Source organism: Armatimonadota bacterium (assembly GCA_016223145.1).
Lineage (GTDB): Bacteria > Armatimonadota > Fimbriimonadia > Fimbriimonadales > Fimbriimonadaceae > Nitrosymbiomonas.
In genome coordinates, this window is the sequence record JACRPN010000006.1 from 112,999 (window position 1) to 170,669 (window position 57,671).

Below are 57,671 nucleotides of genomic sequence, written 5' to 3' on the forward strand. Positions count from 1 at the left end.
AGTCCGGGGTGCCGGAACCGGCATCATACGGCTTCGGATTCGTGGTGAGCAGGTCGCCACGAGTCAAAGCATCATAGACCGAATCCACATGGATCAGCCGGTTATAGCCGCCTGCTGCGATCAGCCGGACGTAGAAGTCGTCGTTGTACGGCGCGCCGATCGGCACGTCGTTGGCCGTCTCGTCCGTGAAGAAGTTGTAGCAGAACTCCAGCGTCGTGTCGTCCACGAAGCAGGTCGTGTCGATGGCGGCGCCGATGAGCGTCGGCTCCGTGTTGGCCCAACCGAAGTAGGCGCCATCGCAGGGGCCAAGCCCGTTGAGGTCGCCAGTGACTCCCCCGTTGACGAAGAACCAGTTGTAGCCAACCGGCATGGACTCGAAGTCCCCATTGATGATGAAACCAAATGCACTCGAACCCAGCGCCATGGTGGCGAGGCCCAAGGCCATTGCCCTAGTCTTGATCATATTTAGTCTCCCTTTAAGCTGAACGAACCCAAATCGGCTCGTCAGAATCGAACAAACGCATTATACAGGCATTTTTGCCGATCTGCGAGAAAATCGTCCAGACTAGCAAAAATGCCTATGGCCTGGAAGGTGGCGCTCCGCCCATGGCAAGTACCGAAGTCCGCTGGAGACTCTCGGGCCCGCCGGCGCTAGGGCAGCCGGCGGGCCCGAACGGACCACGTTGATTACTTGCGTCGTCGTCGAGCGAGGGCGCCAACGAGCGCCACGCCGAACACTGCAGCCGTCGAAGGCTCGGGGACGAGCCTGACATCGTCGAGACCGAAGCCGCTCTTGCGAATCGAGTCGCCGGCGTCGCTGACCAAGAACTGCACGTTGACGAGCTCGCCCATGAAGTCCGAGACGTCGAACGCGGCCGTGTCCCAACCGGTCGAGGCGTGGTAGTCGCTAGGCTTGGCGTTCGTGGTGAGCAGGTCGCCGCGGCCAACGGCAGCGTAGACCGAATCCACGGAGATCAAACGGTTGTGGCCGCCCGCGCCCACGAGTCGAACGTCGAACTTGTCATCGAACGGAGCGCCAATCGGAACGTCGTTGGCGGTCTCGTCGGTGTGGAAGTTGTAGCAGAACTGGAGGATCGGTGCGTCGATAACCACGGTCGTGTTGATCGCAGCGCCGAACAGCGTCGGATACGTGCTTGCGAAGCCGAACAGCTGGCCCTGGCAGGGGCCGAGCCCGTTGAGGTCGCCGGTCACGCCGCCGTTGGCGAACGACCAGCCGATGCCGCCAAGTTCGAAATCGCCGTCAGTAATACCAGCAAACGAAGTAGTGCCGAGGGCGAAGCAAACAACGCCCAAGGCCATTGCCCTGATTTTATTCATTTATGTACTCCCTTCAAAGTGGCATATCCCAAAGTTGGGCTGCCAGAACGAAACACCAAGAGTATATTGCAGTATCGGCCATGTTGGAACTAGGAAACTGGAAGTCAAGCAATCTTGCTTGCGGGCGCTATGCTGTAGATTGTGCTGGCACATGGCAACCTAAAGGTACAGCAATAGTATCAGGATAGATGTCACTCTCATAGAAGCTCGATACTCGCACGAATGCGAGGTCCATGTCCGGCCAAGTTTTAGCGAAACTTGCCATCCATAAAAAACGGGGCGGCACGCCTTGAAGGTGTGCCGCCCCTATTGACTCGAATACGAGTGTTTACTTGCGTCGTCGTCGAGCGAGGGCGCCAACGAGCGCCACGCCGAACACCGCAGCCGTCGATGGCTCGGGAACGAGCCTGACGTCGTCGAGACCGAAGCCGCTCTTGCGGATCGAGTCGCCGGCGTCGCTGACGATGAACTGAACGTTCACGAGCTCGCCCATGAAGTCCGAAACGTCGAACGCAACCGTGTCCCAACCGGTCGAGGCATGGTAGCTGGCCGGCTTGGCGTTCGTGGTGAGCAGGTCGCCGCGGCCAACGGCAGCGTAGACCGAATCCACGGAGATCAAGCGGTTGTGGCCGCCCGCGCCCACGAGGCGAACGTCGAACTTGTCATCGAACGGAGCGCCAATCGGAACGTCGTTGGCGGTCTCGTCGGTGTGGAAGTTGTAGCAGAACTGCAGGGTGGGTTTGTCCACTACCACAGTCGTGTTGACCGCCGCGCCGATGAGCGTGGGGTACGTGCTTCCGTAGCCGAAGAGCAGGCCCTGGCAGGGGCCGAGGCCGTCGAGGTCGCCAGTCACGCCGCCGTTGACGAAGGACCAGCCGAGTCCGCCGAGTTCAAAGTCGCCGTCGGTGATGCCAGCAAACGAAGATGCGCCCAGGGACATGCCGAGCACGCCCAAGGCAAGAACCTTGTTCAATTTCATGTTTCTGTCTCCCTTCACAATAGGGCTGCCCTAGGCCGGACAGCCACCATCGGTTTGGTCATTATGTGTGCCGGTTTTGGGCTTCACCAAGAACATCGAGGGGAATCCGGCAGGACTGCTGTAACAGGTTTCGCAAGTGCCTGAAAGGCCTACCAGCAGGTTCTTTTTCCAGCCAAATTGCACGGCTTTTGGGCAGTTGATGACGTATCCTAATTGGTACAGATGAGTAATCCGTTATCTCGACGCGCTGTGCTTAGCGGGGTGGGCGCCGCCATCGCGCTACCTGCCCTCGATTCGATCGCGCCGGCCTCGGCCTATTCCGCGCGAGCCGGGGCTGTCGCGCCCGTTCGGATGGCGTTCCTTTTCGTTCCCAATGGCATGAATATGGAGCACTGGACGCCTGGCGGCCTTTCGAGGGTCGGACAGGAGACCGCCGAGCCCCTTGCGAACCTTCCCTCCATCCTTGAGCCGCTCGCGGCGGTAAAGCCCAAGATGCAGGTCCTCAGCGGGCTCGCTCAGCATAACGGATTCGCCCTCGGCGACGGTCCCGGCGACCATGCCCGCTCTGCAGCTTCCTGGCTTACGGGCGTTCACCCCAAAAAGACCGCGGGGGCAGACATCCGAAACGGGATCTCCGCAGACCAGGTGGCCGCGGCCCGGCTGGGAGGGAAGACCCGCTTCGGCAGCATCGAGCTCGGCTGCGAGCGCGGAGGCGTTGCCGGTGATTGCGACAGTGGCTATTCGTGCGCCTATTCGAGCTGCATTTCCTGGCGAAGCGAGACCACGCCCGTGGCGAAAGAGGTCAACCCGAGGCTGGTCTTCGAGCGGCTGTTTGGCGCGCCGAACGCAAATGCCGAAGCGTTGCGTCTGCGAACCCAGCAGCGCAGGAGCATCTTGGACTTCGTCCTTGAGGACGCATCCGGCCTTCGAGCCAAGCTGTCGGGCAAGGACCGCCAGAAGGTCGAGGAGTACCTGGAGAGCTTGCGCGACGTCGAAAAGCGCGTCGCAGCGTTTGAACAGGCGAATCCCGCTGGGCTGGTCCCCAGTGGACAGGTTCCAAAGGGGGTCCCCGCCGACTATGCCGACCACATTCGTCTCATGGGCGACATGATGATCCTTGCCTTCCAGACCGATGCAACCAGGGTTGCTACCTTCATGTTCGCGAACGAGGGATCAAACCGCAGTTACCGCACCGTCGGCGTCCCGGATGGGCATCACGACATGTCACATCATAGCGGCGACCCTGCAAAGCTCGAAGCTAAGCGCAAGATTGACCTGTTCCACGTCCAGCAACTCGCCTACATCGTGAACCGGATGGACTCCATCAAAGAGCAAAACGGAACCCTCCTCGACAACACCATGCTCGTCTATGGAGGCGGCATCGGCGATGGCAACCGACACAACCACGACGATCTCCCGATCCTCCTGGCCGGCGGCGGCAACGTTGGGCTGAAAGGGGGAAGGCACGTTCGCTACCCGTCCAACACGCCGATGAACAACCTGTTCCTGTCCCTGTTGGACCGGCTCGGAATCCCAGTCGAAACTCTCGGCGACAGCACGGGAAAACTCGAGGGCCTGTTTTGAGAGCCCCTCCCTCGTCAAGCCTCGCTGATGGATGAGGGAAGGGTCGAGGTGGGAGCTTCCTTCGCGACCATCCCGCCATACTCCCAAGTAAGATGTTGCTCGGCATGATCGCTGTAGCTTCCGCACTGGCCAATACGTTACTCCCGCCAGATTTGCCCCGCGGAGTGGGTTCGTGGGATCCCAAAGCGCTCGGCAACCATCGTATCGTGGTGGAAGTTTCAGGTGCCACACCTCCCCACTCAAGGGGGAGGTCGGTGATTGCCCCGGTTCCACCAGGGACCGAAGCGAACCGAGAGAGGGGGAGCACATTTCGCGTCCACATCCCCTGGCGACGTCGCGACAAGCACCCCGAGGCGATCGACGTTGTCGTGACGGACGCCAAAGGCAACCGAATCCCGAACGTTCTGAGAAGAGAGATTAACCGCGAATTCGGCGACCTCATTTTCGAGCCGGTCTCAGGACCCGGCACCTATTACTTCTATCATTTGCCCCACGTCACTCAAGGCACCTATTACCCAAAGGTGGACTACACGCCGCCCTCCGACACGGCCGATCCAACTTGGAAGCTGGCTGCCTCCGAAGTTAAGTGGGGGGACCTTCCCGAAGCCAAGGCCGTCCGATTCGAGTCTGTCTCGGCCTTTGACGCCTTTACGCCGATGGAGCTCATCGCCACTCAAGCCGAAACCGAAGACCTTCTCAACTTGCACCCTGCGGCGAGCTATTTGGTCTTCCCTGAAGACCGCCACCTCAGCGTCCGGATGTGGGACGACATCCCCTACCGCTGGGCCCAGCGAGGCGCGAACACCCCATTCACCGGCCACGCAAAGCGCGGTGAGTACTTCACGTTCCAACTTGGTGTGTGGGCGTGCCGTGGGCCCCTAGAGCGGGTCAAGGTCCGCTTTTCCAACTTGAAGATCGCCGCAGGCCGGACCCTCCGGTCCGACAAAGCGTCGCCAAAACCCGTGGGTCGGACTCTCCAGTCCGACATCCCAAAATCGGCCATCTCCTGCTTCAACACCGGCGGCATCGACTATAAGGGCAAGTCGTACACGACCGACCTCTCGGTGCCCAAGGGACGTGTCCAACCCCTCTGGTGCGGCATCGACGTGCCGGTGGACGTCAAACCCGGAACCTACGTCGGAACGGCAGCGATCACGGCCACCGGTGCAAAAGAAACCCGCATCCCCATCACGCTCGTTGTGGGCAACGACGTCGCCAAAGACCATGGCGACGACCGCCCTGAGGACATGACGCGCCTTCGGTGGCTCAATTCGAAGCTGGGGCTGGACAAGTCGGTCGTCATGCCGTTCGAAGCCGATGGCCCGCTCGCCTGCTACACGGTCCCCGACAAGACCGGCTTTTTCCAACAGGTCGGCCGTCCGATCCACAGTCGCATGGACCGGTTCTCGCTTCCAAACGTGTGGCTGTTCGCAGATCAGATGGCGCTGAGGGTCGAAGGGGCATCCGGAGTCTATGAGGAGAGGGTCGTGCCATTGCTCGCCGACCCCAAGAAGCGCCTATCCAGCGAAGCCTGGGACCAAGAATCGCGGATCGGGCCCATCGTCAAGCGCCTCAAGTCGAACTTGGACTTCGACGGCACGCTGGACTATCAGATCGCCCTCACTGCTGAAAAGGCCGCAGATCTAAAGGACATCCGCCTCGAGTTGCCGATCAACAAGGAAGTCGCCCAGTACTTCATGGGCCTCGGGCGCGACGGCGGCAGGGCTCCCAGGACCCTCGATTGGAAGTGGGACATCCGCAACGCCCAGGAGGGCGCTTGGGTCGGCAGCGTGAACTGCGGGCTCATGTTTGCCCTGCGTGACGAGCACTACGTCCGGCCCCTCAATACCAACTTCTATCATGAAAAGCCACTCGTCATGCCAACCTCCTGGTGCAACGGCGGTAAGGGCGGTATCCGGATCCGAACGGAAAAGGACGCCTATCGGATCACGTGCTATTCCGGCCCCCGCAAGATGAAAAAGGGCGAGACGCTGCACTTCAACGTGCACATGTTGCTCACGCCGTTCAAGCTCATTGACCCACGACGGCAGTTTTCCGAGCGCTACTACCATTCCTTCAAACCGCTCGACGAGATTCAGAAGGACGGCGCGAACGTCGTCAACGTCCACCACGCCACCGCAATCAACCCCTGGATCAACTATCCGTTCCTCGTTCCCGACAAACTGCGCGCCTACATCGCCGACGCGCACAAGCGCGGCATGAAAGTGAAGATCTACGACACCATCCGCGAGCTGACCAACAGAACCCCGGAGCTGTTCATGCTCAAGAGCCTCGGCCACGAGGTGTTCTCGCCCGGCAAAGGTGGCGGCGGAAGCTGGCTCCGCGAACACCTGGACGACGATTATATCCCCGCTTGGCACGCCGTCGAAGTTGGCGACGCGGCGATCATCAACTCCGGCATGAGCCGCTGGCACAACTACTACATCGAGGGCCTCGACTGGCTGGCCCGCAACGTCGGTATCGACGGCCTCTATCTGGACGACGTCGCTTTCGACCGAACCACCATGCTCCGCGTCCGAAGGGTCCTCGAACGCCGCATCGCTGAACGGACAAACCCGGCCCGTGGTCCCTCTGTCCCTTCGTCCCTCGGTCCCTCAAGTGCCTTCCCGACCATCGACCTCCACTCCGCCAACCAGCACAACGAGCGTGACGGATGGAACAACAGCGCCCTGCTGTACATGGACCTCATGCCGTTCCTCGACCGGCTATGGTTCGGGGAGTACTTCGACTACAACAAGGACGTCTTGGCGACGGTTTACTTGCGTGGCGGGCCGGCCACACCTGGAAACGAGCCGCCTCCGATGCCGAAGAACGGCCCTTCAGGGCTGATCGCCATCGCGTCCTGGGCCAAAGAGGACATCGACGTCCGACTCAAGATCGACTGGAAGGCCCTGGGAATGGACCCCAAAAAGGTCAAGCTTTCGGCCAAGCCCATTGTGGATTTCCAACCGGCTGCCAAGTTCCAATTTGGGGAAGCGATTCGAGTCCCCACGGGAAAGGGCTGGCTGTTAACGCTCGAGCCAAAGTAGCCTGGCCGTTTCATTGTTCCGCTACTCCGCGCGCTCTGCTCGTCTGCGTTCTCTGCGCGAAGTCCGAAGTCAAGTGAGATGCCAGGCAAAAGCGCTATCGAAGGCTCTAAATCGCGGACTATGTTGTGGAACAATGCAATGCCATGGAAGCCGCCGACGTCGTCTCAGCTTGGAAGGCGAACAACGCCCTCAATCTGGAGCTCCTTTCGCTTTGTCCGGACGACACCTTCGAGCTCAAGCCCGGCAAGGGAAAGACCGTCCGCTCCAACTTCACCCACCTCGTTTCAGTCCGCAAAATGTGGCTCGAAGAAAAGATGGCGAAGGAGGCCGCCGGCATCCCTAAGCTCGACTGGAAAACCGCCAACAGGGAAGAGATGCGGAGCGGGCTGGAAATCAGTTCAGATCTGATGGTCCAACTGCTTGAGCGCAAGGCTGCACAAACAAAGCCGAGCAAGTGGTCCTTACCCCTGTTCTTCGCCTACTGCATCGCCCATGAAGCACACCACCGCTCCCAAATCGAGATCGCGCTGAGAATGGCCGGCCGCGAACCCGAGGACGCGGTTCTCTATGGACTCTGGGAATGGGGCAGCTTTGTCCCCAAGCCCTGAGCCGCAACCCGCCACGGCAGCACAACCGTGCCGTCCCAACACTCGCTTGACTCAATGAGGGCCGAAGCACTGCTCACTCACGTGGCCTTGATGACGGGCCCAACGGGCCGACCAATCTAGGCGAAGCGCGGGAGCCCTAGATTTCGTGAATCAAGCTTGACAGAGCTTTGCAGGCGCGACATAGGGTGTGTCCGGTGGCGGAATAACAGGCGCCGAACGCCCACACGGTACGAACGGCGCCTGGCTCCCACGCTACGGGTCTGCTTTACCTTTGACTCCGATCTGACAACAACCCACTCACTCCGCCGCCTTTTCTTCCTTTGGCATAAACACCGACTGGTATAGCAACGCCGCAACGATGCCGCCCAACACCGGCGCCAGCAGGTAAACGGCCAAGTTCCCCATATCTCCGGTCGCGAGGGCCGGTCCAAAGTACCTCGCAGGGTTGAACGATCCGCCCGAAACAAAGCCGATGGACAATGCCATCGCCGACACAACCATGCCTACGAACCAGCCCCCCATCTTGGGCGCGCGGCTATCGATCGCAGTGCCGAAGACCGTGAAGACGAGGAAGAACGTTCCGATTGCCTCAGCCAGGATCACCTGCAATTGGCTTGCGTCGCCAAGCGGAGTGGGAGTGATGCCGCTGATCGACATCGGGTTATGTAACTCGGGGACCGTCATCGCCAGAACCTTGACCGCGACCAAGGCCCCCGCAAGCTGGGCAATGACGTATCCGGCGGCATCCCCCGCCTTGATCTTGCCCGCGATGAGCGCCCCAAGGGTCACTGCCGGGTTAATGTGCCCACCGCTGATGGCGGCTGTTGCCGTGATCATGATGGCAAGAGCCAGGCCATGGGCGAGGGCGGGGGCGACGCCTCCAGCTGCGCCCGGCGCCGTCGTGGCGCAGACTGAAGCCACGCCCAGAAATACGAAGCCAAAGGTGCCGACGAATTCGGCGAGCCACGCCTTGTAGTTCATCCTATCCCTCCAATGTGGCTAGGACGGACGTCTAATTGGATAAGGAGCGGGCAAAAACCCAGCCCAATTAAGCCCAGGGCTTCGCATTGGGCCCGAAATTGGCGTTGTAGTACTCGGAAACGTGCGTTCCCGGCGCGATCACCGCGTCGACCGCCTTCATTACCTTTTCCGAAAGCTTCATCTGGCAGGCAGCGGCAGACTCCTCCAACTGGGACTCGGTGCGCGCGCCGATGATCGGCGCGGTGATTCCGGGCTGGCCCGCGACCCACGCCAGACTCAGAGTGGCCAAAGTCATCCCGTTCCGGTCGGCGATCCGCTTGAGCCTGGAGACCACCTGCGAGGACCGAGCGTTTACGCGCTTCATCGGGTCGCTGGTGGCATAGCGCGCACGGCCCGCGGTGGAGCCGAGGTATTTGCCGCTCAACTGGCCTCCAGCCAAGGGCGACCATGGGATCACACCCCAGTCGTAGGTCCGGCAGAAGGGAAGGAACTCTCGCTCGATGCGCCGGTCGAGCAGGTTGTAGGGCGGCTGCTCGCAAACGAAGCCGTGGGTCCCCAGCGATTTAGCGACATAGTGCGCTTCGCAGGCCTGCCAAGCGGCGTAGGTGGATGTCCCAACGTACCGCACCTTCCCAGCCCGGATTAGGTCATCGAGCGCGCGCAGCGTCTCGTCGATCGGAATCGTCGGCTGGGGACGATGAATCTGATAGAGGTCGATCCAGTCCGTGCCCAAGCGCTTGAGCGAGGCCTCGCATGCCTCGATCACATGCCGCCGCGAGTTGCCCCAGGCGTTCGGGTCGTCGTCGGCCATCCGGCCGTGGCACTTGGTGGCAAGCACCAGCTTGTCGCGCTTGCCCTTGATCGCCTTGCCGAGGATCGTCTCAGAAACGCCCCTGGCGTAAACATCGGCGCAATCGAAGAAGTTGATGCCGAGGTCGAGCGCTTTTGCGGCGATCGTCAGCGCCTCCTCCTCTTGCGATCCCCAATCGTCGGGCTCCCACCCAAAGGTCATCGTCCCCATGCACGCCACGGAGACCTGCATTCCGGTCCTTCCTAGTGATCGATACTCCACTGCTGGGATTTACCCCATCCCGGGGCATTGCGTCATCGATGCCGGACCAGGCCGACTCAATCTGCACCGAAACCGCCCAAAGATGTAGAACGCTATGACGCCCATCATAGTGGACGAAAAAGTCAAGAATGTTCAATCAATCTATACATTTATTCGTTGTATCTTCATCGGGCATTGAGTCAACATCCCCGACGCGTGAAACGTAGTAGATTGCCCATAGTTGCTATAGAATTGCGCTGGGCGAGCGCCCTGAAGTCGCCAATCATGCCGTGAAGCGTGGATCGGTACCATCGTAGCGATGAACTACCCGGCGGTCGATCCTATCCCGATACCGGCGCCAATCTGGCTGCTGAAGCTGCTGAGCTACGTGACCCTCGCGCTTCATTTTGCCGCTGTGATGATCCTGGTAGGCAGCCTGATTCTGGTCATCTACCACAACCTTCGCGGCAGAACCAAAAAGAACGCCGACCTACTGTCGGCTTCGTTTGTCATAGCGCGCAGGCTCCCCGTCCTGATGACCTTCGTGATCAACCTGGGGGTCCCGCCACTCTTGTTTGCCCAGGTGCTCTATGGCCGGGCGCTCTATTCGAGCAGCATCCTTATCGGAGCCATGTGGTTCTCCGTGATCCTGCTCTTGATGCTGGTTTACTGGCTGCTCTATCGCCTGTCGTCAGCGATCGAACTCGGCAAGCCAGGCTGGCCTATTGCTTCGCTTGCGTTCCTCGTCACGCTGGGGGTTGGCCAGATTTACACGATGAACATGACCCTCATGCTCAGGCCCGAAGCTTGGAAAGATCTCTACCTCCAGAGCCCTTCAGGACTCCAGGGGCCAGGGTCCGATCCCACGATGATGCCGCGCTGGCTCTTCGTGATGGCCGGCGGCCTGGTGTTCGGAGGGCTTTGGGCGCTCATGCTCTCGAACATGAAGCACATCGGAGACGCCGTGCCTCGCATCCTTCGCCGGAGCGGCGGGGCGATGGCGGCCATTGGTGCTCTGGCGCAGCTCTTCTTCGCCTACCAGACCGTCCAAGCGCAGAAGCCGGAGGTCCTCGAGGGCATCAAGGGAAGCATCGTGCACACCTCGGGCGGCTATCTGTTCGCGGTGGGAATCGTCTTGGCCACCGTGCTTGTGTCGATTCAGGGGCTGACGACAAAGTCGAGCGTGTTCCTTGCCGTGGTTGGCCTGCTCGCCGGCTTTCTGAGCGCCGCTGGAGCCGTCATCTACCGAGACGGCATCCGAGACTTCACGCTTAAAGCAAAAGGCTTCGATGTGTGGCAGCGCGCAGAGTTCAGCAATTGGAGCGTCATCGCCCTGTTCCTCTTCCTCTTCGTGGTGATGCTCGCGGTGGTCGTCTGGCTGCTGCTCGTGATGAAGCGCGCGAGCGCTCCGAAGGAACAGGTGGCTCAATGATGGATGAATCGAAACTAAACGCCGAGCCCACGGAAGCGCTGGGCACAGAGACCTCTCGGCGAACCTTTGTGCGCGTGGCGGTTGCGGGCATGGGGCTGGCTTACGCCGGCGCCATCGGCTACCCCATCTTTCGCTACCTCAACTCCAACGTCGAAAAAGAAGCCGAGCTTGCCGCGATTAAGGAGGTCACTCTCAAAGACGCCGGCAAGCTGCCCAAGGGCTCGATTCTCATGTTCAAGTTTGGGCCCAGGCCGGCCATGCTCATCCACCACGCCGACGACACCTGGTCGGCCTTTGAAGCGGTCTGTACGCACATGGGGTGCACGGTCGGTTACGATGCCGCCCGCGAGCGAATCGCCTGCCAGTGCCATGGCGGGCAGTACGACCCCAAGACCGGCGAAAACGTGGGTGGGCCGCCGCCCCGGCCGCTCATGAAATACAACCTCGTAATGTCCAAAGGACTGGCAACGGTAACAAGGATCTAGCCATGGCAAAGGTCAGCACGTACATCGTCGAAAGACTAGGCCTGCAGGACACTCTGCAATATGCGTCTCAGAAGGCAGTGCCGCAGCACAAGCACAGCTTCTGGTACTTCTGGGGCGGCATATCCCTCTTCAGCTTTCTCATCCAAGTGGTGACCGGAATCCTGCTCATGGTTTATTACCGGCCCGGTCCGGAAGCCCACGAATCCGTCCGGCAGATTACGTACCAGATGAACTTCGGGTGGCTCATCCGCTCGACCCACAACTGGGCAGCGTCGATCTTCATCGTCTCGATCTTCGTGCACATGTTCTCGGTCTACTTCATGAAGGCGTACCGAAAACCGCGCGAATTCCTCTGGCTCAGCGGGGTTGTCCTGCTACTGTTGGGTTTGACCTTCGGTTTCAGCGGCTACCTCTTGCCGATGGACATGCTCTCCTACTTCGCCACGAAAGTAGGTCTCGAAATCCCAAAGTCGCTGCCGTTCATCGGCCCTGCGGTCGCCGATATCCTTCGCGGAGGTATCGACGTCACCGAATTCACGGTGCAGCGGTTCTTCGCGCTCCACACCGTGATCCTCCCCATGGTCTTCATCCCCTTCCTGCTCGCGCACCTGTGGATGGTGCAGAAGCATGGGAACAGCCTGCCGGAGAGCGAGGAGGCCAAGCCCGAGACCGATAGGAAGTCCATCCCGTTCTTCCCGAACTTCCTGATGCAAGACCTGGCCATGTGGCTGATCGCTCTGAACGTGATCGCGCTCCTCGCCGCGATGTTCCCCTGGCAGCTCGGCGAACCTGCGGACCCGCTCAAGCCGGCGCCGGTAGGCATCCACCCCGAGTGGTACTTCATGAGCCCCTTCCAGACCCTCAAGCTCATCGGGAAGCTGATTCCCGGCGCAGCGGGCGAGGTAATCGGCATGTCCGTTTTCACCCTCGGCATGGTGCTCTGGATCCTGATTCCGTTCTACGACGTGAAGAGCAAGGGCGCCCAGCGGGCCAAGCGTGCGACCTATTTCGGACTGCTGGCGCTGTTCATTCTGGTCGGGACGTCCGCCTGGGGATACCTGGGAGTGCAGTAGGAGATAACAGATGAATTATCCAGTTTGGGATGTTCCAATTATCGGCGGACCGTGGGTCATCGGCATCGTCGCGATCTTCCATGTGCTCATCGCATGGTTCGCGGTCGGCGGAGGGCTCTACCTCCCGATGGCCGAATCGAAGCTCTACAGGGAAGGCAGGGAAGAGTGGCTGCCCGTGCTCATGAAGCATTCCAGGTTCTTCCTCGTGCTCACGAGCGTCTTTGGCGCCATCTCGGGCGTCGGCATCTGGTTCTCGATCGGCTTGGTGCACCCCGAAGCGACCTCGACCCTCATCCACAACTTCCTCTTCGGCTGGGCGATCGAGTGGGTGTTCTTCGTGGTCGAGCTCGCGGCAGCGGCGGTCTACTACTTCACTTGGAATCGCATCCCCCGTGAGCTTCATCTCAAGGTGGGCTATCTCTACGCCATCGCGTCGTTCCTGACGCTGGTCATCATCAACGGAATCCTCTCCTTCATGCTCACCCCCGGTGGCGCCTGGCTCGAGGTGGCTGGAACCGGGCAGGAGGCCTCCAAGTTCTGGTTTGCCTTCTTCAATCCGACCTATGTCCCGTCGCTCATCATGCGGAGCCTAGCGTGTACCGCGCTGGCTGGGATCTACGCGCTCATCAGCTATTCGATGGTGTCCGATCCGGGACTCCAAAACACAAAGGTCCATATGGTTCGGTGGTCTGCCAAGTGGCTCACGCCGATCTTCTTCCTGATGCCGGTTGCCCTCATATGGATGCTCTTGGCGATGTCGGCGGAGAGCCGAAGCCTGCTGGAGCTTGGGATGTCCACCATCGGCTCAGGAGCCTTCACCCAGGTCACAAGGATCGCCATGCTGACCATCCTGACGACCTTCACCATCGGCGGTGTCGTCTATTTCTTCGCCTATCGATCACCGCGCGACTTTTCGCTGGGGCATGCCATCTCCATTCTGGCGCTCGCCGCCGTGGCGACGGCATCCACAGAATTCGCCCGCGAAATGGTTCGAAAACCCTATGTGATCGGCGAGCACATGTATAGCAATGGGGTCCGTGTGAGGGACGTTCAGAAGCTGAACCGGGACGGATATTTGACAGGCTCGCTCTGGAAGGAAGAGCACATGGGGCGCGCAGAAATGGGCGAGATCATCTTCCGGGGCGAGTGTATGAGCTGCCACACCGTGGACGGCTACCGATCAATGAGACGGCTCCTGCAGGCGCGAAACGAGGATGCGATCAAGAAGCTCCTCGCCATGCTCCACAACCCGCCAAAGGACTCCCCGTACAGGAAGTACATGCCTCCGCTGGTGGGCACTCCCGAAGAGATCGACGCCCTCGCCGGCTACCTCGTCGTGCTCTCAGGCCCACCCGCACCAGGTTCACCACCGGCAGCCCAACCACAACCATCCACCAAAACGCCTTGAACCCAAAGGGTCTGCTGAAAAACGACTTCCAGCAGGACGGTCGGGGTTTGACCCCAACGGGGTCAGCAGAAAGTAGCCAGGGGTTGAGCGAAGCGAAACCCCTGCAGAGCCGTCAACCCTTCCCCCCATGATCCTTCATTTCGGCGCTCTTGCGGTCGTTCGCGCCCAGCAGGTGCTCGGCGAAATACTCCATGGTCATCTGGCTGAAGTAGGTTTGCATCGGCCCATACCCGTGCGCCTGACCGGGGAACAGGATGAAGTCGAACCGCTTGTTCGCTTTGATCAACGCGTCCACGAGCCGGTAGGTGTTCGCCGGGTGGACGTTGTTATCCATGTCGCCCGTCGCGAGGAGGAGTTTGCCCTTCAGGTTCGCTGCGAGCTCGACCGTCGTCGGCACCTTGATCTCAAGCTTGGTCTCGGTCTCCAGCGGGATGATCTTGCCGTCCTTGTCCTTCTTCGGCACCTTGGTTTCCTTGATGCCGTGGTACTGCTCGCTCCAGTTGTCGTTGTAGATGTTGTTGTCGTGGTTGCCGGATGAGCTGACACCGACCTTGAAGAAGTCGTTGTAAGGCGGCAAGAGCAGAGCCGCGGCGGTCATGAATCCCCCGCCGGAGTGCCCGTAGATCCCGACCCGTTCGATGTCAATCCAGGCGTACTTGCTCGCGAGCTGCTCGATGCCGGCTTTCTTGTCGGCAAGGCCGTAGTCGCGCAGGTTGAAGTAGCTGTAGCTCTGATAGGCGTTGGATCGCGCGGGGTTGCCGCCCCGATTGCCGATCTGGATCACGATGAACCCAAGCTGTGCGAGCCGCTGGTCGCCGGCGGAAGCCGAGAACGTGGAGGCAACGCTCTCGGTCTGAGGTCCCGGATAGACGTGGGCGATCACTGGATAGCTCTTGTGCGGGTTGAAGTCAAACGGCTTCCACAGGTTGCCGTAGATGTTGGTGACCCCATCAGCCGCCTTGACCACGAAAGTCTCCGGCATTTTCCAGCCCGTCTCATACAACCGGCTCAGGTCGGCCTTCTCCAGCGGCAGAAGCTCCTTGCCGTTCTCGTCTCGAAGCACGGATTCGGGCGCAAGGTCCACCCGCGAGTAGTTGTCCACGACGAACTTCTTGCTGGGTGCGAGCACGGAGTTGTGGTCGGCGTTTCCAGGATCGAGAAGCGTAATGCTCTTGCCGTCAGGGCTGACCCGGTACAGATGGCGATAGTAGGGGTTCTCTCCCTCCTCGCGGCCAACGCCACGAACCCAAGCCGTACCCTTGTCCTCGTCGAGCTCAGCGATTTGGTCGAACCGCGAGGGTCCTTCCGTCATCGCGTTCTTCAGCTTGCCGTCTTGCCCGTAGAGATAGTAATGCCCCCAGCCCGTCCGTTCAGACCACCAGATGAAATCGCCGTTCTTGAGCCTCCGTGGCGCCTGCACCTCAAGATTGGCCTGCTCGATCGACTCGGAGAGAAGCACCTTCACCGAGCCCGCCTTCGGGTCGTATTCGCAATAGTCCAGGTTCCGCTGGAGCCGGTCGCGCCGGCAGAACCGCATGAGGCTGGAGTCTCCATTCCAACTCATGTTCATGAGCCGTTGATCCTGCCACTTGCCCACGTTGGCCGTCTTTAGCTTCTTCTCGGCTTTATCGAATGTGAAGAGCTCGGTCTGGGTGACGTCGGCCTCGCCGGGCATTGCATAACGATATTGCGAGAGCGTGGGCCGAGGCTGCGCCAGGTTGTTGACCAAGAACAGCTCCTTGACCTTGCGCGAGTCGCTCCGCGTCACATAGAACATGCTCGAATCTTTCGACCACGTCACGTTGGCTCTCACTCGGCGCTCCGGCGGCTGGTTGGTCTGCTGGCCGGTTCCGCCTTGCACCAGGTCCTCGATCTGCTGTTGCTGCTGTTGCTGCTGTTGCTGCTGGAACTGCTGAAACTGCTGGCGATCCTCATAGCTGCCAAAGCTGAAATAGCGCTCGCCGTCCTTGGAGAGCTGGACCGGATTCTTCTCGTCGGCCACTTCGACGAAATAGAGGTTGTGGTCAAGGGCGTAGACGTAGGCCTTTCGATCCGGGGAGTAGTTCCGGAAGCCATCTGCGGCATTGGCGCCCTGACCACCTCCGCCACCTTGGCCGCCACGATTCCCGCCACCGCGACCCCCCCCGCCCGGGGGCCCGCCTGCCGGAGCGGCTCCACCGGCAGGTGCATCGCCTAAGAGCTTGAGTGTCCCTTTGGCAATATCGTACTCATACCGCTTGGCGTCGACCGTAAACGTGAAGGTGTCTCCCTTATCCGAAAACGTGAGCGTCGTGATGGCCAAATTGGTGATGTCGTAGGGCTTCTTTCCAAGCTCCGAAAGCTGAGCCGCCATCTTGTTGGAATCGAAGAGCGGCTGCTTCTTGCGCGCCTTGCAGTCGACGATATAGAACTTGACGCCCTCCCGATCCTGCCACCGGTACCAGAACTTGTCTTGGTCCTTGAGCCAACCGGGCGTCACCGCGGTGCTGTAGGTGTACTGCCGGATGAACTCGTTCGTGAACTTGTCGGCGAGCTTCCAGTTGGCGGTCTCTACGGCGGGAGCCAGGGGTTGCGCGGCGAGAGAAACCCCAAATAGGAGAGCGGTTAACGAAGTCATGGGACGGGTATTCGATTGCCGCGACAACAATTCCTCCGTATGCCACGAGATTGGGCCGGTAAGCAGTATTTTGGTCCGAACTTGATTTAGCCCCGGCAAAGGTCAATAATCATCCATCGTGGTTTGTCCTCGTTGCGGCCGACAAAATGAGCCCCACAACCTCTTCTGCGGAAGGTGCGGGCTGGAGTTTGCGAAGGTCGAGCAGCCATCAGATAACGCCTCCGACGCCAGGCCCTGCTCGCGCCATCCGCGCGAAATGACCGTCCTATCCTGCGGAAAGTGCGGCGTGGCGATCTGTTACCGCTGCGTGGTCATCGGCCCCGCGGGTCCACGCTGCAAGGGTTGCGCCCGGAACAAGCTGCCAATCTCAGCCAGAACGGTGGCCGGAGAAGCCAAGATCGGCTTCCGCCGGCTATTCCAGGCGGGGCCTTTCGTGATCTACTGGTGGATCGTCATCATCGTGCTGGGCGTGAGCCTGGTGCGAGGGTGCGCCTCGATGACAAGAGGTAACGATAGCCCGCCTTCACGATATTCTCGCGATCAGGCCGGCGAGTAGGGGCAAACCCAGGTGTGCCTCGAAGGCATGGCTGAAGGCTGAGAATCCCGAAGGGCGAGGGCCAAGCTCAGGTAGCACAAAGCCCGTTGCGCATCTCCTTTGCGCAACGGGCAATCTCCGTGAGGAGAGGCTTGTGCTTACTTTCGGCGGCGTCGTGCGAGGGCAGCGACGGCGAGGCCGAGGACCGCGATCGTTGCGGGCTCAGGCACGGCCAGGATCTCATAGCGCGAGGTGCCACCGGCGAGGTCCATCGCAGAGAGATCGAAGTCCCAAACGGCGTGCATATCACTGACCGCTCCGGCCACAGGAGCCCAGCCATAGTTGGCCGATTGAGTGGCGGAGCCGCCGGCACTCACAGAGAACGGCGAGATCATCGACTGGAACAGACTTCCAGGCATTCCGTTGTAGCGGGCAAAAAAGCTGTCGCCGCCACGGGAATCGCCGAATGAGGCGCCGTCCTGGTCGAAGTCCGTGATCGTCACACCGGCGCTCGTCTGGCCCACCGCGTTCGAGATGGTCGGGAAGCTGAGCAGAGCGGACGAAATCGTGAAGTGCGTCGTCGTGGCGCCGGCAAACACCGCGTACCCAATGGCAACGACAGGGTCGTTGACGTAGCGGGCATAGCCGCTGCTGAGCGTGGCGATCGTGACGCCCTCGGCGTTCTTGATGTCGACCGACTGAGCCAACGACCACGAATTCGTATAGTTGTTGGGATCGAAGCCGGCCTGCTCTCGGGTCACCTCGAAGGTGCCGGTGCCGAGGCTGTTGGTGGCCGTGACTTTGAAGATCACGTTGCCGAAGTCGGCGCTGGCGGCAGCGGCCAGAGACGCAAAAGCGAGAATAGCGATATTGGTACGAAGCAAGCGAGTATTCACCATGTCCTCCCCACGAAACGATCAATTCGAGCGCACACCCATTGATGTGCTATCTCGTGAGGTCAAGTATACGGGACAATCGCCAGATCCGACCTAGCAAAAGTTCCGGGTTTGAGTCACAAAAACGCGACTGAGCGTCCCGGAACCAGAGAGTTCCTAAGCAAGTTTGCGGGGATCAGCGCCGCCGCCGCAGACAGCCCACGAATCCGAGAGCAAGGGCCGCGAGCATTGACGGCTCCGGAACCGGCAACACCTCGTACCGGGAGGTTCCGCCAGCAAAGTCGAACGACGACAAGCGGAAGTCCCAATGTGCCGTCATGTCGCTCACCGGTGCTCCGACGTTGACCCAACCGTAGTTGTCGTTGTGCGTCAGCGAGCCGTTTGCACCAACCCCAAAAGAAGCCAGAGCCGAATGAAACTCAGAGCCAGGCACACCGTTGTAGAGCGCGCGATAAGAATTCGTTCCGGAGGCGCTGCCAGTGAAGCTGGCCGTATCGCCCAAGACGTCGGTCACCGTGACTCCGGCGCTCGTCTGGCCCGTGGGGTTGGCGATCGTTGCGAACGACATCGTTGCCGACCAAATCGAGAAGTGCGTCGTCGAGGCGCCTGCTCCCACCGAAAAACCGAGGCTGATCAGAGGGTCGTTGGAATAGTAGATGACCGCGCCCATCAACGTGGCGATGATCTCTTGAGCGTCGTTCCTGATGTCAACCTGCTCAGGCAGCGACCAGAAGTAGCCCTGTCCCGAGTTGGTCACATATTGGGAATCGTATTGAGCCTCAAAGGAGCCGGTGCCGGCAGCGTTGGAGGCAATGACCTTGAACATGGGCCCGCCGAAGTCGGCATAGGACAACGCCGTCAAAGCGGACAAGGACGCGACGAAAAATAGCGAACGAACCGAGCGCAAATACACCATCTTCCTCACCACCCAATCAAACAGGGAGCAACCCAAAGCGGCTGCAACCCAGCAATATTGACAGTATAACCCGAACTTGCCAAGATAGACCTGGCAAAAATATCAGTTGTACTGGTCAAATTGCCTGGGTTGTGCCTGAACTGCCGGAACTCTGAAGGGTCCCAGATACAGCCGCGCCTGGAACTTTCCGAGCCAAAAGTGGCATCTAATAAGGTCATGCGACCAACCAAAATCCTGACGGTCCTCGTGCTCGCCTCGCTCGCCACGCTTTCTCTTGCGACGGAGGGCCTAAAGTGGCTGACGTCCTACAGCGAAGCGGTGAAGATCTCAAAAAAGACGAAGAAGCCGATCCTCGCCGACTTCACCGGGAGCGACTGGTGCACCTGGTGCATCAGGCTGCACAAAGAGGTGTTTGACCAGCCCGAGTTCGCGAAGTGGGCGAAAAAGAACGTCGTTCTTCTTGAGCTCGACTACCCGCAGTCGAAGCCTCAGCCCGCCGCCATCAAGAAGCAGAACTCCGAACTGCAGCAAAAGTACCAGATCGAGGGCTATCCGACCGTGCTCTTTCTCGACCACACCGGAAAGGTGCTCGGGCAGTACGGCTATGATCGAGGCGGCCCCCCCGTTTGGATCAAGAAAGCCAATGAAATGATCAAGGGCAAATAGGACTGGGTTGGACCAGTGAAAACCTGGAAAAGGGGCTCGCTTGGCGTCTGCCGGCGAGCCCCCTTCATTTGTCGGCGCACCCAAAAGGAAACGGAGGAAGAACCTGTTGCCCGGGCGTCCCAAATGGGGGCCTGCAGGTCAGCGCCTTGAGTTCCCCGCGCCAAAACAGCACTTCCAAAAGGCCCAAACGGCTGCCGGCCTTACAGCGCCAGGCTCCCCATCGGGTCCCAGGGAGGTAGCACCACCGGCGTCCTCTGAAGGGCCCTTAACGACTTCTTCGGCACGTACTTGGTCTGAACTACGACCTCGAAGTTGTAATCGTCGAACCAGCGATCGCTCATCTGGTAGAACCCTTTGTCGCCGCCTTTGTCCGACCAGGAGTTCTCGATTCGCCAGCGGTTGGGCTTCCCGGTGTCGTTCAGGTCCACGCCGGTAAAAACCATCGCGTGGTTCATGGCGGAGTGTCCGTACATCAGCCGGCCCGCTTTGTCCAAGCCGGCCGACCCGTCCCAGCCATAGGTCTGGGAGTAATCAAAGAGTCCAGGGCACATCGCGCCAGAATCTCGATCCAGGAACTTTCCCACGTCGCAGCCGAACCACACCGGCTCGCCATCCTTGAGCTGTTGAATGGCAGCGGCCTTCATCGTTTCAAGGTCGACGTTAAGGTAAAGCACAGGCGATCCGCCGGTTACATTGCCAAGGTATTGAACCGTGTAGACCTCGTCGAACCGGTGCATGGGCCTCGGATCATGGATGAGGCAAACCGTCGCCTCGAGGTCGATGTTCACAAATTTCTTGTAGAAGCCTTGAGGCGTGATCGTCCCGGAGCGATGGAAGTTGCGGTCCTTGTCGCGCCACTGCCAGTGAAACGTCTCCGGTGGGACGCCGAGGTGCATGCACAGCATCCGGTAGATCTCGGCCATCATGGCATCCTTTCGCGTCCGAAGCTTCGCCTGAGTTTTGGCGTCGCTCTTCCCGCCGGCACCCTCTCGAAGCTCCTTGGCGAAAGTCCTCAGCCGCTCAGTAACGAAGTGGTTCATTAGGCCCGTGTTTGAGCTGGAGTCGGTCTCGGGCATCACCGACTTGGGCACGACGCCGTGCTTCCGGATCACGTTCGTGAACATGTGCCACTGGCCGCCGTCCTGGATCGGCGCCGCGAGGAGATAATCGAGGACCCGGCTGCCAACCGGTTCCTCCAAGGTCACGAGGATGTTCTCCAGAAAGTAGTTTGCCTTCTCCAACTTGTCCCAGAAGCAGACGTGCGCCTGGCTCAGCTCAAACTCCTCCCCCAGCTTCATCTCGGCGATGGCTTTGACCCTGAACGTGTTCAGCGCCGCAAATATCCAGCACCTGCCGCTGGAGTTCTGAGCCGTGGCCTTGTTCTCGGGGAGGTGAACGCTGAAGCTGTTGTCGAGGGCACAGACCGCGGCCCGGTTGAGCGCGACCTTGTTCACCGGCGTCGTGGTGATTGCGTTCATGGATTGCCGGTTGCGGGCTTCGCGCTCGAATTCCTTGCGATAGCGGGCAAGTGAGGCGCTATCGAGCACGCCCGGAAGGGAAGGCGGAGTCTGGCTCTTTTGGGCTGGCATAGAACCCAATTCTGTCACGTCTGGTTTTGTCCTGCCCGGGCCCCCCTTTGGAAGCAGCCCTGCGTCTAGGAGCGAGCCGCCCGCTCCATCGCCTTGAGCCGCAAGAAAATGAGAAAGCTGCTTAGGGCGATGCCCGACAACGGCACGGTTACCGCATAGAGCCACATCGCCTCGAAGGGCGACTCGACGTGCTGGTTCATGGTCAAGTAGTAGAAAAGAGCCAGGTCCACCAAGACGGCCAGCGAGTAAGCCTTGCGGAAAGCGCTCAACCCGACCAGCGCAACCATCTTGTCCACCCATCCATAGGCCTTCGACTCAAGGAGCCAGTTGATAAACCCGACGCAGATTCCCAGGAGGATGGCCCGACGCCCAAGGTCCGTCCCGCTATCGAGCGCTACGGCGGTGAACCCGGCCCCCACACACAGAACGCGAAGCGTCACCAAAATGGGCTTCATGACCTAATCGTCGGTTGCGCGCATGCGCCTACACCGAAACGGCGGCAGAACCGAGCGACGCCAAGGCCCGGTCGACAACGGATTTCTCCTGGGGCTCCAACTCGACCAGAGGCAATCGGACCAACTCGCAATCGAATCCCGATCGGCTCAACGCGTACTTGACCGGCACAGGGCTCGGCGCGCTGAAGAGCGCACGGAAGACCGGCGTCAGGCGGTGGTGCAGGCGCGCCGCCTTCTGAGGGTCTCCGCCGAGGAATGTCGTGATCATGTCGCGGATCTCTGCGCCGACCACGTGGGCCGCGACGCTCACCAGGCCATAGCCCCCCACGCTGAGGATCGGCACGGTCAAGCCGTCGTCGCCCGAGTAGACGCGAAAGCCCTCCGGCGCTTCACGGCAGACGTCTCCGATCTGGGCGAGGTTGCCGCTGGCCTCTTTGACCGCAACGATGTTCCTGATTTGGGCCAGCTTGAGCAGCGTCGGCGTCTCCAGGTTGATCGCCGACCGGGGCATGATGTTGTAGAGCATCACCGGTAGGCTGGTCTCCTGGGCAATGGTCGAAAAATGGGCGTAGAGCCCCGCCTGCCCAGGACGCGAATAGTAGGGATTGACGAGCATGATCCCGTGAGCGCCGCGTTTCTCGGCCTCGCGCGTCATCACCACCGATTCGGCCGTGTCATAGGTTCCCGCCCCAAAGATGATTGCGGCTCGATCGCCGACCGCTTCCAAAACGACCTCGAGGAGCTGCAGCTTCTCACCTTCATCGAGGGTGGGGGACTCGCCCGTCGTGCCGCTTACGACGATCCCATCGTTCCTCTGGGTCTCCACAAGGTGCTTGGCGACGCGTTTGGCCTCTTCGAAGTTGACCGAGCCGTCTGGTTTGAACGGCGTGAGCATGGCTGTCATCAGCCTGCCCCAATCTCTCTGTCCGAAGAATGCTCCCATGGTTATGCCTCGCCTGGCGTGTTGTACCTAAGGGATACGTCAAAAAGCCCCAGCGCGTGTTCGCGCTGGGGCTATCGTGCCGCTATTCCGATCGGCCTACCTCTTGCGGCGGCGCAAGGCGAGGCCCATGCCTCCAAGAGCCAGCACCGCAATGCCGCTCGGCTCAGGCACCAGTACGCAGTGGGTGCCAAAGCACATCTCCTCAAGGAAGATGATGCCAGGATGATACTGGCCTGTGGCATCTGTGAATCCGGCGCCCATGCCGAATGCCTCCCATTCCGGCTGTGGGAAGAAGCTGCCTTCCATGGTCCAGCGCCAGCGCGTGCCGTCGCCGTTCAGGTCCTCGAAGGCAACGGTGCCCCAAGCCTCCAGCTGGGTGTTTGCATACGACATCCATGCGTAGATGTTTCCGTCGTACCTGAAGGTGAACTGCATCCAAAACAGCTTTCGGCGGTCTGGGTCGAATCGATTGGCAATCCGGAACCCGAACTCGCTCTGCTCGGCCGTTCCGTCCGAGCCGGTACCGTCGATGATGATGTCGTGGCCGTCCCAGAAGACGTCGCCAAACCCTGTTGGCTGGGGCAAGCCGTAGGGATTGAGCCCCACAGAATCAAAGTACGGGTCGGCTGGGTTCTCAAAATCCCAGCAAGCGCTGGTCGTTGAGCCGTCATCGATTCCCCACCAACTGGGAAATCCCTGGGCGAAAGCGCCCGTCGCCAGTCCACAAACCAGCAACCCTGCTGCGCACCGAAGTGCGGTGATCTGCTTATTCATTTTTGTGCTCCTTTGAGTAAATGGCCCCTCTTGCGAGGGTCGCAAGCCGCCCTCAACGCGTACTTGCGTTAGAGTTCAGTGGCAGGGTAACACGACCTGTCAAAAATACCAAGGAATCGTGACTAGTATATTTGCTGGTTCTGCTATCCCTCGTGAGTCGCGATGAACACGAACAAAAGGCTCCACGCGGCTTCGGCGATCATCGTGAAGCAGAATTGCAGGTTCACAGGCATCGAATAGGAACAGCACAGCACAGGAGTCCAGAACGCCCAACAAGGGAGGAGGGCTGGAAGCACCTTGTCGCGGTAGAAGGTCGGGCTCAACTCGGCCAAGAGCGCCCTTGCGGCGAATCCCCGCTTGTACCATTCAAAAAGCAGCACCGCCGTCGGGATCGAGATGATCGTCGAGAACAGCGCCATATCGACGAGCGTCTTCAGCAGAAATGTCCGGGTGTCGGTGCCGCTGCCGATCCAAAGGGCCAGGAATTGGTAGAACAGGTCCACCTGAACGGCCACGATCCCGTAGACCAAGCCTGTGAAGGCCACTTTGCCGAGCCAAGCCCGGTCAAACCGTCTGAGTTTCCCCGTGGCGAGCTTGGCCGCCTCTGGAATCAGGCTGCAGGCCAAAAAGCCGACGACAAAAGCGAAAGGCAGCCCACCGCGCGTCTTGATACGGGCAAGCTCATCCGCAAGGGCCTGGAGCGAAGCGGAATGGTAATAGGTGATGACCAGGCCCAGTGCGGCAGCCTGGATCAAAAGGAACGCCTGCCAATGGCCGCGGACCGCTAAGAGCCCTGGCCTCAGGGCGCCGCGCAGCGTCCAGGGTACTTCATGAGAGGGAGAAGTCGAGGTGGACACCGCACCCCCAAGTATGAAGCCTGAAGCCTCCGGTTAGCTCTCGATGCGTTCGCTGATGGGTTCGGGCTGTGGTGGGAGAGAACTGGACCGCCTCATTTCCTCAAAGTGAAGGATCTGTGAGTTCATCCGGTCTTTAAGCATGGCCATTTCCGCTTCGATTCGGCCCAATCTCTCGTGGAGCCCGGCGTCTCCAGTTTGGTTCCTATGAACCAGTTCGGCCATGAACTTCTGGTGGCGAAGCAGCATGGCGACCACCGGCAGCACCACGAACATCCCGATGCCCAGTACCATCGGGGCGATGACATCCCAATCAATAGGGGCTGCAAGTAATTGCGAAGGAGGCATGGACCCACTATCTTACAACCTGGAGACTAGGAAGACCAATGAGGACCCGGGCCCTGGAGCGAGCGGCCACCCGCTAATGAAGGCCCATAACAGCCTCGACCACTTCCTCGATCGTCATGCCACTGGTGTCGAGGACAATCGCGCCCTCGGCAACCTGAAGCGGGCTGTCCTCGCGGGTCGAATCGCGATGGTCCCGGGTCGCGATCATCTCCTCGACCTCCAGAAGCGTGATGCCCGGTTGCTTTGCCTGAAACTCGGCGAGGCGGCGCTTGGCGCGAGTCCGAAGATCGGCAGTGAGGTACACCTTGACCTCGGCGTTCGGCGCGACCACCGTGGTCGTGTCCCGACCCTCAAGCGTGACGCCTCCGTGGGACACGATCTCTTTCTGAAGGCGGACCAGCTCCCTGCGCACAGCCGAATGCGCGCTGAGCGCAGAAGCCAGCTCACCGATCTCGGGCGTGCGGATCGCCTCCGACACGTCCTCGCCGTTCAGTAGGACGCGTTGCGCCCCAATGCCTCCGCCATCTGCTGGGGGCTCTGCAAAGTCGATGCTTATGGACCTGGCGATTTCAGAAGCCGGCCCCCCATCGTCCTTGCCAAAGCCCTGGCGCGAAGCCGCCAAAGCAACGCACCGGTACATCGCCCCGGTGTCCAGATAGCGCAGATGAAGCCGCTTTGCCAGGAGCATCGCAACCGTCGACTTTCCCGCTCCCGCTGGGCCATCGATGGCGATGACGATAGGCTTCATGATTGCAGCCTCGCGAGGTCGTCGAGGAAGTTTGGGTAGCTGGTTGCGATACTTTCGGCGCCTTCGATGGCGGTCTCACCTTCAGCAATCAGACCTGCGATGGCAAAGGCCATCGCGATGCGGTGGTCACCGTCGGCTTGGATTCTCGTTCCGCTAAGCGGGGCCGGACCCTCGATGGCCATGCCGTCATCCAGAGCTTCGATCTTGGCGCCCATCGACCTCAGACCCTCCACCACCTTCGCGATGCGGTCGCTCTCTTTAACCTTAAGCTCCCTCGCGTCCCGAATGACGCTCTCCCCGTGAAGCTGTGTGGCAAGCACTGCGAGTACGGGGATCTCGTCGATAAGGCGCGGAACCAACTCCCCCTCGATCCGAAACCCCTTGCCTTCGCCATGGAGTACCTCGAGGTCTGCCACTGGCTCGCCGAGGGCCTCCGCGAGGAGCGCCTGTCCGATGGGAAGCCCGGCTTGCCCAAAGACGTCGAGAACCCCCGTTCGGGTCGGATTGACGCCAATACCTGCCAGCCGCACTGACGATCCGGCGACCATCGCCGCCGCCACCAACCAGAAGGCAGCGCTCGAAATGTCCCCCGGCACAGAGAGTTGAAACCCTGAGGGTCGAGACCAGCCTTTGACTCCGACTCGGTGCCCGCCCTGAGCCAAGATCTCGGAGGAAACCTCAACTCCACACGCCCTCAGCATCCGCTCGGTGTGGTCGCGGCTCAACGTGGGCTCGGTAACCCAAGTTTGGCCTTGCGCCCTAAGCCCCGCCAAGAGCACGCAGCTCTTGATCTGTGCGCTGGCGACGGGGCTCTGATAGTCGATGGCTTTCAGCTCGCCGGAACCCGCAACCCGCAAAGGGGGCACGTCGCCATACACCTTGGCGCCCATCAGCCTCAATGGTTCGGCAATTCGCTTCATTGGGCGCCGGCTGAGCGAGGCGTCCCCGACCAGAGTGACGTCGATCGGGTACGAAGCTACGATCCCGCTGAGAAGCCGCATCGTGGTGCCGCTGTTGCCGCAATCGAGTTCGCCCTCGGGTTGCATCAGCGCTGGCAGAGGAAAGACCTTTCTGGCGCGGCCAACAGACTCGATCCTTGCCCCAAGCGCCTCCATGCATCGGACCGTGGACTCACAGTCCTCTCCCGTCAACGGGTTCGAGATCTCCGAAGGCCCATCCGCAATCGAAGCGAACATATACGCGCGATGGGTGAGGGACTTGTCGGATGGGGGGCGGATCTCGCCCCGAAGCGGTCCCGAACGCTGGACGACGAGCCTCAATTGCCCGCCCCCTTTCGCTTCGCTTCCGCTGCCCGGGCAAAGAACGTGCGCATCCACGGAAGGTTTCGCCTGTAGAGGGCCGAGCGCACTCCCGTCAGCTCCTTGATCAGGCCGTTCAGCGCGCGAATTACCTCCTTGCGATTGCTTGCCGTGAGCTGGGTCCAAAGCTCCGGGTTGCTACCGCCAACACGCGTCGCGTCCCGCCATGAACCCCCTGAGGGCACCCGAACCGCGGGGCGGTCGGCCTGAATCAGCAGCGCTGCGGCGAGGATGTGGGGAAGATGGCTGACCAAGGCAATTTGGGCGTCGTGGTCGCCGGCTTCGACCCGGATCGGGATCGCACCGAGCGCCTTCACGGCAGCCTCGACCGTGTAGTAAGCGGTTTGCCCGCCGTTCCTGGGCGGCGTGAGGATCCAGGCTTTCCCGGCGAACATGTCGGGGTCCCCGTGCGCAGGGCCCGAGTGCTCGGTGCCTCCCATCGGGTGCCCCGGTACGAGCCAGTGCCGGCGGCCACGGGGCCTTGCCCAACGCGCGATCTCGGACTTCACTCCGGCGCAGTCGCTGACAATCGTGGCCTCGCCGCGAAACTTCTCGATGAAGCTCAGCGTGGCGATGACCGCGTCCGGCGGCACGGCGACGAACACGAGGTCGCACTGGGCGATCTTTTCAAGCGGAATACAGACGTCGACAGCACCAGTCTGGGCAGCGATGGACTCATGTTCAGGCAGCCCGTCATGGCCGTAGATCTCATAGACGGAGGCCCATTTCCGCAGACCCAAGCCTATGGAGGTGCCAATCAGGCCGAGGCCGACGATCCCAACGCGCATCGGCATAGGTTACTTGACGAGGGCCAATCTGGGGGATGGGGTTCAGTGTTCAGGGTGCAGGTCTCAGGGCACGGGCGGGTGAGTTTATGTCGGTCAAGTCTTGTCTTCACTTCACTCCACGGTGCAACCGAGGCCTCCATGGTCTCGTCTTGCCAGAAGAGGGCACATGGAACTTCAGGACAAGCTCGAAGGTCCGCCAAGAGCCGTACGGTGGTTCACCATGCTGCTGCTTGTCGGCTTTGTCGCCTCGGCCCTCCTCGCCTTCCTACCGCTTTGGAGGATCGTGTTTGGATGGTATGACCTGGAAACAGGCGATCCGTCGCCCTTTGAGATTTACTGGCACTGGGTAGCCTCCGCCATCCTGCTGGGGATCGCTCTGCGTTTCTGTAAACAGCGCTCGCCAAGAGCTCCTGCTTGGGCCCTCGCGGCGATCGTGGGGGTCTTGGCTTCGATGGTTGACGAGTTTTCAAGGATGCCGCAGGGCTACGGGTTCGTTTTCGATGAGCTCATGGGTGAGCCGCGGACCCTTTGGGACCGCATTCTCTTCACGCTGGGAATAGACGTTCCGAGGAATATCTCGGCACTTGTGGCCCTGTCTGTTGCCGCCTTGGCGACACGACGGCTCCTTTTTGTGTCAGACCTTCGCGGCGATTTCGGAAGCTCTGCGCCCGGCGAGGATGGCTTCCCCGGAAAATCATTTGGGTTGCATGCGAAGTCGCGCTTCGGGATTCCGACGCTTGTCGTTTCGGCCTGGCTGCTTTTCGTTTTGTTCGGGTGTTTGGTTGGCCCGCTTGGCCGACTCGTCCCGTTTTGGATCGTTGCCGAGCCGTTCGGGATGGTCTACACATCCTCGTGGATTGATTGCCTCACCAAGACGTGGCTGCCATTTTTCGTCGCCTTCTCGGTGATCATCTGGCAGTGCACCGAACGGCTGGACATCTCAGATGAAGGGATCCGGCTCTTTCTGTTTGATCGCCGCTGGACCATCTGGTTCGCGCCTTGGGACAGGATCAAGCTAATCGAGTTCATGCGGCATGGCGCCGAGTTGACGCTGGCGAACGTCCGCTACCGTTTTCGCTTCAATATCCCGATCTGCTTCGGCATCCCGTTTCGCAGATATGTCGCTTCTCTCGGGTTGCAGGAGCGGCTCACCGGCGCGGCAACCGAAATCGGCATCCCAATTAAGGAGATGCGCTCGTCTCGATGGATGGGGTTCGCCGCATGGGCTGTCATCCTCTGTGGCTTCGGCTCATCGATCGCGATGAAAGCCGAATCGGCCCATCTCATGAACCTGATGGCGGCCGACCCGTTCCCGGAGGCCGAGTATCAGCGTTTGGCCGGACTGTTCCCCTTGACGGCGCTCTATCTCGCCAGCGTATTGTTGGTCGGTTTGGGGATCGGCATGAAGGTGGGGCATGACCGGGGATTTCCGCAGTTTTGGCCCCTGGTCCTGTGGCTCTGCGCCGTTCAGATGCTTCCAGACCCTGTGTTGCACTGGCTGGTCTACGTCGCGATTTTCTCCATCCTTGCCGCACGGACGGGGACGATTATCCAGGTCCCTCACGTTCCCGTGCCACCCTATTGGCAGACGGAGCTTGCCCACAATCTGGTCCTTTTCTCACCGGTCCTGGGGTTCCTGGGATACATGATAGGCGTGCCATTGGCCCGCCGGATCGTTAGGTGACGCTCGCCGACTCACAGATTCCCCGATTCTCAGGTTCCCCGGTTCTCCGGTTCTCCGGTTCTCGTATCCCGTTCCCCCTCACCCCCGTTCGCTTCGCTCACGGTCCCTCTCCCCCGAAGGGAGAGGTGGTTCACCGACTTAACGTCCAACCGCCTCTCAGTTCATCGACTCATCGACTCACCGACTCACCGACTCACCGGTTCTCCGGTTCTCCGGTTCTCCCCCTATCCCCCTTCCTTCCCCTTCTGGACGGCAGGAACACCGCTCGTTACCCATTTCTCGGGCTTGGCGCCCTTTAGGTACACGTCGAAGAAGTGTCGAACCCGGTGCGCGTAGTCAAGCTGGTTTGGCCGCTTGGCCAGACCGTGGTTCTCACCGGGGTAGACCAGCATGATGATCTGCTTGCCCATGCGCCGTAGGGTGTTGTAGAACTGCTGGCCCTGATGCCAGTCCACCGCTCCGTCGCTGTCGCCAAAGGCGATCATCATCGGGGTGTTCAGGTTCTTTGCGTTCCACATCGGCGAGTTGTCTGTATAGGCCTTGATGTCCTCATACCAGGGCACCTCCATGCGGCCCTGGCTGGACTCAAAGATCACCTGGTCGGTGATGCCCGCGTTCCAGTAGAAGCTGTTGTACATCGTGATCAGCTCGGTCAGAGGCGCGCCAGCCACCGCAGCGGCGAACACGTTGCTCTGAGTGGGCACAAAGGCGGTTTGATAGCCGCCCCAAGAGTGGCCCACCAAACCAACCTTCGCCGGATCGACGCCAACCTTCTTGCTCAGCACCGCCTGGACCGCAGGCTCCAGACACTGCACCGCAGACACGCCAGGCTGACGGTCGCGATAGGCGATGTCCGGCATGAAGACGAAGTACCCTTGTTGAATCCAGTGCTGCATGTTGTAGCTGCCCCAAGGGCTGGGCATCGCATAGTTGTGGAATCCATCGGAGAGCTGCTCGTAGATGTAGGTGATCATCGGGTAGCTCTTTCCCGCCTCGTGGCCCGCGGGAAAGTAGAGAATCCCCTGAAGCTCCTTGCCCCATTTGCTCTTGAAGTCCACCAGCTCTGCCTTGCCCCAAAGAAACTCAGCCTGTTGCGGGTTGGTCCGTGCCAACGGTTTGATCGCCGAGAATTGCTCGTTCGTGAGCTGCCATGAGGGCGACTTTTCGAACGACTGCATCGTGAAGATCATGCGGTCGACGTCCTTCGCGCGCCGCAATTGCCCGAGGCTGCTGTCGTCGAGCACCAGCATCTTGCCTTCCTTTGCTCCAGGATCGAACCGCAGATAGCCCGACTTCTTGGTCTTCTCGTCAAACGCCCGTAAATAGAGGGGGTCCGTGATGCGCAAACCCTCATCACTGAAACCCGGGTTCACAACCTGAAACTCTACGTGGTCGTCCTTGCCGTCCGTGAGTTGGGTGGCCTTTCCTGCAGCAGGGTCGAACAGCCATTTGTCGTACTTGTCGCCGACAATGAGCCCTGCATCGTCGTTGAGCCAAACCGGAAACGAAGCCGCGGGCTTTTCCTTGATGGTGTGATCGTCGTCCGTGTCCCAGAAGTCGCGCTTGATGCCCTGGGTTAGATTCCGCGCCTTGTCTGCGGCGACGTCGTAAACCCACCAGGCTTTCTGCGCGTAATAGGCGAGGAACTTGCCCTCGGGAGAAGGAGTTGGCCCGAACTGGCGCTTCTCCAGGAAACGGGTGCGGTGGCCCGTGAGCGTGTCGACAACATACCAATCGGAATACTCGATTCCTCCCGGGCGCGTGGGGTCCTCATACGGTTCCGTGTTTTCCCAGAGCGCTGTCTGGAAGTTCCCGATCAGACGCACCGACTTGACCTCCGGCGATCCGATCTGGGTGAACGTGTTCGTCTCGGGCCGCCAAAGGCAGAGGTAGGTCTCTCGCTTGGTCTGCTCCAGCACTCTCTGCTGGTAGGGCTGAAGGTCGTAGTCCTTGTAGTGCCAGACGTCCACATTGGGCTTTTCCTCCGGCTTGGCCTTGTCCTCTTTCTTGTCCTCCCATTCCTTGATGCCGAACGCCACGATGTCCCCCTTCTCGTTTTGCTGAAGGGCGGCGAACTCGGCGATGCGGAATCCTTTGGGGAATCTGGAATCGGCAGCGGGGTCGAACGACGCCACGGTGATCGCAGGCTTGTCGAACCCTGTGGCCCGATAGATCACGTTGGCGGCGCCCTCCTTCTTGGGGTCGGTGGTGCCGGCAAGGAACGTCAGAATGGGCGCCTTTTCAGCCCAGGAGATCAGCCCGAGGTTGCCTTTCTGGAACCGAACGTCTCGGAGCCTTCCCAAGGCGAAGTCATAAACCTGCACCCCCTTCTGGTCCCCGCCGCTGTCGATGCCAACCGCCATCAGGCCCCCATCCTTGTGGATGTTGAACGACACTACATTGCCGATCGTCAGAGCCGACCCCGCCTTCAGATCGAAAATGGATAGGTCGCTGCCACCCGTTTGCCGAGTGGCGGGACGGTAACGCAGGGCCACCAGGTAGCCGCCACCTTTCGTGAACTCCCAAGACTGAACGCCTTCGAGGATCCTCTCCGCTCCCGTCGCAAGTTCCCGGAGCGCAAGCTTGTTTTCGACCGGCTTCTTTTGTTCGCGCAGGGCCTCCGCATCCTTCTTGGCGACCTGGATGGAATACGCCACCCATTTCGAGTCGTCGCTGAAGCGGGGGCCAGTTCCCAGCGGCGTCAGTGCCTGCTGCGGCGCATCGCAGTTCTTGACCACCAAATACCCATCCATGTCCACCTTGTTCACGGTGTAGGCAAACCAGTGCCCGTCAGGCGAGATTGCCGCCGCCCCAAGAGACTCCCATTGCGCGTAGTCCTCAACCTTGAGCGCGCGCTTTGGACCCTGGGTCGCCGGGGCGCCTTGGGGTGGCTTGGTCTCTTGGCCCTGGCTGAGAATGTAGGAGTCACTCCAAGCGGGAGCGAGCGCCGCCCCCAGCAGGGAAGCGAGGAGCAAGGGAGTGAGAGTTCGAAAGATGGCTAGCTTCATGTCGGGCACAAGACCTCTGATTGCATGGACGGGAAAGCACGGCTCGGCGAACCTCGAAAATGGAGGCAAAAACAGACGGCCCCATCGGAGACCGATGGGGCCGTCGTGGTGAATCAATAGGGAGGCTACAGGTCGTAACGCTTGGGGCCGCTCTTGTCGTCGTCGTTGCCCTGAGCGATGCGCTTGACGAACGTGACCAGCTCCATCGGGTTGAACGGCTTGGTCAGATACATGTCGGCGCCGTAGTGATAGCCCTCGAAGACGTCCTTGTCCTGAGCCTTCGCCGTAAGCATAATGACGGGGAGCGTCTCGGTCTCGGGGTCGCGCCGCAGGTTCTTCAGAACCTCGAAGCCGTCCATGTACGGCATCATCACGTCGAGCACGACCATGTTGGGCTTCTCGGATTTGACCTTCTCCAGGCCCTCTTTGCCGTCGAAGGCCGTGATCACCTCAAAGCCCTGCCGTTCGAGGTTGACCTGGATCAACCGTACAATGTGCCTCTCGTCGTCGCAAACCAGAACCTTTAGCGCCATGGGGAATTCCACCAAACCGATGCTTGTTGAGCCATCCTACCTGAAAGACCTCCTTTAGTCAATCGGTCCCTGGCCGCACCGGAATGTACCCCAGGTACCCTTTGAAAGTTGAAGCTCTGCAGATTCCAACTCCATACGGACCCGGAGACCCCTCGATCCGGCATCGTCCATGGCGGAAAGGTCTACGAAACCGACGGCAGCCAGCCGATTGCGGTTCATGAGTGGACCGACGCCGTCCTGTTGGCGCCGATCGGCAGGCCCCCGACGATCCGGCTCTTTACCGGTGCCAGACCCTCGCTGATCGAGTGGCTGCAGTCGGATGAAGCCGGCGCTGAAGCGGGGCCGGACTATATCTACTTGAACCCCTCGCTGATGGTGGGCACACAGAGCGCCATTCCCGAGTCGCCACTCTCGCCGCTAATCGGGGTGAAGGTCTGTTTGGGGGTGGTGATCGGCGAAGCGGCGCACCGGATCACGCCGGATGAGGCGGAGAGGCTGGTGCTTGGCTACACGATCGCCGCCGTGCTCTATGCCGCCGACGTCGAGCGAAACGAGATGGCGTCCAGCCAGGGGCTGGTGCGATCGCATGAGATCGGAGTGGCCGTGGGGCCCGCACTGACCACCCTCGATGAGCTAGAAGAGGCGCTTCTTCCAGAAGAGGGCGCTTCGCGCTACAAGATCGACTTTTCCGCGAGCATCGACGGGGCCGAGGCAGCCCAGTTCGCCAGCGACGAAGTGCCGTTTGCCATGGCGGACCTGGCCAGTTACGCCTCTCGGACGGCGCCCCTCATGGCCGGCGACCTCATCCTGCTGGCGATGGGCTCGACCGCTCCGCACGCGTACTTGGCGGTGGGGTCTGAACTTCGGATCGTCACGAAGAACCTGGGCACCCTTAGCTTGAAGTATGGGTAGTTTGATGGAGGGGGCGGGGGCTGTATGGGGCGGTTGCGCTTCATAATCACGGAACCCCATGTCCTCCTTTAAGCAATACACCCTCGAAAACGGCGTGCGTGTGCTCGTCGAACCTGTCGACTACGTCCGCTCCGCCAGCATCGGCCTTTGGTGCCAGACCGGAAGCCGCCACGAGCACGACGACGAGGCCGGCATCACCCACCTCATCGAGCACATGCTCTTCAAAGGCACCAAGACCCGCACGTCCAAAGAGATCGCCGAGGCCATTGAGGGGCGAGGCGGGCACCTGAACGCCTTCACCGACAAGGAGAACACCTGCTACTACTGCCGCGTGCTCAGCGACGACGTGGAGAACGGCATCGACGTGCTGACCGACATGATGCGCAACTCGCTGATCGAACCTGAAGAGCTGGAGCGCGAGAAGGGCGTGGTCCTGGAGGAGATCAAGCGCGGCGAGGATGAGCCGAGCGACCACGTGCACGACCTGCACCTTCAGGGCCGCTGGGGCGAGCACCCGCTGGGTAAGCCGGTCATCGGCACGCCGGAGTCGGTTTCCAGCTTCAAACAGGCCAATCTGAACACCTATATGGACCGCCGGTACCGGGGCGGGAGCATCCTGCTATCCGTGGCGGGGAACGTGGATCCGGAATCGGTGTGCTCGTGGGCTCGGGCTCACTTGGAGAGCATCGAGCCGGGTGACGGCAAGCTGGAATGCTCCCGGCCCGCGGGCGAACCCGGCCCGAACTTCGTGAAAAAGGACGTCGAGGCGGTGCACTTCTGCATCGGTTCAGACGGCGTGGGTCTCTTCGACGATGAACTCTACACGATGGCGGTAATGGATGCGGCGCTCGGTGGCTCGATGAGCAGCCGGCTGTTCCAGGAGATTCGCGAAAAGCGAGGCCTGGCCTATGCGGTGGGCAGCTATTCGCTGACGTACTCGGCAGGTGGGGCGTACACGGTCTACGGCGGCACGGGCGCGCAGACCTGGGGCCAGGTGCAGGAGCTGGTGCGGACCGAGTTCGACAAGGTGATGGCGGACGGTCTGGAAGCGGATGAGCTGGAGCGGACCAAGCGCAACATCTGCGGGAGCATCGTGCTGGCGCTGGAGGGCATGAGCTCTCGCATGATGCGCATGGCCAAGAATGAGCTCGTCTACGGCCGCCAGATCCCGGTGGACGAAACGGTGGCGAAGGTCAATGCGGTGACGAACGAGGATGTGACGACGCTTGCCCGGCGGGTGCTGGATGCCGCGAACATGAGCACGACGGCCATTGGGCCCGCGTAGACTATCTTCATGACCTCCCTGTTGCAGCGCGCGTGCCTGGCCGGAAACGAGGACGAAGTGTGCGCCGAGGCGGCCGCGCACCTCGTCCAGGTGCTCGGCGCGAGCGGCTGCGACATCCTTTATGGCACCGAGGGCGGCGGACTGGTCCTGCGTGCCAGCACCTATGCGCCCGACTACATCCATCGCTGCCGCCTGGGCAAGGGCGTGGGCATCAGCGGGCAAGCCCACCTCGCCGGACAGCCCGTGCTGATCCGCGCGCGGGCCAAGCAAGACCCCAGATTCGTGGACTATCCAGGCCTTCCCAGCGACCAGTGGAACGGTGCGGCGGCGATTCCGCTCGGCGGCGAGGAGCCGTTCGGCGTGGCGGTTCTCTATAAGGAGGACTCTTGGGAGTTCGGCCCCCAAGAGCTCGAAAAGATTGTCCAGCAGGTCGAGGAGACGGGCCGTGTGCTCGATCTCTATCGCCGGGCGTTTCGCCTCGGTGCCAGGTCGACCCGCATGGGCGCGCTCAGCGAGGTCTCGCGGAACATTGCTTCGAGCCCCTATCTGGAGGAGATTCTCCAACTCCTCGTAAACCTCACAGCACAGCAGTTCGATTACCGCGTGTGCACGGTCCGGCTTCTGGATGAGGAACGCCAAGAACTGGTGCTGCGCGCCACCCAAGCGCAGGCGAAGGCTTATCAGCGCAAGCGGGCGATCAAGTTCGGGGAGTCCATCGCGGGAAGGGTGATCCAGGAAAAGCGCCCCATCGCGGTGGAAGATGTGCAGGTCGAGCCGGACTACATCGGCCACGACCTGGCGGTCGAGCAGGGGCTGCGCTCGATGATCTGCCTGCCGCTGCTCATGCAGGACCGGCCGCTGGGAGTCTTGACCTGCTACACCGGCGTCGTGCGCCAGTTCAGCCCCGAGGAGATCAGCGCCCTGGAGACGCTCGCCAAGCAGGCCTCGATCGCCATCGAGCATGCCCGTTTGGCGGTGCGCAGCACCCTGCTCCAGGAGATGCACCACCGGGTGAAGAACAACCTGCAGCAAGTCGCCTCGCTGCTCCGGCTCCAGATGCGTCACGGCGAATACAAGTCGCTGGAACAGGCGCTGAACGACATGCTCGGCAGAATCCTGGCGATTGCGGCGGTCCACGAGCTTCTGAGCCGCGACGACCTCGACCATGTCGGGCTAATCACGCTCGCCGAGAACCTGCTTCACCACCACCGAGAGTCACTGATCGCGCCGGACCGGCAGATTCAGTTTCAGGTACGCGGCGACGATGTGCACTTGAACACCACCCAAGGCACGCAAGTGGCCTTGATCCTGAACGAACTGATCCAAAACGCCGTCGAGCACGGGTTCCAACAGACCACCTCAGGTGAGGTGCACATCACGGTCGAGGAGCACGACGGCGAGATTCGGTTCTGGGTCTCGAACAATGGCGATCAGCTCCCTGAGGGGTTCGACTTGGCGACGGCGGGACACCTGGGAACTCAGATCGTAGACAACCTGGCGCGGGCGCTGGGAGGGAAGTTCAAGCTCTCGAACGTGCTGGGCTGGGCGGTGGCCGAAGTGACGTTTCAGAGGACGGGTGGGGAGTAGGGGGCCAAACTGGACCTATAGGTCCTATATGTCCTATACGACTCATCCCCCCCTACACTTCAAACTCTGCCACAACCGGCGTGTGGTCTGAGGGCCGTTCCAGGCCGCGCGGATGCTTATCGATGCGGCACGATACACACCTCGCTGCTAGGTCGGCAGGCGCATAGATGTGGTCGATCCGCCATCCCAGGTTCCTTTCAAACGCCTTCGGGATCACGAACTCCCAAAAGGTGTGGTGTCCCGGTCCCGATTCGAACTTGCGAAAGAGGTCGTTCCATCCCCAATCGGTGTTGGCCTTCAGGGCGTCGATCTCGACCTGGCTAAAGCCCACCTTGCCCCGGTGCTTCTCGGGATCGAAGAGGTCGTCTGAGGTCGGCGCGACATTGATGTCGCCGAGCCATACTACGGGCGATCCTGCGCTGAAGCGCGAGGCCACCAGAGATCTGAACCGCTCCATCCAGCGCAGCTTGTAGTCGAACTTCTCGGAGCCCACCTGGGTCCCGTTGGGCACATAGGTGTTGAGGATCGTCAGCGGACCCACCTGCCCTTGGATGATCCGGCAGTCCTCCGGCCACAGAGGGTCGCCGAACCCAGTCGAGACGTTTAGGATCGGCTGTCGGCTAATGAGAGCGACCCCATTGAAGCCTTTCTGGCCATGAATCGCGACCTGCCAACCGGCATCTTCGAACGCCTCCATCGGAAAGCTGCCGTCCTCACACTTGGACTCCTGGATTGCCAGAACATCCGGTTCGTTTTCACCCAGCCAGTCGAGCACGATATCGAGCCGAGCACGAATGCCGTTGACGTTGAAGGTGGCGACTTTCACTTCGGCTGATTCTACTGTCTGTGCCACGACGAACGGTGTAGCGCGGGCGTCTCGCCCGCGATGCTAAGGGCATACCCACAAGTAGCTACAGATTCGGCCATCAGGCTCAGCCTACGTCTTGGCGGAAAGCCCGAACTTCAGCGCTGCTGCCTCGACCGTTTCCTTCGTCACCGGGAATCTCCACCGCTGGAACGCGGACACCAGGTCCACCTTGCACTCGCGGTTCAGGATCGCTACCGCGAGATTGATCTTCTCCTCAGGAGTGGTGGGCGGTTTCATGCCCTTGGCGGCCAAGGTTCGATAGCTGCGGTACCACGCCTTGAAGGGCTCCCAACCATAGACTCGCTGCAGCCGCTGGAAGAAGCTGTGGATATCGTCGGAGGACATGGAAGTCCAAGCTCGAGACGCATCGCCCAAATACTTGTCGCCAAAGACCAGGAAGAACTTCTCGACGAGCTCCGTTCCGCGCAGCCGAATCTGCTTGTCCGGTGCCGGATACTCCACGGCCTGCCACTTCCAGTTGACCCGGTAGGATTGGTCCTTTATCGTCTCAAGCGCATAAGCCAGCTTGAAATTGGCCTGAAACTCGGCAGAAGGTCCGTCCCAGATGTACCAATCCCCGAGCACGTCGAAGTTGTGGCCAACCTCGTGGACCCAGCCGAAGGCGATGATCCCATCGTCGAAGTCCTTAAGCGTAGCCTCAACGTAGTCGGTGTTGAGGATCATCTCCTGGCCCGCATAGGCCCACCAAGGGTGCGGCGGCGCTTCTTTGAACACCATCAGCTTACCATCGAATGGGTGCTCGCCGGTGAGTTCGATCATGGCGCCGTAGGCCTGGTCGATCCAGCGCAGGGTCCGGTCAAGGTGCTTGAAGGTCCTGAACCGAGACTCCATGAGTTCGATACCTGCCGTCTTGCCTTTCACGAGCTTGAGCTTTTCCGGAAGGATGTACTCGGGGACCTCGATACGGAAGGGAAGGGCTCGCTCGCCCGTGCCTTCCATCACGCGAAACACGCCGACAATCGCCGCGGCGCCTGGCCTCGCCGTCGCCGCGACCGTGGCCGGCAGGACGCCAACCTCATCCTTGGTGATCTCGTTGCCGGCGGGAAGCGCCAGATTGGCATCTCCTCCGAAGTCGTCGCCGATCTTCTTGCCTTTGGCCTCCCAGTGGGCGGTCCAGGAGAGGGCCTTGGCATCAGCCGGGCCTGCGTTCTTGAAAACGAACCGGAAGCCTCCCCAGCCATCGGCTCCCCATCCTTTGGGCTGACGGTTCGAAGCGGCCAGAGTGACCGATTGGGCGCAGCAATTGCCGGCCATAAGGGTCAGAAGAAGAGGCAGAGTCGAATGGAGCCTCATGCCATGAAGGTAGCCGATTTTCGTCGGTGTTGGGGTGAGGGCTTTCCTGGTGGCCTATGCGAGAAGGGATTGTGACAGCAGTGACGAAGTACCGTCTACAGCGATGGACTTCGACCAGTTCCGCAAGGTGATGCAGTCTCTCAATGAGCAGGCACAGCGCGCCGCTGCGGGCAACCAGCCTTCCTCCAGTGGCGTTCCGCCACCCCAGTTTGACCTCACGGGTTCATCGCAAAGCTACAACAGCTACCGACGCACAGCCGGCTCCTCGGCAGGCAACACCATGATCGTCAACTATCTTTCGTTTCTGGTCTTTGTGGTCCTCATGGGGATCGGGTTCGTGTTTTTCGGCGCGAGCCAGATCTTCACGCAAGACACTCCCCCCATTGGTGGAATGGTGGCTTGGTTCATCGGTAGCTGGGTGATCGCCAGCGCGATCAAGCTCGCCGCACAATGGGAGCGCGTGCTGGTGTTTCGTTTGGGGCGATATGTTCGCACTACCGGCCCCGGCGTCTATATGGTCATCCCCCTGTTCGAGCAGGTGCGCGCCATCGACACCCGCGTCGTGACCGTGGACATCCCTCGGCAAGAGGCCATCACCAAGGACAATGTGCCCGTGATGATCGACGCTGTCGTGTTTCTGCGCGTGGTACGGCCTGACCAAGCCGTAATCAACGTGCAGGACTACATGTTCGCGATCGTCCAGTACGGACGGTCGGCTCTGCGGGATGTGATTGGCGGGCGCACGCTGGATGAGGTGTTAACCGATCGCGAGGGCATCGGCAAGCAGATTGGGGAGATGCTGAGCGCCGAAACCGAGCATTGGGGCATGGAGGTGGACGGCATCCGCATGCAGGATATCGTGCTGCCGGAAGACCTGAAGAAGGTCATGAGCCGCCAAGCGGGGGCCGAGCGCGAAAAGCGCGCGAATATCACCAAATCGGAAGGCGACCGCATCGCAGCAGAGAACCTCGCCCAAGCCCCGGGGCGATGCAGCTTAGAACGCTTCAGACCATCGACGGTTTGGGCCCAACGGCTTCGAACACCGTGGTTCTGGCGGTACCCGTAGAGATCATGGAGGCGGTGGACGCGGTGGTCAAGGCCAGGAAGGGAAGGGCTGAGGAGTAGGGACGTAGGGATCTAGGGACCAAGGGACAGACGGACCAAGGGACAGACGGACAGAGGGACAGACGGACAGAGGGACAGACGGTCAGAAGGACAAAGGGAACACCTCGCCCCTGGGGGAGAGGTCGGTGCCTGCCCCCATTTCCATCGGGGAGCGAAGCGAACCGGGTGAGGGGGAACGCGCTGCGCTACCCCAAGAGCCGCGTCGGATTTTGCAGGTAGTCCCGCACGACGTTCATGAACTTCGCGCCGATCGCGCCATCCACCACCCTGTGGTCGAAGCTGCCGGTCACGTTCATCCTTAGCCGGACTTCGAGGGTCACCTCGTCAGAACCCTCTGCCTCCACCGGCACGACCAACTTCTTTGCCGAGCTGACCGCCACGATCGCCGCATTCGGCACGTTGATGATCGCCGCGAAATTGTCTACGCCCAACATCCCCATGTTTGAGATGCTGAAGGTGCTCCCGGAAATCTCGTCCATCGAGAGCCGGTTCTCGCGGGCCTTCGCCGCAAGCTCCTTTGACTTGGCCGAAATCTGTCGGATCGAGAGGTTTTGCGCGCCATGCAACACCGGCACCGTTAGCCCGTCTTCCAGGGCCACGGCCATGCCGATATTTACTGCCCCGAACTGAAGGATCTTGTCTCCCTGGAACGTGGCATTCACCTGAGGCATTTCGACCAGCGCCTGAGCACACGCCTTGATCACGAAGTCGTTGATGCTCACCTTTCCGGCGCCGTCCGACTCAAACTGCTCCCTTAGCGACTGCATGCGCTCGCAGTCCACTTCGACGGTCACGTAGAAGTGGGGCACCGTCTGCTTGGACTGCGTCGTGCGCTGCGCCGTGATCTGTCGAATCTTGTTGAGCGAGACAAACCGGTCCTCGGCAGCGGCCGCAATCGGAGTCGGCGCCTGAGCGGGCGTTGGTGCCAAAGAGGGCTGAACCGAAAGACGGGTCGCACCCCTGACGTCCTTCTCGACCACACGTCCGCCGGGTCCCGAGCCTGAAATCTGGGACAAGTCGACGCCGAGCTCTTCCGCGATCTTTCTGGCAAGGGGGCTGGCCTTCACCCGATCCGAAGAGACGGCCCTAGGCTCGGGAATCTCCACTGGCGGAGTGGGAATCGTCGGTCCGGCAGTCACTGCCGCGACCGCGGCGACCGAAGCCGGTTCGGATGGAGCAGCCACCGGAAGCGCTTCGGCGGTTCCCCAACCGGCGGGGACGGATTCACCCTCCTTCAGGAGAAGCGCCAAAGGCTCTCCCACTGGGACCGTTTCACCCGCCTTGATCAGGATGCCCGCCAACACGCCACTGCCGTCGGCCTCCATCTCAAGGGTCGCCTTGTCGGTCTGAATCGTGGCGATTGCTTCGCCGGATTTGACGCTGTCGCCCTCCTTCTTGAGCCATTCGAGGAGGATCCCCTCCTCCATTCCGTCACCCATCTTGGGCATGATCACTTCCGTCATTGAGGCGAAAGAGTACCCCTAGCGAGGGGAGATGAAGGGATGAACAGATGATGGGACAAAGGGACATAGGGACGAAGGGACAAAGGGACAGGGGGCAAGGGGGGATAAGGTGCAGAAGGGGGCCACTTCGCCCCTGGGGGGAGAGGTCGGTGCCTGCCCCGGTTCCATCGGGGAACGCAGTGAACCGGGTGAGGGAGCTTCGCAGTGCGGCAACATGGCGCCGCTCTGGGTTGGGATGAGGGGGTGAGGGGGTAAAGGGACAATGGGTCATCCGCCCTTCATCCCTTCATCCCTTCATCCCATCACTCCCTACTCGGACCCTTGGTCCGAGGCGTTCTCCACGTGGATTGTGGTCGTGTAGGTCTTGTCGCCTACTTTCAGCGTGACCTTGTAGTCACCCGGGCCGAACCGCCTTCGCTGCCCGCCGCCAGGTCCACCGCCAAAGCCGCCACCTGGAGTCCAGCGCTGAACGTGCATGCCCGCCGCGCGATATCCCGTGAGCTGCTGACCGACAGTGTTCCCGTCGACGTCCGTCACCGTGATCGTCACGTCGCCGGTTTGGTCTGCTTTGAAGTAGTAGCAGATGTCTGTGCCGGGCTGCGTGTTTCGCGCCGCCCAGATGCGATCGCCATCCCAGTTGTCCTGCTGGCCGCTGCGCGGGTTCATGATGTACACGTTCTGGGGCCGTGCCAAGAACACGTCCTTGTCGGTGTTGGCTTTGATGAGCTCCTCAAGGGCTGAGATGTTCAGCGTCCAGATGCTGCGACCGTGCGTGGCGATGACGGCGTCGAGCTCGCGGGGATGGATGCGGATGTCGTGCACTGGAACGGTCGGGAACTCCTTGTACTTGGTCCAATTTTCGCCCCGATCGAGCGAGACATAGATCCCGTATTCGGTCCCAACCAGGAGCAGGTCCGGATTCTGAGTGCCTTCACGAACCACGTGGCACGGCTCATCCGTCCGCATCCCGTTCACGATCTTCTTCCAGGTCTTCCCAAAGTCCTCCGTCACGAAGACGTAGGTGCTGATGTCGTCGATCCGGTGGTTGTCGAGGGTCACATAGCATCGGCCGGCCGCGTATTTGGAGGCTTGTACCCGGCTGACGTAGGAATTGCGAGGAACCTCTGCAGGCAGGTTCTCGGCGACCGACGACCAGGTCGCGCCAAAGTCCTGTGTCACCCAAATCTTCCCGTCGTCGGTACCACCCCAGATCACTCCGGCCTTGGCGCCTGATTCGCTGATGGTGATGACCGTGCAATAGTTCTCCGCGCCCGTTCTATCCCAGGTCACGCTCGGGGGCCCGGGCTTCTTGGTCGTGTCGTTGGTAGTCAAGTCCGGGCTGATCGCGGTCATGCCGGCGCCGCGATCTAGGCTCCTGAAGATCTTGTTGCCGCCGAGGTAGACGATCCTCGGGTTGTGTGGCGACAGCTCAATGGGAGTGTTCCAGTTGAACCTGTACGGCGGTTCCCCTTCGGGCCTGGCTGGCCTAAGGTTGCGCCGCTCGCCGGTTCTGAGATTCACCATGCCGGCAGCACCACCCTGGCTTTCAGAGTAAACAACACCCCAGTCGTCGGGGTCGTTCTGCGTGTAGAAGCCATCGCCTCCACCCACGCCGTACCAGTCCCAAAAGGCCACGCTTCCGCGCGCGGTCTGCGTGGGGCCGCCCCAACTGCCGTTGTCCTGAAGCCCGCCATAGACGTAATAGGGCTTCCTCATATCGAACGAGCACGCATAGAACTGGCCGATCGCCATGTAGTTTAGGTGCTCCCAGGTGGCGCCGCCGTCGCGCGTCTGCCCCACGCCGCCGTCCTCGCCGATCAGGATGTGGTTGCTGTCGTTCGGGTTGATCCACATGGCGTGATGGTCCACGTGGACGGAAGTGGGGAAGTTCCGCATCGTTTTGCCCTTGTCGTCGCTGACAAAGATCTGGACATCGGGTGTATAGATGCGATTCTCGTTGTTTGGGTCATACCTTGGGATCGTGAAATAGAAGTAGCGGTAGCTACGCGAACTCATCTTGGTCCACGACTCGCCTCGATCCTCGCTGTAAAAGACGCCGCCCGTTGGGGTGGGGGCAAGCGTCGGGTCAGCGTTCGGAGTCGACGCCTCGATCTGCATGATCATCTTCCGGGGGTCGTTCCGATGGATGTCGATGCCGATGCGGCCATAGGTTCCTTCGGGCATACCCTTGGAGATCTTGCGCCAGGTCTTGCCTGCGTCGGACGATTTGTAGAGCGCGCTGCCCGGCCCGCCGGAAATGTAGTTCCACGGGAGGCGAATGCGCTGGTAAGCCGCTGCGAAAAGGACCCTGTTGTTGGAAGGGTCCATCACCATATCGACCACGCCCGTCTTCTCGTCGATCTTTAGGACGTGCTGCCAAGTCTTGCCCCCGTCGGTGGTTTTGAAGACGCCGCGCTCCTCGTTGGTGCCCCAGAGCTTTCCAAGCGCCGCCACATAGACTGTGTCGTTATCCTTGGGGTCAACGATCACCTGAGAGATGTGGCGCGTGGCCTTAAGACCCATGTCCTGCCAGGTTTTGCCTCCATCAGTGGACTTGTAGGCTCCATCGCCCCAGGACACCGAGTTCCGGCTGTTCTGCTCGCCAGTGCCGATCCAAACCAGGTTCGGGTCTTTCTGGCTCACGTCCACCGCACCGAGCGAAATCGAGGTGCCTCGATCCCACACCGCTTGCATGGTCATGCCGCCATTGGTGGTCTTCCATAGACCGCCCGCTGCCGTGGCCACATAGAAGATCCGCGGCTCTTTTTCAAAGACCGCGATGTCGGCGATGCGCCCACCCATGCGCGTTGGACCCAGGCTTCGAGCCTTTAGCTCGCCCAGGACGTTGTCGAGGTTTTGGCCGAGAGCGGCCGTGGCGGCTAGCGCCGCAAGTACAAAAGACAGGGTTCCCTTAGTCAACCAAATGCTCCTATAGAGTTTGCTCGCGACGGCCTTTCGCCGCGTGTAATGGGGCCAATTCGCCACCGCCCCTCAAATCCCTTCTGCAAGGGGACTTTAGGCCTCATAATCTGGCCATCCCATGCGCCTGTTCTTCGCGATCGACGTCCCCGAAGAGGCCGACGAAGCGCTTTTCGAGGCGCAGCGCGGGCTCCGAGAGTTGCTCGCATGCGCAAAGGTCTCTTGGGCGCCTCAAGAGAAGTGGCACGCAACAATAGCCTTCCTTGGAGAGGTGCCCGAGACCGACCTGCCACAGATCATCGACGCTGGGCGCCGGGCAGCGAGCAGGGCTGAGGAGTTTGAAGTTTCGCTATCCGGCCTTGGCGTGTTTGGCACAAGCGCAAGATACGGCGCTGCGGTTTGGGCAGGTCTGAAGGCGAGTGGCCCGGCGTTTGAGCTGCTTGCCAAAGACCTGCGCCATTCGCTTCGTGAACATTGTCGGGAGCGCGAAGGCGCGGCTTTCGTGCCACACGTGACCTTGGCCAGGGTACGACAGGCCTCCCCTCAACAGCTCAAAACGCTCAGGACCTTCGTCAGGTCCTACACAATTCGGCCATCCGTTCCCTGGCAGTGCGCGCGCATCATCCTCTACGAGAGCACACCCCATACTCCAAATGCCCCGTACAGACGCATTCTGGACTTTTCTTTATAGAATGAATTTCGCCAGAATGGGGCCTAAACGGCGACTCAGAGCCCCCTGATTTGCCAAAACTGACAGCCGAGCCCTGGGCACTCAGATTCAAACGAAGCCCAATGCGGGGGGATTTGCCAAATCTGACCATGCTTGCCCTCCACGTAGCTTTTCGCCAAACCACTAGGTGCAAAATAGGTCACGCATTCGATCTACTCTAGGAGTGAAGTGAGCCTAACCTGGCCATTTCTGACGAGGGTGTAAAGAATAACTAAGGGTCGACCAGAGACACTACGGGACAACGGGTAGATCGAAGACGGAGGAAACGATGCGTTCGGGCACACTGGCCACAATTGCAGTCTTAGCGCTCTGGCTATTGGTGGGAGCAGCCAGCCAAGGCAACCAAAAGCCGGTTCCATTCCCCACACAACTCTTTGCCGAAGCCAAGGACGAGGACTTCGGCGGTGAGGAAGCTTGCGGAGCCTGCCATCCGGATCGGATGGATAGCTACAAGCGATCGCCCCACAGCGAGTTTGTCCACAACGCCAAGCTTGGTCCGTCGAAGCAGGGCTGCGAAGCGTGCCACGGCCCGCTCAACATCCACCAGCGCGAGAACGACCCCAAGGTCATCAGCTACGGAAAGCTCAACTTTGCCGACGTCAACGCGGCCTGTCTGCGGTGCCATCAGTCGACGATGCGTCCCGAGCACTACGCCAAGACGGAGCATGCGCGGGCCAAGGTTTCCTGTACGTCTTGCCACCAAATCCACGTGGAAGCCCCGGGAACCAATTCTGAGAAGTCCGGCAAGCTGGGCGCCGCCGGCACGGTTCGAGTGTCAGCTTTTGCCGCCGAGCGCGCCGTCAAGAAGCTCCTGAAGGCGCCGGAAACCGAGCTCTGTGGCCAATGCCATCGGGCAGAGTCGGCTCAGTTCCGCCAGAACTCCCACCACCCTGTACCCGAAGGAGTGCTCGTTTGCAGCGACTGCCACGAGCCGCATCCTGCGAAGAGCGCAGCGCGCAAGTCCGCTGCCCTGACCCAGAAGTGCATGGGCTGCCATGCGGAGCAAGCCGGACCCTTCGTGTATACGCATGACCCAGTTCAGGGCCTGACCGGCGACGCCTGTATGGAGTGCCACAAGCCGCATGGCTCTAACAACCCAAGGATTCTGAAGAGCTTCAGCCGCGGTCTTTGCATGCAGTGCCACACCGACAAGTCCCAGCACAACCCCGGATCCACTTGCTGGACCGCCGGATGCCATTCGGCCATGCATGGTTCGAACACGGACCGGCTGTTCTTGACCCCGTAACCCCGACCGATCAAAGAGAGACCACCAGGAGGAAATGAACGTGAAACGCTTGCGAGCTGCCGCCATGAGCCTCGTTCTCGCGGCTGCCTTCACCAGCGCACAGGATGCGCAGGATAAGAAAGAGGGTCAGGACGCGGAAGCGACAAAAACCCCGAAGTACTTCGCCACGCTTGGTCTTTACGACTGGGGGTTGAGCGGGAATCCGCACAAGCTGCGGCAGTATGCCACGCCCGCCACGGGTTTGGTGCTGAAGGACTTCTACACCCAATTCGGTGTGCCGAGGGGCCAAGCTTGGCTTCACGCGGCGGGGCCTGGCCAAGAGGACTACGCCTACGAAGGAAGGATGATCTTTAGCAACGGGAAGCTGTCGCTCGACGCTTATCGGATGAGGAACAAGTTCTTCGACAACACGCCGACGTTCATCCCGCACAGCCAACGGGACGTGGAAGAAGTCAACGGCAGGCTCGCCGTCACGGACAATATCGCGGTGAGCGGAACCTACCGCCGGGAGGAGCGCTCGCAGTCCTTTGAGGCGCCGCGCGACCCGCGCAACGATCGCAACTACCTTTGGAATGCCAACATTGACGCCAACCTGAAGGGCGGCTCGGCCAGCGTCGGTGTGACGGAGCGCCGCTATTACGACCGGCTCAACGTCTACCCAGACTCCAAAACCAAACAGGTGCGGTTCTCCTTCGACCATAACATCGGCCCAAAGCTGAACGTTGACGGCACGATCGCCCAGACCAAGATCGAGCAGGGCACGGCGCCCGAGGCGCAGATCGACAATTGGGGCTTGGGGGGCCAATTCACCCTCAGCGATGACACCGAGATTGGCTTCCGAACGACGCGAGAGAAGTCCGATATTCCGCAAGCCAACCGGGCCTGGGTGAGGGAGCGGTTCAGCACGACTGCGAACGTGTATCACAGCATTGGCGAGTGGCAGTTGCAGGCCGGCTATACGCGCCGTGAGCATGAGCGCGTTCGAGGTGACCTCTCTTTTGTCGATCTATCGAAGTGGGACATCTATGAGGGCAGGCTCACCGGCCACGTCAACGATTGGCTCAAGCTGAACTTGAAGGTCAAGCAGCAATCGCTCCGAAAGGGTGCGATCATGCTGACCGAGGACACGCGCGCGCTCTATTTCGACGACCGGACGACGATTCAGGCCAAGCTGGACGGAAGCAGGGGCCGCACCACCGGATACGGCGTGTACACGCAGACCTACCTCGAAAACGAGCCGCGGGACGTGAAGATTCGGAACCACGCCTACACGTTTGGCGGCACCTATCAGCTCACCGACACCATGGACGTGTTCGGGGAATACATGAACGAGAGATCGAACGTGAAGAGCGAAGTAGTCGATCCGTTCGAGCTCAAGCTGTTCTTCCCGCAGAGCACGACGTTCTCTTGCGGCCTGAACTGGGCCACCAGCCAGAACACGTTCCTCAGCATTGCCTTTACCGAATTTGCGACAGACAATGACAACCCTTTGAACCTGCAGGACGGCAACGTCCATGGCAGGACACTCAGCACTACACTACGGCACCGTGCGTCCTCGGGCAACGAGTTCTCCATCACGGTGGCGCCCTGGCGATACAACGACAAGATGTTCAGCCAATTGGGCTTCCGGACGACCTTGATCCAACTGAACGCAAGCATCCGCTTCTAGTGAGCGTAAACGCATGCGACACGAAACCAAAACGGAGCGAACAAAGAGGAAAACCATGAAAGCGAGATGGCTATTAGCGACGGCGGCGTTGGCGCCTTTTGCCGTTGCCGTCCTGGCGCTGCAGAGTTGTGGCGGCGAAGGTGGGCCCATTGGCGGCGGAGGAGGCGGAGGGACCGGTGACACTGCGCTCGTGGCGCAGTTCAAGGGCCTCTTCACCGATTCTCAAAAGGCAGGGGCGACTTATGTCGGCTCTGAATCCTGTGGAGCCACCGGTTGCCACGGGACCCGTGACAATGAGGACATCTATTCGACTTGGCACGAAACCAAGCACTTTGGCAAGAACGTAGGTTGCGAGAGCTGCCACGGTCCTGGCAGCGCGCACGTTGCCAGCCAGAGCGACGCAGATATTTTGACCTTTCCGAAGATCACGAATGCTGTGGTTTGCGGCCAATGCCACGGGCCGATCTATAACGACTATCTTCGGTCTGGCCACCGCCAGATCGTTGAGTCGCCTGTGCATGAAGCCGCAACGAACCCAAATACCTATGGGAAGAGCTCGCGATGCATTTCCTGTCACAGCGGTCTATTCAGGACTGAAATCAACGAAAAGGGCGTCGACGTCGCGACGATGGACAACGCCAGGATCACTGAAATTGCGGAAGAGACCCTCAACGACGTGCCCAACATCGCCAACTGCGCGACGTGCCACAACCCGCATGCCCAGACCGGCAACGTGAGCAAGGGTGGAAAGGAGGTCCAGTTACGGCATCTCGTCCACAACGAGAGCGTGACGGACATCAACGGCGCTCAGACCACCGTGCCGACGCCGGCAACCTTCACGAACTTCAACCACATCTGCGGCCAATGCCACAACGGCCGAGCCGCGGATGGCCGTGACCCCAAGCTGACGAGCAGCACGAGCCGCCCCAACATGCACGACTCCAACCAGTTCAACATGCTGATGGGCGTCGGTGGCGCTGAAGGGGCAGGTCCCCCGATTCGCAACATGGCGCATGCACAAGCCCCTGGCCAATGCTCCGCCTGCCACATGCCGGGTTCCAGGCACACCTTCACGGTGAGCTACGATAAGGGTTGTGCGCCTTGCCATAGCGCCGAAGACGCGGCAGTTCGAAAGAGCGCCATCGCCAATGAGATCACTGGCGGACTGTATTCCCTGCGGCAGAGAATGGCGGACTGGTCGGCATCGTTCTACAACGCCAGCAAGCCTGGTTACGAGAACGTGCCTGCAGCCCTGCGGCCCTATCTGTGGGAGTACTCCACCATGATCAATGCTGCGGCCACGGAACTTGGTATCACGACGACCAACGTTCCAACCAACCACCAGTCGGTGTTGCCGATCCAGATCAAGCGAGCGCGACACAACTACTACTTCATCGTCCGAGACTCCTCCATCTGCCCGCACAACCCGCCGTATGCACGGCACCTGTTGAACGTAGGCAACGACAACATGGATGAACTAACGGGCGGCAGCGCCTACGGAGCCAGCACTTCCAAGAGCAAGTTGCCGAGCTTCGCGGCGATGCAGCGGGTCCTCCAAGCCGACAAGGCACGAGCAGCCCGTGCGGAAATGAACAACCCGCACGACGACTAAAGCCAGAAGCCCGCTCCCTCAACAGGGGGCGGGCTCTCTGAGCCGCCTCTTTGAACATCTGCTCCCGGACCTGAACCGGTATCCTGACTTCCACGAGAGGTCAGGGTGCCGGTTCGCCTTTTGTGTGATGGTTCAGTAACGCTGGCGAATGGGGTTGGTTTAGGGACTCAACGGCGCGCATCCAGCCCAAAGCCGACGAGGTCGCGGAGTTCTCGGGATGGGGGTCGGATTTGCCCCTCCAAGGAAAGCAAGAGAACGACAACGAGTGAATGTCTGGCGCAGCTCTAATCGTCTCCATGAGGGAGTGGACGTTGTTGCTTCGAGGTGGAAGCAGACCTTGCCGGTTGAGACGGCAAAGCAGGAATCTGATTTCTCAACGTCGTCTCTGGCTCGAAGGAGCTGGCCAGCACTTGAAAGCCGAGGACTGGGCCGCATCTCAAGTGTCGGTCAACGAGGTCCAACGGCCCAACGTGATGGAACGTCGAGCGGGGTCCTGGAACCTGGCGCAAGGGAATGCGCAAGTCCAGAAGGATTGCCTCGTTGACCTTTGAGATGGCTTCTATCGCTGCAATCGCTGACAAAGGTCTCAGTCGTGGGCAGGTTGGCCTTTCTTGCTAAAGAGGATTTCCACAGCGACTTTGACCATGAGGGTGAAGATCAGGAACCCGATGCCGAACACGCCGATCGCAACACGCACTTCCGAGGCGCTGGGCACGTAGTGGTAAATCTGCCCCAATGGATCGGGCGTGTAGCCAGGGATGATCAAAGCGATGCCCTTCTCGATATAGACCGACAAGTAGATGAGCACACACCCTACGTTCATCGTGATCGGGTTCATGCGAGTCTTGGGCACAATGAAGAGAACAAAGGACGAGATCGCAAAGAGTAGAGACATCCAAGCATACGGAGCGATCGGGGAGCTTTCTCCATGGAGTCCGGTGAAAAGGTACTGGTAGTGTACCAAGTGATGCGTGTTCGAGTAGTACTCCTTGAACACTTCAGCACCAAAGAGGAAAAGGTTCAAAGCCATGGCGTATGCCATATACTCGGCTACCTTATGGATCGCCTCGTCCTTGATTTCAAAAGACGATATTTTTCTCAATATCTGGAAAAGAATCAGGAGAAGGGCCGGGCCAGAGCAAAATGCGGAAGCAATGAACCTCGGAGCCAGAATGGCGCTGTTCCAGTAGGGGCGGCTCGCCATGCCGTTGTAAAGGAACGCGGTCACCGTATGAATGCCAATGGCCATCGGGATCGACAAGATGACAAGGGGAACCACGATCTTTGGGTTGTATTTCTTGCCATGATAGGCGCAATAGACCAAATATGTGGCTACGCAGAAATTGATCAATAGGTAAGCGTTCAGAACCGTGGCATCCCAAGCCATGATCGACTGCGGCAAGTGCATGTGCCCAATGAATGGTATGAGATGCCAGAAGCGGTCTGGCCGACCCATGTCAACGCTAACGAAGAGTAGGCACATAATGATCGAGGCGACGGCTAGCAGCTCGCCGAAAATGACAACCTCTTTGATTGGTTTCCAGTTGTAGACATAGGCGGGAATAACCAGCAAGACCGCAGCAGCAGCAACGCCGACCAAGAACGTAAAGTTACCAATATAGAAACCCCACGAGACGGAGTCGCGCATATTGGTGGTGATGAGTCCGTACTGGAATTGATGGGCATAGGCGAAAACCGCCTGCAAGATGCAGACGCATAGCAGAGCAAGCCAGAGGTAATAGGTTCTGCTTCCACCCAAAAATGCCATCCGTGCGGTTCCTGAAACGAAGTTCCAGGGAGTTCTTAGGACTTTCATTGAATCATGGTTCCTTTTTGAAGCCACCACTTCGTCTCACGAGAGGCGGTGCACGAGCTGCAAGTGCTTATGCTGAGCCTCCAAAGTGGTGCTCAGCCCGATCGCAGACGTGTAAAGACGAATTACCTGGAGCATCCTTACAAACCGTAGTAGTAGAAGAATTTGGGTTGGGTGTTCAACTCCTCTTTCAGAATCAGAACACGCTTGTTCTCAATGATGTAGCGGACCTCGCTCTCCGGGTCAAGAAGATTGCCAAACTTGCGGGCACCCACCGGACAGGCTTCCACACACCTTGGATAGAGTCCCTTTCGAACTCTTCCAATGCACCAAGTGCACTTTTCAACCACGCCACGGGGTCGCGGCCTGTTGCCGAGGTAATCGGTCTCCGTATTTATCTGATCCTTCGGAATCGTTGGAGTTGTCCAGTTGAAACGTCGCGCACCGTAAGGGCAAGCTGTAATGCAGCATCGGCACCCAATGCACCAGTTGTAGTCGATGACGACGATGCCGTCGGGCTCCTTCCACGTTGCACCCACCGGACAGACTTTCACGCAAGGAGGATTCTCACAGTGCTGACAAGCGACCGGCATATAGAACTTGCCTGGGGCGGGGACTTCCTCGTGGTCGTAAAACGCATCTGCTTTGGCAAGATCAACACCTCCCTCTTTGTCCATTTCCAAGACCGTGATCCAATGCGTCTGTGGGTCACGAGATTGGTTGTTTTCGTCTACGCATGCGTAGACACACTTCCGGCAACCTATGCACCTGGAAAGGTCGAGCGCATATCCGTACAGCACACCCTCCAAAGGCGGTGTGGAGGTAACGTTAATGTGCTTGCCGTAATCTTCCCAGTACTGCTTTTCCATCCGGGCGAGTGTCGTCTTCAGTTCTTCCGGCGAAAGGTCCTTAAAGTACTTCTGAACGAAATCGTCACGTATTCGCTTATCCGCCAGACAGCCCGTCAGGGAAGCCGTTGCAGCCAGCGAAAAAAAGGTCTGGACGATTATCTCGCGGCGACTTGGCCCGTTACGATCCATCTTCGGGGGCGGTTTTGAAGCGACTTGAAGTTTGCTCATCGTGTGACCTTCCAGAATCACCGGATCTCCTCTTGTGGCAGTGGAGGGGGCATAGGCTTGAGTGGCTTGAAGCGAGGGGAGTGGGGGTTGTGACAGCTTACGCAGAGCAAGTACTGCTTCTGTCCCGACCAGGATCCCGTCCGCTTTCCGTGTTCACCGGCTTTCCAAGCGCGAAGTGTCGGGCCATGGCATTGGCCACAGAGACGATAGGACTCAGTGAACGGAACAGGGCGGCCGTCAGCAAGGTGAAGCTGGTCGCGATTTTGGGCATCGTGGCAATCGAGACACCACCTGTTCTTTTCATCATGGTGCAGCTCGATGTCAGGATGGGCATCCACGGCATGTGGGGTTCGGTTGACGATCGCATCCTTCATATGGCAGTTTGAACACGGAAAGATGCCTTCAGAAAAAGGTGGAGGCGACACAGGAAGCAGATTTGCAGTTCCGCCATTGGGTCTGGTTGAAGCATTGTTGAAGTGGAGGGATCTCCCGGTTGTCTGGTCGCAACCGCTCAAGAGAATGGAGCCGATCCCTACCGCCATCCAGATAGATGGCTTGCCAAAGGTTGCTTTTAGTCTATTTCGCACGTGCGTGCTCCTCAATTCTGAAAGAGAAGAGCTGAATAGCCGCTCCCCACCTGATGCTCTACTTTGACGGGCTGGATTCAATGATCCTGATTCTCTGAATCCGTCATAGAGAATCCAGCCGAACCCAATGTTGAGCCTGCTACTTGCTCTTTTCGTCGCCGGGCAACGTGCCCTTCTTGAGTTCGTCGCCGTTCTTGACACCATCTTTGTCCGAGTCGAGCGCCTCGATCTTTTTAAGGATGCCAGCCGTCAGCTCCGAGCCTCCCGAGGCCTTAAGAGCCTTGTCAACATCCCTGCCGTAAGCGTTGACAGGGCCGCCCTTATTTGATGGATGACAAGCGGTGCACATGGCTTTTGAAAGCGCCGAGCCGGCCGGTGCTTTGTAGGCGCCAATGAAGGTCTTGAGAAACATCGGCTTTGGCATGGCGAAGCAGGCGATCGAGCCGAGGATGACGAGGATTGTTGTTCTTTTCATGGTTGTTCTCGATGAGGATGCGAAAGAGAATTCTTGTTGCCTTGATGACCTGCCTCCTTGATCCCTTCCGAGCCGGCAAGACCTTCTAGCGTGCGGCTTGCGAGGATATGGCAGACCGAGTCCCTCATCCCACTCCAAAGGTGGTGGAGCTGACAAGGAGATTCGGCGTTGCAGACTCGGTCGTGGTTCAAGAAACACCAAGGCTTCACAAATGGGCCCTCGTATGCTTCGATGATCTCCAGTAGGGTGATTTCAGAGGCGGACCGGGCCAAGCTGTATCCACGCACGGCGCCTCGATGAGGCCGGAGCAATCCGGAATTGACCAGTTGGCTGAAGATATTGCGGGCGAATTTACACGGGATCGAGGCGCCGGTTGCGATCTCTTCGGCTTGGATGGGGCGGCCCGGGGGCTGGCCGGCAATCCACATCATTGCCGACAAAGCGTACTCACATCCCCTCGTCAGTCGAAGAACCTGTGCCATTGGGTTGAGTCACTCAAGTGTCTCAATTGAATGACTGATGCCAGTTTAGGTGATGTCTATCCAGATGTCAAGGGTTTTGGGCAGAAAATATCAAAATAGGATCGACGCTAGGGAATCGGAACGGGCTTGGTGAGCATTCCGACAGTAGGGTAACGGATCGTTCCGGACACATGGTTGACACGTCCTCCCACGGCCAGAGCGAGCCGTGGGAGGACGGCCGTGCCCTGGAAGGAGTGTTCGGCAATCGACGAACGATCGTTTATTGTCGCTCGCCATTTGGAGGGTGAGGAGATGGGCCACTTGACCCGCTTCGAAACTGCTGGGTACAGCTTCTGGGGATACCTTGGATCGTCATCCGACGTCGTGAAAGGCTAATTCTGGCCGTGCGGATTATCCAGCCGTTCTTCCGGCATGGACAAAGGGGGAGTGGTAGCCCGGACGGGACTTGAACCCGCGACCTCCGCCTTGAAAGGGCGGCATCCTAACCACTAGACGACCGGGCCAGAAGCTCTGGATTGTGGCCTATTCAGGGCCTTCTCGGCAAGCGGGGCCTAATCGATCGACTCGACCCTGTAGCGCTGCGTGCCCGCCGGCGTTTCCACGTCGGCCTCGTCTCCCACTTCTTTGCCAAGGATCGCGGACCCCAGCGGGGACGTTATCGAGATGAGATTCTTGGCCGGGTCGGCTTCGTAAGACCCGACGAGGGTCACCTGAAGCTTGTCTCCCCATTCCATGTCCTCGAGAGTGACCACCGAACCCAAGTGCGCCACGTGCTCACTGGCCTCCGGCCGTTCGACGATCTTCGCGACGAGCAGCATTTTCTCCAGTTCCCCGATGCGCTGTTCGAGGCGGTCTTTGTTGAGCTTGGCTTCATGGTACGCGGCGTTCTCACGGAGGTCGCCGTGCGATTTGGCCTCGCGGATCGCCTCTGCGATCTCGCGTCGGGCTCGCGATTTCAGATCGTCGAGCTCTTCCTTCAGGCGATGATAACCCTCAGGGGTGAGCATTACGGGGTTCGACATGGGAAGGTGATTGTAGCACGGGAGGCCTTGCAATGCCCAGGCAAAGAGCTGGAGCAGAGCCTTGGGGCATGGCCGTCAGTCCCCGATCCCTCTACGCCTGTCCGTGGCGCCAGACTGCCAAGCCACTAAGAAATAGGCGCCGCCAATGCCCAGAACAGCCCCAGATATCCGAAGGGTCTCATCGGGCCAGAAAAAGTGGGCGGCCAAGAAGCAGGTCGCTGCAATCAGGACTGCGCGAGCGATAGGCAACGTCAGGGGTTTTTGTACTTCACGCCTGAAGCGCTCCCTGAACCCCTCGAAGGTGGGATCGGGAACGGGATTGGGATTCTCTCTGCAAAAGTCGCCGTGAGCCAGCCGGAGGTTCTCCTGTTGGAGTTCCTCGGTCAACCGAACCAGTTTGCCGTCGCGCCAGGTCAATGGCTGATCGTCCATGGCTTCACCGTTGCATGGGCGGCGGGGCACTGATCATGGGCAAGACCTACAAACCTGCAGGCTTCATCGAGCCGATGCTGATTTGGGCGGCAAGGTTCCCTGCGATCTTGCGAAAGGCATCGGCTTGCGGCCTATCGGGCCAGGCGATCAAAGAGGGCACTCCCTCATCCGAAGACGAACTGATCGACGGATCGAGCGGGATCGACCCCAAGAACGGCGTGTCCAGCCGATGGGCCAGGTCCTCGCCCGAGAGACCCGTGAAGATCGGCGTTTCTTCGCCGCACTTGGGGCAGATGAAGCCCGCCATGTTCTCGACGACGCCCAAGATCGGCGCTTCGAGCTTGCGGAAGAGCTGGACCGCCTTGCCCGCGATGTTCGCGGCCACGTGGTGAGGGGTTGCGACGATCACGACGCCCGTGAGGGGGGCTAGCTGGGCCAGCGACATTGGCGCGTCGCCGGTGCCAGGGGGAAGGTCCACCAACAGGTAGTCGAGCTCTCCCCAGTCCACATCCTCCAAAAGCTGCTTTACGGTTCCGGCGACCATCGGGCCGCGCCAGAGCACAGCTTGGCCCTCTTCGAGGAGGAACCCGAGCGACATCAGCTTGAGCCCGTACTTCTCGATCGGCATGATCTTGTTGTTTTGGGTCATCGGGCTCTCGTCGCAGCCGAGCATCAACGGGATGCTGGGACCATAGACGTCGGCATCGAGGAGACCCACCTTGGCGCCCTTTTCGGCGAGCGCAATGGCAAGGTTGACGGTGACCGTGCTCTTGCCGACACCTCCCTTGCCGCTGGCGATCGCGACGCAGTTCTTGACCCCGGGGATCAGGTCTTCCTTGCGGACCTCGTGCTTTCGAACCTGGGCGGTCATCTCGATTTCGACCGAGGCGACTCCAGGCAAGGCGCGGACCACGTCCTCAGCCTGCTCTTTGAGGAGGTCTTTGACCGGGCAAGCGGGGGTGGTCAGTTCGATTTTGAAGACGACGTTGCCACCGTCGACAGAAAGGTCCTTGACGAATCCCAGGGAGACGATGTCGCGATGCAGGTCGGGGTCCATCACGGCGCGCAGGGCGTTTAGGACGTCGTCGGTGGTAGGCATGGGCTTTGAGGGTACCCGGAGGCCCCCTCACCCGGTTCGGTGCCCTCACCGGCCTCTCCTACGAGGGGCGAGGCAGTTGCCCCCTCACCCGGTTTGTTGCCCATTCCGGCCTCTTCAACGAGGGGCGGGCCTCACGCTGATGGGGAGCTGAGACTCTATATGCCAAACTCCCTCAAGAGGCTCCAACCATGCTCACACTCCTCGCCACCCTCGCTCTTGCCCCAGAAGCCCTCGCCCAGCAAAGCGCGCCTCAGATGCTCCCGGTGGGCAAGTTGATCCAGCCCGCCGGCAGGCACGTCGGCGTGGGCAGCTACCCGGTCAACATGGCCGCCACTCCCGACGGCGAGAAGGTCGTGGTCACCGACATCGGCTTTCGACAGGCGCTGACCGTGCTCAGCAAGGACGGCAAGCTGCTGAGCCGGATCGAGGTGAACAAAGAGGTCGGCAATGACAAGGAAGGGCTCTACTACGGCCTCGCCTTCCGCCCGCCTGCGCCAAACGTCCGCATGTCGGGCCATGCGCTGTATGCCTCGCGCGGAGCGGAAGACAAGATCGCGCCCTATATCATCGACTCCAAGGGGACCATCCGAGCCGTCGAGGGCACGATTGCCAACCCTTCGGGCGACAAGGACCTCCCCAACCACCCCGCAGGAATCGCCTTTAGCTCGGATGGCTCGCGCCTCTATGTCGCCAACAACCAGACCGGACTGCCCACGAACTTCGTGGGCTCCGTCTCCGTGATCTCGATGGCCGATGGCGGAGAAGAGAAGCGCATCCTCACGCGCGGCTTTCCCTTTGCGCTGGCGGCCATCACCAAGGGCGCGGCCAAGGACAAGAAGGTTTATGTCGCCAGCGAGCGCGACGGGCTCGTGGAGTCGCTGGACGTCGAGAAGGCGGAGGTCAAGCGGCAGATCGTGACCGGCGCGCAGCCCGAAGGCCTCCTGCTCAACGAGAGCCAAAGCCGCCTCTACGTCGCAAACGCCGGCAGCGACACCGTCAGCGTGGTGGACACGAGCACCGACAAGGTGCTGGCGACCATCCTGCTTCGGCCCACCGAACTGCGCGGTCTCCCCGGCGTCGCGCCGACGGGCATGGCGCTCTCGCCGGACCAGAAGACGCTTTACGTCGCGATGGGCGACATGAACGCGGTGGGGGTGGTCGACCTCGACAAGAACGCGCTGGTCGGCATGATCCCGACAGGTTGGCTGCCCACGAGTTTGGTGGCCTACAAGGACCACCTCTTGGTGGCCTGCGCCAAGGGCGTGAGGGCCATGAATCCAAACGGCAAGC

Annotated in this window: 50 protein-coding genes and 1 tRNA gene (2 of these 51 only partly in view); 20 read left to right on the plus strand and 31 right to left on the minus strand. The window is 60.2% G+C overall.

Annotated elements, in window-relative coordinates:
• From HZC36_04755 to HZC36_04765, 3 genes are all read right to left on the minus strand, one after another.
• Positions 1–463, minus strand: the 5' portion of a protein-coding gene (locus HZC36_04755) for a PEP-CTERM sorting domain-containing protein (protein MBI5706281.1). Its footprint begins 215 nt before the window's first position; 463 of the gene's 678 nt are visible here — the first part of the coding sequence; its start codon is at positions 461–463; the stop codon falls past the left edge of the window.
• Between the two features lie 224 nt (positions 464–687).
• Positions 688–1,320, minus strand: coding sequence for a PEP-CTERM sorting domain-containing protein (locus HZC36_04760; protein ID MBI5706282.1), 633 nt, complete (start codon positions 1,318–1,320; stop codon positions 688–690).
• A 346-nt stretch (positions 1,321–1,666) separates the two neighbouring features.
• The gene (locus tag HZC36_04765; protein ID MBI5706283.1) at positions 1,667–2,317 is read right to left on the minus strand and encodes a PEP-CTERM sorting domain-containing protein; all 651 of its coding nucleotides are present in this window, start codon (positions 2,315–2,317) and stop codon (positions 1,667–1,669) included.
• Between the two features lie 222 nt (positions 2,318–2,539).
• Here HZC36_04765 and HZC36_04770 point away from each other — a divergent pair, with 222 nt between their 5' ends.
• From HZC36_04770 to HZC36_04780, 3 genes are all read left to right on the plus strand, one after another.
• Positions 2,540–3,901, plus strand: coding sequence for a DUF1552 domain-containing protein (locus HZC36_04770; protein MBI5706284.1), 1,362 nt, complete (start codon positions 2,540–2,542; stop codon positions 3,899–3,901).
• Between the two features lie 254 nt (positions 3,902–4,155).
• Positions 4,156–6,951 carry a hypothetical protein gene (locus HZC36_04775; GenBank protein ID MBI5706285.1) on the plus strand — a complete coding sequence of 932 codons (2,796 nt, stop codon included), beginning with the start codon at positions 4,156–4,158 and terminating at the stop codon, positions 6,949–6,951.
• Positions 6,952–7,094: 143 nt separating this feature from the next.
• Positions 7,095–7,559 carry a hypothetical protein gene (locus HZC36_04780; protein ID MBI5706286.1) on the plus strand — a complete coding sequence of 155 codons (465 nt, stop codon included), beginning with the start codon at positions 7,095–7,097 and terminating at the stop codon, positions 7,557–7,559.
• Between the two features lie 297 nt (positions 7,560–7,856).
• Here the strand turns inward: HZC36_04780 and HZC36_04785 are convergent, their stop codons facing one another.
• Both HZC36_04785 and HZC36_04790 read right to left on the minus strand, forming a co-directional pair.
• The gene (locus HZC36_04785; GenBank protein ID MBI5706287.1) at positions 7,857–8,540 is read right to left on the minus strand and encodes an aquaporin; all 684 of its coding nucleotides are present in this window, start codon (positions 8,538–8,540) and stop codon (positions 7,857–7,859) included.
• Between the two features lie 67 nt (positions 8,541–8,607).
• Entirely contained in the window at positions 8,608–9,621 is a 1,014-nt protein-coding gene (locus HZC36_04790; protein ID MBI5706288.1) for an aldo/keto reductase, read from the minus strand.
• 289 nt (positions 9,622–9,910) lie between these two features.
• Here HZC36_04790 and HZC36_04795 point away from each other — a divergent pair, with 289 nt between their 5' ends.
• The 4 genes from HZC36_04795 to HZC36_04810 are packed head-to-tail and all read left to right on the plus strand — an operon-like array spanning position 9,911 to position 13,989.
• Positions 9,911–11,023: a hypothetical protein gene (locus tag HZC36_04795; protein MBI5706289.1), complete on the plus strand. Its 1,113-nt coding sequence runs from the start codon at positions 9,911–9,913 to the stop codon at positions 11,021–11,023.
• Positions 11,020–11,508, plus strand: a complete 489-nt coding sequence (locus HZC36_04800; protein ID MBI5706290.1) for a Rieske (2Fe-2S) protein — start codon at positions 11,020–11,022, stop codon at positions 11,506–11,508. Before HZC36_04795 ends, HZC36_04800 begins: the two co-directional genes overlap by 4 nt.
• Positions 11,509–11,510: 2 nt before the next feature.
• Positions 11,511–12,581, plus strand: a complete 1,071-nt coding sequence (locus HZC36_04805) for a cytochrome bc complex cytochrome b subunit (GenBank protein ID MBI5706291.1) — start codon at positions 11,511–11,513, stop codon at positions 12,579–12,581.
• Positions 12,582–12,591: 10 nt separating this feature from the next.
• Positions 12,592–13,989 carry a cytochrome ubiquinol oxidase subunit I gene (locus tag HZC36_04810; protein ID MBI5706292.1) on the plus strand — a complete coding sequence of 466 codons (1,398 nt, stop codon included), beginning with the start codon at positions 12,592–12,594 and terminating at the stop codon, positions 13,987–13,989.
• Positions 13,990–14,101: 112 nt separating this feature from the next.
• Here HZC36_04810 and HZC36_04815 read toward each other — a convergent pair whose 3' ends face one another.
• On the minus strand, positions 14,102–16,606 hold the full coding sequence (locus HZC36_04815) for a S9 family peptidase (protein MBI5706293.1): 2,505 nt from the start codon (positions 16,604–16,606) through the stop codon (positions 14,102–14,104).
• Positions 16,607–16,724: 118 nt separating this feature from the next.
• Here HZC36_04815 and HZC36_04820 point away from each other — a divergent pair, with 118 nt between their 5' ends.
• Positions 16,725–17,162: a hypothetical protein gene (locus HZC36_04820; protein MBI5706294.1), complete on the plus strand. Its 438-nt coding sequence runs from the start codon at positions 16,725–16,727 to the stop codon at positions 17,160–17,162.
• A gap of 137 nt (positions 17,163–17,299) precedes the next feature.
• On the opposite strand, the gene HZC36_04825 is transcribed toward HZC36_04820, so the two are convergent.
• Positions 17,300–18,025: a PEP-CTERM sorting domain-containing protein gene (locus HZC36_04825; GenBank protein MBI5706295.1), complete on the minus strand. Its 726-nt coding sequence runs from the start codon at positions 18,023–18,025 to the stop codon at positions 17,300–17,302.
• Positions 18,026–18,212: 187 nt separating this feature from the next.
• On the minus strand, positions 18,213–18,953 hold the full coding sequence (locus tag HZC36_04830) for a PEP-CTERM sorting domain-containing protein (protein ID MBI5706296.1): 741 nt from the start codon (positions 18,951–18,953) through the stop codon (positions 18,213–18,215).
• Between the two features lie 216 nt (positions 18,954–19,169).
• Between HZC36_04830 and HZC36_04835 the strand changes: the two genes are divergently transcribed.
• Positions 19,170–19,619, plus strand: coding sequence for a thioredoxin family protein (locus HZC36_04835; GenBank protein ID MBI5706297.1), 450 nt, complete (start codon positions 19,170–19,172; stop codon positions 19,617–19,619).
• A 200-nt stretch (positions 19,620–19,819) separates the two neighbouring features.
• On the opposite strand, the gene HZC36_04840 is transcribed toward HZC36_04835, so the two are convergent.
• The 9 genes from HZC36_04840 to HZC36_04880 form a co-directional block, all read right to left on the minus strand.
• Positions 19,820–21,208 (minus strand): C1 family peptidase, encoded by a 1,389-nt coding sequence (locus HZC36_04840; protein MBI5706298.1) that lies wholly within the window; start codon positions 21,206–21,208, stop codon positions 19,820–19,822.
• Between the two features lie 65 nt (positions 21,209–21,273).
• Positions 21,274–21,663, minus strand: a complete 390-nt coding sequence (locus HZC36_04845) for a hypothetical protein (GenBank protein MBI5706299.1) — start codon at positions 21,661–21,663, stop codon at positions 21,274–21,276.
• Positions 21,664–21,691: 28 nt separating this feature from the next.
• A complete protein-coding gene (gene dapA / locus HZC36_04850; GenBank protein MBI5706300.1) occupies positions 21,692–22,606 on the minus strand; it encodes a 4-hydroxy-tetrahydrodipicolinate synthase in 915 nt (304 codons plus the stop codon).
• Between the two features lie 96 nt (positions 22,607–22,702).
• Positions 22,703–23,380 (minus strand): PEP-CTERM sorting domain-containing protein, encoded by a 678-nt coding sequence (locus HZC36_04855; GenBank protein ID MBI5706301.1) that lies wholly within the window; start codon positions 23,378–23,380, stop codon positions 22,703–22,705.
• Positions 23,381–23,523: 143 nt separating this feature from the next.
• Positions 23,524–24,237 (minus strand): hypothetical protein, encoded by a 714-nt coding sequence (locus HZC36_04860; GenBank protein ID MBI5706302.1) that lies wholly within the window; start codon positions 24,235–24,237, stop codon positions 23,524–23,526.
• 33 nt (positions 24,238–24,270) lie between these two features.
• Positions 24,271–24,528, minus strand: a complete 258-nt coding sequence (locus HZC36_04865; protein ID MBI5706303.1) for a hypothetical protein — start codon at positions 24,526–24,528, stop codon at positions 24,271–24,273.
• Positions 24,529–24,655: 127 nt separating this feature from the next.
• On the minus strand, positions 24,656–25,330 hold the full coding sequence (locus HZC36_04870; protein MBI5706304.1) for a (d)CMP kinase: 675 nt from the start codon (positions 25,328–25,330) through the stop codon (positions 24,656–24,658).
• Positions 25,327–26,610, minus strand: coding sequence for a 3-phosphoshikimate 1-carboxyvinyltransferase (gene aroA / locus HZC36_04875; protein ID MBI5706305.1), 1,284 nt, complete (start codon positions 26,608–26,610; stop codon positions 25,327–25,329). The genes HZC36_04870 and aroA overlap by 4 nt, the downstream gene beginning before the upstream one ends.
• A complete protein-coding gene (locus HZC36_04880) occupies positions 26,607–27,437 on the minus strand; it encodes a prephenate dehydrogenase/arogenate dehydrogenase family protein (protein ID MBI5706306.1) in 831 nt (276 codons plus the stop codon). The genes aroA and HZC36_04880 overlap by 4 nt, the downstream gene beginning before the upstream one ends.
• Positions 27,438–27,603: 166 nt before the next feature.
• On the opposite strand from HZC36_04880, the gene HZC36_04885 reads away from it, so the two are divergent.
• Positions 27,604–29,121 (plus strand): hypothetical protein, encoded by a 1,518-nt coding sequence (locus tag HZC36_04885; GenBank protein ID MBI5706307.1) that lies wholly within the window; start codon positions 27,604–27,606, stop codon positions 29,119–29,121.
• A gap of 224 nt (positions 29,122–29,345) precedes the next feature.
• Here HZC36_04885 and HZC36_04890 read toward each other — a convergent pair whose 3' ends face one another.
• Both HZC36_04890 and HZC36_04895 read right to left on the minus strand, forming a co-directional pair.
• A complete protein-coding gene (locus tag HZC36_04890) occupies positions 29,346–32,129 on the minus strand; it encodes a S9 family peptidase (GenBank protein MBI5706308.1) in 2,784 nt (927 codons plus the stop codon).
• Between the two features lie 125 nt (positions 32,130–32,254).
• On the minus strand, positions 32,255–32,662 hold the full coding sequence (locus HZC36_04895; GenBank protein MBI5706309.1) for a response regulator: 408 nt from the start codon (positions 32,660–32,662) through the stop codon (positions 32,255–32,257).
• Positions 32,663–32,770: 108 nt separating this feature from the next.
• Here HZC36_04895 and HZC36_04900 point away from each other — a divergent pair, with 108 nt between their 5' ends.
• From HZC36_04900 to HZC36_04910, 3 genes are read left to right on the plus strand one after another with little or no spacing between them, the layout of a single operon-like run.
• Positions 32,771–33,574: a fumarylacetoacetate hydrolase family protein gene (locus tag HZC36_04900; protein ID MBI5706310.1), complete on the plus strand. Its 804-nt coding sequence runs from the start codon at positions 32,771–32,773 to the stop codon at positions 33,572–33,574.
• Positions 33,575–33,632: 58 nt separating this feature from the next.
• Positions 33,633–34,859 (plus strand): insulinase family protein, encoded by a 1,227-nt coding sequence (locus HZC36_04905; protein ID MBI5706311.1) that lies wholly within the window; start codon positions 33,633–33,635, stop codon positions 34,857–34,859.
• A 9-nt stretch (positions 34,860–34,868) separates the two neighbouring features.
• Positions 34,869–36,446, plus strand: coding sequence for a GAF domain-containing protein (locus tag HZC36_04910; protein MBI5706312.1), 1,578 nt, complete (start codon positions 34,869–34,871; stop codon positions 36,444–36,446).
• A 52-nt stretch (positions 36,447–36,498) separates the two neighbouring features.
• On the opposite strand, the gene xth is transcribed toward HZC36_04910, so the two are convergent.
• Both xth and HZC36_04920 read right to left on the minus strand, forming a co-directional pair.
• Positions 36,499–37,272 carry an exodeoxyribonuclease III gene (gene xth, locus HZC36_04915; GenBank protein ID MBI5706313.1) on the minus strand — a complete coding sequence of 258 codons (774 nt, stop codon included), beginning with the start codon at positions 37,270–37,272 and terminating at the stop codon, positions 36,499–36,501.
• Positions 37,273–37,383: 111 nt separating this feature from the next.
• Complete coding sequence (locus tag HZC36_04920; GenBank protein MBI5706314.1) at positions 37,384–38,628, minus strand: hypothetical protein; 1,245 nt, start codon at positions 38,626–38,628, stop codon at positions 37,384–37,386.
• A 103-nt stretch (positions 38,629–38,731) separates the two neighbouring features.
• Here HZC36_04920 and HZC36_04925 point away from each other — a divergent pair, with 103 nt between their 5' ends.
• Positions 38,732–39,694, plus strand: a complete 963-nt coding sequence (locus HZC36_04925; protein ID MBI5706315.1) for a slipin family protein — start codon at positions 38,732–38,734, stop codon at positions 39,692–39,694.
• Positions 39,695–39,938: 244 nt separating this feature from the next.
• Here the strand turns inward: HZC36_04925 and HZC36_04930 are convergent, their stop codons facing one another.
• Entirely contained in the window at positions 39,939–41,216 is a 1,278-nt protein-coding gene (locus HZC36_04930; GenBank protein ID MBI5706316.1) for a 2-oxo acid dehydrogenase subunit E2, read from the minus strand.
• A 309-nt stretch (positions 41,217–41,525) separates the two neighbouring features.
• On the minus strand, positions 41,526–44,135 hold the full coding sequence (locus tag HZC36_04935; GenBank protein MBI5706317.1) for a hypothetical protein: 2,610 nt from the start codon (positions 44,133–44,135) through the stop codon (positions 41,526–41,528).
• A gap of 121 nt (positions 44,136–44,256) precedes the next feature.
• Between HZC36_04935 and thpR the strand changes: the two genes are divergently transcribed.
• From thpR to HZC36_04955, 4 genes are all read left to right on the plus strand, one after another.
• On the plus strand, positions 44,257–44,826 hold the full coding sequence (thpR, locus tag HZC36_04940; GenBank protein MBI5706318.1) for an RNA 2',3'-cyclic phosphodiesterase: 570 nt from the start codon (positions 44,257–44,259) through the stop codon (positions 44,824–44,826).
• Positions 44,827–45,133: 307 nt separating this feature from the next.
• Positions 45,134–46,111, plus strand: coding sequence for a hypothetical protein (locus HZC36_04945; GenBank protein MBI5706319.1), 978 nt, complete (start codon positions 45,134–45,136; stop codon positions 46,109–46,111).
• 40 nt (positions 46,112–46,151) lie between these two features.
• Entirely contained in the window at positions 46,152–47,780 is a 1,629-nt protein-coding gene (locus HZC36_04950; GenBank protein ID MBI5706320.1) for a hypothetical protein, read from the plus strand.
• Between the two features lie 55 nt (positions 47,781–47,835).
• Entirely contained in the window at positions 47,836–49,392 is a 1,557-nt protein-coding gene (locus HZC36_04955; GenBank protein MBI5706321.1) for a hypothetical protein, read from the plus strand.
• Between the two features lie 586 nt (positions 49,393–49,978).
• Here the strand turns inward: HZC36_04955 and nrfD are convergent.
• Positions 49,979–51,160: a polysulfide reductase NrfD gene (gene nrfD, locus HZC36_04960; protein MBI5706322.1), complete on the minus strand. Its 1,182-nt coding sequence runs from the start codon at positions 51,158–51,160 to the stop codon at positions 49,979–49,981.
• 185 nt (positions 51,161–51,345) lie between these two features.
• Positions 51,346–52,284, minus strand: coding sequence for a 4Fe-4S dicluster domain-containing protein (locus tag HZC36_04965; protein MBI5706323.1), 939 nt, complete (start codon positions 52,282–52,284; stop codon positions 51,346–51,348).
• A 185-nt stretch (positions 52,285–52,469) separates the two neighbouring features.
• Here HZC36_04965 and HZC36_04970 point away from each other — a divergent pair, with 185 nt between their 5' ends.
• Positions 52,470–52,670, plus strand: coding sequence for a hypothetical protein (locus HZC36_04970; protein MBI5706324.1), 201 nt, complete (start codon positions 52,470–52,472; stop codon positions 52,668–52,670).
• Between the two features lie 340 nt (positions 52,671–53,010).
• Here HZC36_04970 and HZC36_04975 read toward each other — a convergent pair whose 3' ends face one another.
• The 6 genes from HZC36_04975 to HZC36_05000 all read right to left on the minus strand — a co-directional run bounded on the left by HZC36_04975 (position 53,011) and on the right by HZC36_05000 (position 56,381).
• Positions 53,011–53,346 (minus strand): hypothetical protein, encoded by a 336-nt coding sequence (locus tag HZC36_04975; GenBank protein ID MBI5706325.1) that lies wholly within the window; start codon positions 53,344–53,346, stop codon positions 53,011–53,013.
• Complete coding sequence (locus HZC36_04980) at positions 53,343–53,777, minus strand: Rrf2 family transcriptional regulator (protein MBI5706326.1); 435 nt, start codon at positions 53,775–53,777, stop codon at positions 53,343–53,345. The genes HZC36_04975 and HZC36_04980 overlap by 4 nt, the downstream gene beginning before the upstream one ends.
• A 478-nt stretch (positions 53,778–54,255) precedes the next feature.
• Positions 54,256–54,331: transfer RNA gene (locus HZC36_04985), tRNA-Glu, on the minus strand.
• A gap of 48 nt (positions 54,332–54,379) precedes the next feature.
• Entirely contained in the window at positions 54,380–54,850 is a 471-nt protein-coding gene (greA, locus tag HZC36_04990; protein MBI5706327.1) for a transcription elongation factor GreA, read from the minus strand.
• A gap of 75 nt (positions 54,851–54,925) precedes the next feature.
• Entirely contained in the window at positions 54,926–55,282 is a 357-nt protein-coding gene (locus tag HZC36_04995) for a hypothetical protein (protein MBI5706328.1), read from the minus strand.
• A gap of 46 nt (positions 55,283–55,328) precedes the next feature.
• Positions 55,329–56,381, minus strand: coding sequence for an Mrp/NBP35 family ATP-binding protein (locus HZC36_05000; protein ID MBI5706329.1), 1,053 nt, complete (start codon positions 56,379–56,381; stop codon positions 55,329–55,331).
• A 188-nt stretch (positions 56,382–56,569) separates the two neighbouring features.
• On the opposite strand from HZC36_05000, the gene HZC36_05005 reads away from it, so the two are divergent.
• A protein-coding gene (locus HZC36_05005; protein ID MBI5706330.1) for a hypothetical protein crosses the window boundary here: on the plus strand, positions 56,570–57,671 show its 5' portion. Its footprint extends 1,445 nt past the window's final position; the window shows 1,102 of its 2,547 coding nt (coding positions 1–1,102); its start codon is at positions 56,570–56,572; its stop codon lies beyond the right edge, outside the window.

Coding starts and splice junctions, on each gene's coding strand:
- HZC36_04855 (MBI5706301.1), bottom strand. CDS start 23,380: ATGAATAAGCAGATCACCGCACTTCGGTGCGCAGCAGGGTTGCTGGTT.
- HZC36_04920 (MBI5706314.1), bottom strand. CDS start 38,628: ATGAGGCTCCATTCGACTCTGCCTCTTCTTCTGACCCTTATGGCCGGC.
- HZC36_04760 (MBI5706282.1), bottom strand. CDS start 1,320: ATGGCCTTGGGCGTTGTTTGCTTCGCCCTCGGCACTACTTCGTTTGCT.
- greA (MBI5706327.1), bottom strand. CDS start 54,850: ATGTCGAACCCCGTAATGCTCACCCCTGAGGGTTATCATCGCCTGAAG.
- HZC36_05000 (MBI5706329.1), bottom strand. CDS start 56,381: ATGCCTACCACCGACGACGTCCTAAACGCCCTGCGCGCCGTGATGGAC.
- HZC36_04800 (MBI5706290.1), top strand. CDS start 11,020: ATGATGGATGAATCGAAACTAAACGCCGAGCCCACGGAAGCGCTGGGC.
- HZC36_04865 (MBI5706303.1), bottom strand. CDS start 24,528: ATGGTACTGGGCATCGGGATGTTCGTGGTGCTGCCGGTGGTCGCCATG.
- dapA (MBI5706300.1), bottom strand. CDS start 22,606: ATGGGAGCATTCTTCGGACAGAGAGATTGGGGCAGGCTGATGACAGCC.
- HZC36_04840 (MBI5706298.1), bottom strand. CDS start 21,208: ATGCCAGCCCAAAAGAGCCAGACTCCGCCTTCCCTTCCGGGCGTGCTC.
- HZC36_04765 (MBI5706283.1), bottom strand. CDS start 2,317: ATGAAATTGAACAAGGTTCTTGCCTTGGGCGTGCTCGGCATGTCCCTG.
- HZC36_04845 (MBI5706299.1), bottom strand. CDS start 21,663: ATGAAGCCCATTTTGGTGACGCTTCGCGTTCTGTGTGTGGGGGCCGGG.
- HZC36_04810 (MBI5706292.1), top strand. CDS start 12,592: ATGAATTATCCAGTTTGGGATGTTCCAATTATCGGCGGACCGTGGGTC.
- HZC36_04895 (MBI5706309.1), bottom strand. CDS start 32,662: ATGGCGCTAAAGGTTCTGGTTTGCGACGACGAGAGGCACATTGTACGG.
- HZC36_04905 (MBI5706311.1), top strand. CDS start 33,633: ATGTCCTCCTTTAAGCAATACACCCTCGAAAACGGCGTGCGTGTGCTC.
- HZC36_04770 (MBI5706284.1), top strand. CDS start 2,540: ATGAGTAATCCGTTATCTCGACGCGCTGTGCTTAGCGGGGTGGGCGCC.
- HZC36_04795 (MBI5706289.1), top strand. CDS start 9,911: ATGAACTACCCGGCGGTCGATCCTATCCCGATACCGGCGCCAATCTGG.
- HZC36_04805 (MBI5706291.1), top strand. CDS start 11,511: ATGGCAAAGGTCAGCACGTACATCGTCGAAAGACTAGGCCTGCAGGAC.
- HZC36_04955 (MBI5706321.1), top strand. CDS start 47,836: ATGAAAGCGAGATGGCTATTAGCGACGGCGGCGTTGGCGCCTTTTGCC.
- HZC36_04785 (MBI5706287.1), bottom strand. CDS start 8,540: ATGAACTACAAGGCGTGGCTCGCCGAATTCGTCGGCACCTTTGGCTTC.
- HZC36_04890 (MBI5706308.1), bottom strand. CDS start 32,129: ATGAAGCTAGCCATCTTTCGAACTCTCACTCCCTTGCTCCTCGCTTCC.
- HZC36_04815 (MBI5706293.1), bottom strand. CDS start 16,606: ATGACTTCGTTAACCGCTCTCCTATTTGGGGTTTCTCTCGCCGCGCAA.
- HZC36_04970 (MBI5706324.1), top strand. CDS start 52,470: ATGGCATTGGCCACAGAGACGATAGGACTCAGTGAACGGAACAGGGCG.
- HZC36_04780 (MBI5706286.1), top strand. CDS start 7,095: ATGGAAGCCGCCGACGTCGTCTCAGCTTGGAAGGCGAACAACGCCCTC.
- HZC36_04870 (MBI5706304.1), bottom strand. CDS start 25,330: ATGAAGCCTATCGTCATCGCCATCGATGGCCCAGCGGGAGCGGGAAAG.
- nrfD (MBI5706322.1), bottom strand. CDS start 51,160: ATGGCATTTTTGGGTGGAAGCAGAACCTATTACCTCTGGCTTGCTCTG.
- HZC36_04980 (MBI5706326.1), bottom strand. CDS start 53,777: ATGATGTGGATTGCCGGCCAGCCCCCGGGCCGCCCCATCCAAGCCGAA.
- HZC36_04995 (MBI5706328.1), bottom strand. CDS start 55,282: ATGGACGATCAGCCATTGACCTGGCGCGACGGCAAACTGGTTCGGTTG.
- HZC36_04930 (MBI5706316.1), bottom strand. CDS start 41,216: ATGACGGAAGTGATCATGCCCAAGATGGGTGACGGAATGGAGGAGGGG.
- HZC36_04835 (MBI5706297.1), top strand. CDS start 19,170: ATGCGACCAACCAAAATCCTGACGGTCCTCGTGCTCGCCTCGCTCGCC.
- HZC36_04925 (MBI5706315.1), top strand. CDS start 38,732: ATGGACTTCGACCAGTTCCGCAAGGTGATGCAGTCTCTCAATGAGCAG.
- HZC36_04885 (MBI5706307.1), top strand. CDS start 27,604: ATGGAACTTCAGGACAAGCTCGAAGGTCCGCCAAGAGCCGTACGGTGG.
- HZC36_04945 (MBI5706319.1), top strand. CDS start 45,134: ATGCGTTCGGGCACACTGGCCACAATTGCAGTCTTAGCGCTCTGGCTA.
- HZC36_04965 (MBI5706323.1), bottom strand. CDS start 52,284: ATGAGCAAACTTCAAGTCGCTTCAAAACCGCCCCCGAAGATGGATCGT.
- HZC36_04830 (MBI5706296.1), bottom strand. CDS start 18,953: ATGGTGTATTTGCGCTCGGTTCGTTCGCTATTTTTCGTCGCGTCCTTG.
- HZC36_04975 (MBI5706325.1), bottom strand. CDS start 53,346: ATGAAAAGAACAACAATCCTCGTCATCCTCGGCTCGATCGCCTGCTTC.
- thpR (MBI5706318.1), top strand. CDS start 44,257: ATGCGCCTGTTCTTCGCGATCGACGTCCCCGAAGAGGCCGACGAAGCG.
- HZC36_04880 (MBI5706306.1), bottom strand. CDS start 27,437: ATGCGCGTTGGGATCGTCGGCCTCGGCCTGATTGGCACCTCCATAGGC.
- HZC36_04910 (MBI5706312.1), top strand. CDS start 34,869: ATGACCTCCCTGTTGCAGCGCGCGTGCCTGGCCGGAAACGAGGACGAA.